Consider the following 56,142-nt stretch of genomic DNA (forward strand, 5'->3'; position numbering starts at 1 on the left):
TCTCCGACATCGTCGAGCGGATGCTGACCAACAGCGACAACGACATCGCGGAGGCCCTGGCCCGCCAGACCGCCATCGCGACGGGCAAGCGAGCCGACTTCGACGGCGGCGCCGCCGCGATCCAGGCTCAGCTGACCAAGCTCCAACTCCCGGTCAAGGGCGCCGTGTTCAACGACGGCAGCGGCCTCAACCGCGACGACCGCCTCACCGCAGACCTCCTGACCGCCCTCCTGGTCAAGGCCGGCGACCCGGCCCACCCCGAACTCCGCCCGGTCCTCACCGGCCTCCCCATCGCCGCGTTCACGGGCACCCTGACGAGCCGCTACACGGACGCGACGGGAGCGGCGGGCGTGGTCCGCGCCAAGACCGGCACCCTGACGGGCGTCAACACCCTCGCGGGTACGGTCGTGGACAAAGACGGCCAACTCCTGGCCTTCGCCTTCATGGCCTCCGACACGACGAGCCCCCAGGACGCCCAGGCAGCCCTGGACCACACGGCAACGGCACTGGCGGCCTGCGGCTGTTCGTGAGCAGGCTGGCCTGGCTGTGGGCAGGCGTTCCGCAAGGTGGAACGGGTGGGCACAGCCATCAACACCGGGCGCCTCGACAACAGGGGCCCACCTGACCGACCTCGCAGCCTGCCCCAAGCGGCAGCGCTCACGTACGGTTGACGCATGACGAGCATCGGTGGTGCCGAGATGGTCGACTGGAATCTCGCGGTGGCGACCGCGACCCGACTCGTGCGGCCGGGCCCCGACGTGAGCCGCGACGAGGCCCGGGCCGTCGTCGCGGAGCTGCGCCGGCATGCGAAGGCCTCGGAGCAACACGTCCGGGGCTTCACCCGGATGGGCACGGACGACATCCACGACACCCCGATCCTGGTCGTCGACCGCCCCGGCTGGGTGCGGGCGAACGTCGCCGGGTTCCGGGAGGTCCTCAAGCCGCTGCTCGACAAGATGCAGGAGCGGCGCGGCAACACCCCCGGGGGCGCCGTCTTCGGGGCGGTCGGCGGCAAGGTGACCGGTGTCGAGCTGGGCATGCTGCTGTCGTTCCTGTCCTCGCGCGTGCTCGGGCAGTACGAGACGTTCGCCCCGGCGTCCCGCGAGCTGCCGGCGGGGGCGAAGGGCGGACGGCTGCTGCTGGTCGCGCCGAACATCGTGCACGTGGAGCGCGAACTCGACGTAGAGCCGCACGACTTCCGTCTCTGGGTGTGCCTGCACGAGGAGACGCACCGCACGCAGTTCACGGCCGTGCCCTGGCTGCGTGACCACCTGGAGGGCGAGATCCAGTCTTTCTTGGGGGAGACCGAGGTCGACCCCATGACCGTGCTGGAGCGCATCCGGGAGGCCGCCCAGTCGTTGGCGGGCGGTCGGCCCGAGGGCGAGGAGGACGACGAGGGCCGGTCCCTCGTGGAGATCGTGCAGACGCCCGCGCAGCGGGAGATCCTCGGCCGGCTCACCGCCGTGATGTCCCTCCTGGAGGGGCACGCGGACTTCGTGATGGACGGCGTCGGTCCGGATGTGGTGCCGAGCGTCGCGGAGATCCGCGAGAAGTTCCAGCAGCGTCGTGCCAAGGGCGCCTCCCGGCTGGACTCGGCGCTGCGCAAGCTGCTGGGCCTGGACGCGAAGCTGCGGCAGTACCGGGACGGCGAGCGGTTCGTGCGGGCGGTCGTCGACCAGGTCGGCATGGACGGCTTCAACCGGGTGTGGACCTCTCCGAACACGTTGCCTACGAAGACGGAGATCGCCAAACCGGCGGACTGGGTCGCGCGGGTGCATCGCAAGGCCGAGTCGTGAACCGGTCGCGGGTGTGGTGAAACGAATCCGGCCGACGGCAGGCGAACGCCCCTGCAATCACCCGTCCGAGGGACCGTGAGCGATGGGTAGGCGTGCGATGCTCGGGGAACGCCCCGGTTCTGTCACCATCTACACACTCTGAGTGACCGAACCTCGGGCCAACCCCCCGAAAACTTCATGAAGGGAACCGGACATGGGTCCCCATCCTGCGGTCGCGGCGATACGCCTGGCGGTCCGCCGCGTCCTCCACGACATCCTCACCGACCACGAGGCCCTGCAGACCGCCGGCGCCTCCCGGCACACCTCGCACGAGCGCCCGCCCTCGCCGCTCGTGCTCGTCGCATGCTCCGGCGGCGCCGATTCCATGGCGCTCGCCTCCGCCCTCGCCTTCGAAGCCCCCAAGCTGGGCATCCGGGCCGGCGGCATCACCGTCGACCACGGCCTCCAGGCCGGCTCCGACCTGCGCGCCGACGAAGTCGTCCTACGGCTGCGCGAACTGGGCCTGGACCCCGTGGAGGCCACCTCTGTGACCGTGGGCCGCGAGGGCGGCCCCGAGGCAGCCGCCCGGGACGCCCGTTACGCAGCCCTCGACGACTGCGCCGCACGCCACGGCGCCGCCGCCGTCCTGCTCGGCCACACCCGCGACGACCAGGCCGAAACCGTCCTGCTGGGCCTCGCCCGCGGCTCCGGCATCCGCTCCCTGTCGGGGATGGCCGCGGTCTCGGGGGCCGACGGCCGTTACCGCCGCCCCTTCCTGCAGCTCGACCGGCAGACCGCCCGCAAGGCGTGCATGGTCCAGTCGCTGCCCGTCTGGGACGACCCGCACAACGCCGACCCCGCGTACACGCGTTCCCGTCTGCGCCACGAAGGCCTGCCCGCCCTGGAGAAGGCGCTCGGCAAAGGGGTCGTAGAAGCACTCGCCCGTACGGCGCAGCTGTCCCGGGACGACGCCGACGCCCTCGACACCTGGGCCAGCCAGGCCGAGGCCTCCGTACGGGACGCCACCGGCCTCCTGGAGTGCGCCAAGCTCTACGCCCTGCCGCCCGCCGTGCGCCGCCGTGTGCTGCGCCGGGCCGCCATCCAGGCCGGCGCCCCGGCCGGTTCGCTGTTCGCCCGGCACCTTGAGGAAGTCGACCGCCTGATCACCGGCTGGCGCGGCCAGGGAGCCATCAATCTCCCGGGCAAGGTCGTCGCCCGTCGCCAGGGTGGCAGACTGGTGATTCGGCAAGGCTGAATCGACACCCCCTCCGGGCCTCCGGGGGAGGGGCCAGGTAGTAGCCGGTTGGACGACCGAAAGTGATGCGGGTGGACGCGAAAGACATGGGTGACGACCTCCAGTCGGTGCTCATCACCAAGGAAGAGATCGACGCGAAGCTCGTGGAGCTCGCCGCGAAGATCGACGCGGAGTACGCGGGCAAGGATCTGCTGATCGTCGGCGTCCTCAAGGGCGCGGTGATGGTCATGGCGGACCTCGCCCGGGCGCTGTCCACCCCCGTCACCATGGACTGGATGGCCGTGTCGTCGTACGGCGCGGGCACCCAGTCCTCCGGTGTCGTGCGGATCCTCAAGGACCTCGACACCGACATCAAGGGGAAGCACGTCCTCATCGTCGAGGACATCATCGACTCGGGCCTGACCCTGTCCTGGCTGATCTCCAACCTCGGCTCGCGCGAGCCCGACTCGTTGAAGATCTGCACCCTGCTCCGCAAGCCGGAGGCGGCCAAGGTCGCCATCGAGGTGGAGTGGGTCGGCTTCGACATCCCGAACGAGTTCGTCGTCGGCTACGGCCTCGACTACGCCGAGAAGTACCGCAACCTCCCGTTCGTCGGTACGCTCGCGCCGCACGTCTACGGCGGCTAGAGCCACTCGGCCCAAGCCCTGTAAGACGATCGGGAACCCCAGCGGGTTTCGCGCCGTTGGAGCATGCAGACGCGTCTCCCAGCCGTCCCGTGCGACTTCGGGCAACATGGCTGGGGTACGGTCAGAAGAACTGTCTTTATCAAACTCACTATGGCAGGAGGGACGGAGCGTTCTCGCTCCGTATGGATGGACGTGAAGCGATACTTCCGTGGGCCGGTCATGTGGATCGTGCTGGCCGTCCTTGCCGTGGTCGTGTTGATGCAGGTCGTCGGCTCGTCCGGCGGCTACAAGGCGGTGGACACCGGCCAGGTCGTCCAGGCGATCAATGACAACAAGGTCGAGTCGGCCAAGATCACCACCGGTGACGAGTCGACCATCAAGGTCACGCTCAAGGACGGCGTCAAGGTCGAGGGCAGCTCCAAGATCCAGGCGAGCTACATCGGCGACCAGGGCGTGGACCTCGCGGCCACGCTGCAGACCAAGTACCAGGACAAGCAGATTCCGGACGGCTACACGGTGTCGCCGACGAAGCAGAACGCTTTCGTCGGGATCCTGCTGTCGCTGCTCCCCTTCGTCCTCATCGTGGTCGTCTTCCTGTTCCTGATGAACCAGATGCAGGGCGGCGGCTCCCGAGTCATGAACTTCGGGAAGTCCAAGGCCAAGCTCATCACCAAGGACACCCCGAAGACGACGTTCGCGGACGTCGCGGGCTCCGACGAGGCCGTCGAGGAACTGCACGAGATCAAGGAGTTCCTCCAGGAGCCGGCGAAGTTCCAGGCCGTCGGCGCCAAGATCCCCAAGGGCGTACTCCTGTACGGCCCTCCCGGCACCGGCAAGACCCTGCTGGCGCGCGCCGTCGCGGGCGAGGCCGGGGTGCCCTTCTACTCGATCTCCGGTTCCGACTTCGTCGAGATGTTCGTCGGTGTCGGTGCCTCCCGAGTCCGTGACCTGTTCGAGCAGGCCAAGGCGAACGCTCCGGCGATCGTCTTCGTCGACGAGATCGACGCGGTCGGCCGCCATCGCGGCGCCGGCCTCGGCGGTGGACACGACGAGCGCGAGCAGACGCTGAACCAGCTGCTCGTCGAGATGGACGGCTTCGACGTCAAGGGCGGCGTGATCCTCATCGCCGCGACGAACCGGCCCGACATCCTCGACCCGGCCCTCCTGCGCCCCGGCCGCTTCGACCGTCAGATCGCGGTCGACCGCCCGGACATGCAGGGCCGTCTGGAGATCCTCAAGGTCCACCAGAAGGGCAAGCCGGTCGCACCGGACGTCGATCTGTCGGCCGTCGCGCGCCGTACGCCGGGCTTCACCGGCGCGGACCTGAGCAACGTCCTCAACGAGGCCGCCCTGCTCACCGCCCGAGGCAACCGCAAGCTGATCGACAACGCCATGCTGGACGAGGCGATCGACCGTGTGGTCGCGGGCCCGCAGAAGCGGACCCGGATCATGTCGGACAAGGAGAAGAAGATCACCGCGTACCACGAGGGCGGACACGCCCTGGTCGCGGCGGCTTCCCCGAACTCCGACCCGGTGCACAAGATCACGATCCTCTCCCGAGGCCGTGCTCTGGGCTACACGATGGTGCTGCCGGAAGAGGACAAGTACTCGACCACGCGCAACGAGATGCTCGACCAGCTGGCCTACATGCTGGGCGGTCGCGCGGCCGAGGAACTGGTCTTCCACGACCCGACCACGGGCGCCGCGAACGACATCGAGAAGGCCACCGCGACGGCCCGCGCGATGGTCACGCAGTACGGCATGACCGAGCGCCTCGGCGCGATCAAGTTCGGCGGCGACAACACCGAGCCCTTCCTGGGCCGGGAGATGTCGCACCCGCGCGACTACTCGGAAGAGGTCGCCGCGCTCGTCGACGAAGAGGTCAAGAAGCTCATCGAGAACGCGCACAACGAGGCCTGGGAAATCCTGGTCGAGAACCGTGACGTGCTCGACGCGCTCGTGCTCCAGCTGCTGGAGAAGGAGACGCTGAACAAGGAGCAGATCGCCGAGATCTTCGCTCCCATCGTCCGGCGTCCGGCCCGTCCCTCCTGGACCGGCTCCTCCCGCCGTACGCCGTCCACCCGCCCGCCGGTGCTCTCCCCCAAGGAGCTGTCACTGACGAACGGGACGAACGGCGCGGGTCCCGCGATCACCGCCGGTGCGACCGCCGAGTCCTCTCCCACGCTGGAGAAGGCCCCGGAGGAGCGCCCCGAGAACTGACGCGCGTCTCACACGGCTCGAAATGGAAGCCGCGCCCCCCGGGATTTAGCCTGGGGGGCGCGGCTTTTCCATATGCCCGCAACTGAGGCGTGTGTCCGCACACGCGTGACCCGCACAGGAACGAGGCACCGCCATGACCGACCCCGTGACGCTGGACGGCGAGGGAACGATCGGCGTCTTCGACGAGAAGCGCGCCGAGAACGCCGTACGCGAGCTGTTGATCGCGGTCGGTGAGGACCCCGACCGTGAGGGGCTCAGGGAGACGCCGGCGCGGGTGGCTCGGGCGTACAAGGAGATATTCGCGGGGCTGTGGCAGAAGCCCGAGGATGTACTGACGACGACGTTCGACCTGGGGCATGACGAGATGGTCCTGGTGAAGGACATCGAGGTGCTGAGCAACTGTGAGCACCATCTGGTGCCGTTCGTCGGGGTCGCGCATGTCGGGTACATCCCGTCTGCCGACGGGAAGATCACGGGGTTGTCGAAGCTGGCTCGGCTGGTGGATGTCTTCGCTCGGCGGCCTCAGGTGCAGGAGCGGTTGACCACGCAGGTCGCGGATTCTCTGATGGAGATTCTGGAGCCGCGGGGGGTCATTGTCGTTGTTGAGTGTGAGCACATGTGCATGTCTATGCGGGGGGTGCGGAAGCCCGGCGCCAAGACCATCACGTCGGCTGTTCGTGGTCAGCTGCGGGACCCGGCGACTCGTAATGAAGCGATGAGTTTGATCATGGCTCGCTGACGGGTCACTTCGGGTGCGGGTTCGTTGTGGCTGGGCGCGCAGTTCCCCGCGCCCCTTTGGGGCGCTGAGGTGACCGGCGCCATCAGGTGACCGGGGTTGCGCCCGCCGCGTTGTTGTCGTCGTCCTCCGGGAGTTTGCAGACTCGCTCCAGGAAGATCGCCGCCGCTATGACCGCGATGCCCGCTACGACCGAGAAGCCGGCGTAGATGGCCTGGTCTCGGCGGGCGGGGATGTCGAGGGACTCCAGGAGGTAGACGCCCGTGCCGCCGTACATGCCGGAGACCAGGGCGGCCACCAGGGCGCTGGACTGGCCGAAGACGACCGCGCGGGCGGCCATCAGGGGGTCGACTCCCTTGGCGCCGGGGCGGCGCTCGCGCTGGGCCTTGAGGCGGGCGCGCAGCGAGAGCGCCGTGGCCAGCAGGACCGCGGCGATCACCGCGAGGACGATGGGCGCGGCCAGTGGGACGCTCGGCAGGGTCCCCACCGCGCTCCACAGCCGGGCCCCCGCCCAGGACAGCACTCCGGCGATCACGAACACGCCGGCCAGCACCCTGATCCGCAGCTCTCTCACGGTGTCCCTTCAGCTCCCCGTGCCCTGTCCGGGCGTAGTGGTCGTCTCGACCTTAACGACTACTCGGGCAGCCGGAGTTCCAGGTCCTTGCGGGGCGCGACACCGTCGCGGGTGATGTCGTCCAGGAGGGCGGCGACCGGGCCGTGGCCGGGCAACTGCGCCTCGGGGTCCACGTCGTGCCAGGGGACGAGGACGAAGGCCCGCTCGTGCGCGCGCGGGTGGGGGAGCGTCAGGACCGGGTCGTCCGAGACGACGTCGGCGTACGCGACGATGTCGACGTCGATCGTGCGCGCGCCCCAGCGCTCCTCGCGGACCCGGTGGAAGGCCTCCTCGACCGCGTGCGCCCGCTCCAGCAGGGAGGACGGGGGCAGGGTGGTCTTGAGGACGACGACCGCGTTGAAGTACGAGGGCTGGCTGCCGGGCTCGACGCCCCACGGCTCCGTCTCGTAGACCGGCGACACGGCCTTGATGCGGACGCCGGGGGTGTCCTCCAGGGCGTCGATCGCGCCCTGGAGGGTCTCCAGGCGGTTGCCCAGGTTCGCGCCGATGGAGATTACGGCGCGCCTCGGGTTGCTGAGGGTGGTGTCGGCGGCGTCCACCTGCTGCACCACGGAGGCGGGCACCGGCTGGACGGTCGGGTCGCTGTGACCCTCGGTGAACGAGAAGGTCATACTCGGCTCCGGGTGATGGTGACGGTCACGTCGTCGAAGGGGACGGTGATCGGGGCGTCCGGCTTGTGGACGCGGACCTCGACCTCCTCGACCCCTTCGTGCTTCAGGCAGGTCTGCGCGATGCGCTCGGCGAGGGTCTCGATGAGGTTGACGGGCTCGCCCTGGACGACGGCCACGGCCTCCTCGGCCACGATGCCGTAGTGCACGGTCTTCGCCAGGTCGTCGTCGGCGGCGGCCGGCCGGGTGTCCAGGCCCAGGACGAGGTCCACGATGAAGGTCTGGCCCTCCTCGCGCTCCTTGGGGAACACGCCGTGGTGCCCGCGGGCCTTCAGGCCGCTCAGCGCGACACGATCCACGCGAATCACTCCTGCAATCGTCGGTGGTGGCCGGTTCGTACCGTGTGCGGGCGGTACCCCGGCCTCGAACGAATCTACCTGCGGGCACTGACAACGCCGGGCCACGAGGGCGTGGGCGCTGCCCGGGGCCAGAGGATTCACAGAGCGTTTCCCCTGGGGAACCCGGTGGCTCATGGGTCGGTAGCCGCCCCTACCCCGGGGTTCGTGATTCCAACCACTTCTTCAGCCTGATGGGCGCCTACCCACTCAGGTGGGGGTGTCTTCGCTGTCGTCCTCGTCGTTTTCGGCCAGAACCGGGGACGCGTGGTGCGACCACAGTTTCCAGCCGTCGGGGGTGCGCCGGAACACGTTCGTGGCGACGACGAGCTGGCCGACCAGGGGGCCCAGTTCGTCGCTGTCGTCGGGGGAGGGGCCGCCGCTGAGGATGTTCTCCGTGCAGGTGACCAGCGCGGTGTCGCCGGTCACCGAGACGTGCACGTCGGTGAGGAAGAACTGGATGTACTCGGTGTTCGCCATGATCAGCGCGTACGACCGCAGGACCTCGCCGCGACCGGTCAGTACCGGCCAGCCCGGGTGTACGCAGGAGATCACGCCGCTGTCCGCCGGGTCGTGGTACTCCTCGTCGACGCCCAGGTCGGCCGGGGTGAGCCAGAGCGCGGACAACTCGTCGAAGTCGCCGCGCTCCAGGGTCTCGTAGAACGCGGTGTTGGCGAGTTCCACCTGCTCGACGTCGGTGTGCGGGGCGGTCACCGGGCGGCCTCGGAGTTGGTGTGCGCGGCCGGTCGGGCGCCGGGGGCGCGCGCTCCCTCGACGGCGCGGGCGACGCGTACGGCGTCGGCGGTGGCGCGGACCTCGTGGACGCGCACCGCCCAGGCGCCGGCGTGCGCCGCGAGCGCGGAGACGGCGGCCGTGGCGGCGTCGCGCTCGCGCGCGGGCGGGGGCGCGCCCTCGGGGCCGGCGAGGACGCGGCCGAGGAACCGTTTGCGGGAGGCGGCGACCAGGAGGGGGTGGCCGAGGGCGAGCAGGCGGTCGAGGTGGGCGAGGAGGACGAGGTCGTGCTCGGCGTCCTTGGAGAAGCCGAGGCCCGGGTCGACGACGATCCGGTCGGGGGCGACACCGCCGGCCAGAACGGCCTCCACGCGTGCGTGCAGTTCGTCGACGACCTCGGTGACGACGTCGTCGTAGACCCCCTTGACGTTGCCGCCCTCCAGGAAGCCGCGCCAGTGCATGACGACGAAGGGGGCGCCCGAGGCGGCGACGACCGGGATCATCGCGGGGTCCGCGAGGCCGCCGCTGACGTCGTTGACGAGGGCGGCGCCGGCGGCGAGGGCCTGCTCGGCGACGGAGGCGCGCATGGTGTCCACGGAGATGGTGACGCCCTCGGAGGCGAGACCGCGCACTACGGGGATGACGCGCTTGAGTTCCTCGGCCTCGTCGACGCGGGACGCGCCGGGGCGGGTCGACTCACCGCCGACGTCCACCAGGTCGGCGCCCTCGCTGACCAGACCCAGGCCGCGCTTCACCGCCGCCGTGGTGTCGAAGAAGCGGCCGCCGTCGGAGAAGGAGTCCGGGGTGACGTTCACGACCCCCATGACCGCGCACCGGTCCCACTCCGGAAGGCCCGTGACGCGCCCGCGTCCGCTCTGCTTGCTCATACGTTCAGCGTAGGCCCAGGAGGAGGGGGCACGGCCCTGCGGGCCGAGTGGAAGCGGGCTGGTCCGGTGGGCGCGCAGGTGTGTGGGTGGGGTCGGGGTCGTGGCGGTACGGCGAGCCCGCCGCCGGTCGGGCCCTTTGGTTGGTCAACACGGTTGAACGAAGTTGGTGCCGGCTGAGCGGCGGGCTGCGCCGTACCGCCACGACCCGCTCCCGTCTCGTCGGCGGCTGCGGGCCGGTGGGTGGGTTCCTGGGCCGTGGGCCCTCCTGTGGTGGGCCGCCTTCTTGGGGGCGTACCGGCTCGCGGCCTTGGAGCGTCTGTCGGTGGGCGTCGAGCCTTGGCGTGATCGACCGTGGCCCTTGGTGGAGCGGTCCGCTCTCGTCGCCGTAGCGCCTCGTCGTCCGCGTGACGGCCTCCGGGGCGGGTGCGCGGAAAGCTCGGGCCCGGACCGGGCAAGTCCCCCAGCCGGGGCTGGAGTTCTCGCTCGGGCCGGGCCCGTTGGTCAGGCTGCCCGTACATCCCGTTCTGCCAGGCCGTGGGTGCAGGCCGGGGCCGTGGTGGTGCGGCGGCGGAGGAAGCGGGGGAGGGGGAGGGCCAGGTTGACGAAGCCCTCGGCCTGCATCGCTGCGAAGCCGATGCGGGGGAGGTCGCCGGAGGCGCGGTAGACGACGAAGCGGGGTTCCCAGCGGGGCTGGAACTTCGCGTTGAACTTGTACAGGGACTCGATCTGGAACCAGCGGGACAGGAAGACGAGCAGTCCGCGCCAGGCGCGCAGCACCGGGCCCGCGCCGATCTTCTCGCCGCGGGCGAGCGCCGCGCGGAACATCGCGAAGTTGAGCGACACGCGCGTGATGCCGAGCTTCGGGGCCGCCTGGAGGGAGGCCACGATCAGCAGCTCGTTCATGCCCGGGTCCGCCGCGCGGTCACGGCGCATCAGGTCCAGCGACATGCCGTCCGTGCCCCAGGGCACGAAGTGCAGGATCGCCTTCAAGTCGCCGTACTCGCCCGGCTCTTCGTCCGCCTTGTGGGCGGTCGCGATGAAGCAGTCGCCGTCCTCCGGGTCGCCGATGCGGCCGAGCGCCATGGAGAAACCGCGCTCGGTGTCGGTGCCCCGCCAGGCCTCCGCGGCGAGCCGGATCCGCTCCAACTCGCCCTCGCCGAGGTCACGTACACGCCGTACCCGGGTTTCGTAGCCGGCCCGCTCGATGCGCTTCACCATTTGGCGTACGTTGCGCATCGCGCGCCCGGCGAGCGAGAAATCCGCCACGTCGACCACCGCCTCGTCGCCCAGTTCGAGGGCGTCGAGACCGGTCTCGCGGGTCCACACCTCGCCGCCCGTCTCCGAGCAGCCCATGACGGCGGGCGTCCAGGAGTGGGCCTTCGCCTCGTCCATGAACCGCTCGATGGCGCCCGGCCAGGCCTCCACGTCGCCGATGGGGTCACCACTGGCGAGCATCACTCCGGAGACCACGCGGTACGTCACCGCCGCCTTGCCGCTGGGCGAGAAGACGACGGCCTTGTCGCGGCGCAGGGCGAAGTGGCCCAGCGAGTCGCGGCGGCCGTGCTTCTCCAGGAGGGCGCGCAGGTGCGTCTCGTCCTCCGGGGTGAGCTGTGCGGCCGGGTGTTCGGGGCGGAACGCGAGGTAGATCGTCGTCACGGCGGTGAGCAGGCCGAGGGCGCCGAGCGAGAACGCGACCGTCCAGGAGGTGCTGCCCTCGTAGTCGACCGGTCCCTCGAAGCCGAACAGGCCGTACAGGACGTGCGTAATCCGATCGGCCAGGCTCGGGTCGCCGACCATGCGCTTGGAGTGGACGCTGACGATGACCAGTCCGAGGACGAGGGAACCGGCGCCCATGAGCACGAAGTTGGCGAGCGCGCGCCACCTGCTGCGCGGGTCGGGCAGCGCCCGGAACTCGTCCCGGTGCAGCAGCAGCGGCGCGAGCAGCGCGGCCGAGATGACGACTCCTATAAGGGAGTGCCGGTACGCGAACTGTGCCACCGCGCCCGCCGGAAGCAGCGCGACGGCGGCCCGCCACGCCCGGCGCTTGCGCCGCCTGAGCCCGTGCGCGAGGAGCAGCAACAGCACGCCGGCGCTGAGCGAGAGCGCCGCGGCGAAGGGACCGAGCGCACCCGGCAGCACCTCGGCCATCGTGTGCATACGGCTGTGCCGGAAGCGCGGGAACACCCCCGCGGCGATGTCCAGCAGGCCGACGAGGGCGCAGGCCCTGGCGACGAGCGTGGGAACGACCTCGGGGCGCGGACCTCGGACTATGCGCCGGACCCGGCCTGAACGGCTCGGAACCCCACCCGACATTTCCCCATCTATCCTGACAGACATCGCATCCCGTAGTTCTGCGAGAGACCTTGGATCCGGGCCCGATTCGGGCATCCGGCGACATTGCGCCCTCTAGGACGGTGTCTAGAGGAAGGAGGTTCCTTCCTCACCGAAAAGCCGGTTCAAAGGCAGAGGAAAGCCCGGGGCAAGCGTTCGCGAAAGTTGCGTGCGCCATGGGCGGAAAGCGCAGGCGGGGACAGCTCATGGGACTCACGAGCAGGAAAGTGCTGGTACTGGCGGTCGTGTGCGCCGTACTGCTGTTCATCGGCACAGTATGGCTGTGGCCCCGCCTGGCCAGACGCAATTGGCGGGCCGTCAGCGGACGCGTGGGCCTGCTCCTGGCCACCCAGTTGGTGCTCTTCGCCTCGGTCGGCCTCGGCGCCAACCAGGCCTACGGTTTCTACGCCAGCTGGGCCGACCTGTTCGGCAAGGAGACCGGCCAGGGAGTGGTCGTCGACAACTCGGCGCTCCAAGGCGCCGGCGGACCGGTCCAAGTGGTCGACACCCGGCGGGTGGACGCACCGGGCGGCTCCTCGCGGCCGCAGAGCGTAGGCCAGGTGCAGCGGGTCGACATAGCGGGTCGTACGACCCACATCACCACCCCCGCGTACGTGTACCTGCCGCCGGAGTACTTCCAGCCGCGCAACCGCACCCGCTCGTTCCCGGCGACGGTCGTCCTCACGGGGTACCCGGGCACGGCCCAGGCGCTCGTCGACAAGCTGAACTACCCGCGCACGGCCCTGGAGTTGGCCAGGGCCGGACGCATGCAGCCGATGATCCTGGTGATGATGCGGCCCACGGTGGCGCCGCCGCGCGACACGGAGTGCGTGGACGTCCCGGGCGGGCCGCAGACCGAGTCGTTCTTCGCCAAGGACCTTCCCGACGCCGTGACGGCCCACTACAGGGTGAGCAAGAAGCCCGGGAGTTGGGGCATCATCGGCGATTCCACGGGCGGTTACTGCGCCCTGAAACTCGCCCTGCACCACCCCGGGGTGTACGCCGCGGCGGCCGGCCTGTCGCCGTACTACAAGGCACCGAACGACCCCACCACGGGAAACCTCTTCCAGGGCGACGAGACGCGGCGGAACGAGGCCGACCTGTCGTGGTACATCAAGCACCGGCCCGCGCCCGACACCTCACTGCTCGTCACCAGCAGCAGGGTCGGCGAACACAACTACAACGACACCCTGAAATTCATCGACCAGGTGAAGGCCAGGAACTCCACCCGTATCTCGTCGATCATCCTGGACAGCGGCGGCCACAACTTCAACACCTGGCGACGGGAGATCCCGCCGGCCCTCCAGTGGATCAGCGGGCGGCTCACCGACTGGTGGAAGTGACCGCCGGACCCGGGTGAGGAAACAGGGGTGGCTGTGTTTTTACCGGGCGGGGCACCATCATTCGCCTACGCGCGGTAAGTTTCTGGCCATGCCACGTGGACGTCACCGCCATTCCCCGCCGCTGCACCGGCTGTTGCCCCCCTCGGCGATCGCAGGGGTGTCGCTCGTCTGCGCCTTCGGGCCCTGGGTCTTCTCGCAACCGGCGGCGCTCCGCATAGTCGCGGCCATCGCCGCCGCGACCGCGCTCGTCGGCGCGGCGTTCATGCGCCGCTGGGACACACAGGCGGGCAAGCAGGTGGCCGACCTCGTACGCGCGCGTACGAGCGACGAGTGGCGCTACGAGGAGCGGCTCGCCGAGCTGGAGTCCGACCTCGACGAGTCGCGCGAACTCCGCGTCAAGCTGGAGCACAAGCTGCGCGCCAAGCGCACGGAGCTGGCGGGCCTGCGCAACGAACACGCGGCCCTGCTGCGCCGGTACGCCACGGCGGAGACCGAGCGCGCGAGCGCCCTGGAGGGCCGCCGGCTGCTGGAGATAGAGGCCGCGGAGCCCACGCGCGCGTTGCCACCGGTTCCGGTGGACGACGACGAGGCCTCGGTGGACGTGGAGTTGGAACTCCAGGACGACGTTCCCGAGACGGACGACACCGAGGCTGTGGCTGCTTCGGTCGACTCCGAGGACGAGACGGACGCCGAGGGCGAGACCGACACCGACGCCGAGGGTGACACCGAGGACGAGGAGTCGGAGGCGGACGAGGTCGCCGCGGCCGTCGAGGAGAAGAAGCCCGCGGAGTCCACGGTGTTCTCCCCGGAGGGCTCCAAGCTGTTCCTGCGCGCCAAGGCCGCGCTGGTCCGGCTAGACGACGACAACGAGACCCCGGCGCCAGCGCCGAAGGACTCCACGCCGAAGGACTCTGCACCCAAGGACCTCGCGTCGAACGATCCCGCCCCGAAGGACCTCGCTCCGAAGGACGAGGACTCCGCGCGGGCCACGGGCGAACCCGCCCCGGTGCCGGCCGACAGCGGCGGGTCCGAGTCGGAGGCCGCGCAGGAGGACGAGGCGGAGGGGAAGCCCGAGGCGGTCGACGGGCATGAGCACGCGGCCGCCGTTCCCCCGGCCGCGACATCCGCACAGCCCGCCCAACCCGCCCCGTCCGCGCAGCCGTCCGGTCACTTCACCGTGCCGACCGCGGTGGCCGTCGTACCGGCGTCTCCCGTACGGCGGCCGATGGTCGAGGGCGGTTTCGACTTCTTCGGTATGCAGAAGGGCGCCACGTCCGCCGCGATGGACGCCGTGCAGAACGAGGACCTCGCCGACGTCGTGGGCCAGGAGGCCCTCGCCGTGCACAAGGCCGAGGCCGAGGCGCAGTTCAAGCCGGCCGACGAGCGGTCGCGCGATGTCGGCGTCGGCCAGGTCATCGACCTGACGGCCCACGACGAGACCGAGCAGATCAACCTTCACGGCCTGCGCAGCGCGGCCTCCTGACCGACCCTCAGGCCATCCAGCGGTCCGGGCGGGCGTCCCTGCGGCCCGTCCGGGACCGCTCGGCCTGGCCGCGGAGCAGCTCCGCGGCCTCCTCGGCGTCCCGCAGACGCGCTGTGACGGTCTCATTGGCCCCGGTGTCCACGTGCACCTCGGCAAGCCGCCAGAGGCGCTCCCAGGGCCCTTGCTTCAGCCGAATGCTCTGCACCTTCGCGTGCGGTACCAGCGACAGGCTCCGGCGGAGCAGTCCGTGCCGGGCCGCGAACACCGTGTCGGTGACCGCGAGGCCGTAGCCGCGCCACCACAGCGGCATGCACCGGCCAGCCCGTCGCGGGGGTCGGGACAGCTCCTCGTGCGACGGCACGGTCACGCCGGGCAGCACGCGCGTGACGACCGACTCGGCGATCTCGCGCGGGGCGACCGGCACCAGCACGGAGTTGGCCGAGCCGGCCACGTCCAGCTCGACCCGCACCCAGCCGCGCCGCCGCCACAGCAGCGGCTCCACGATCCGTACGGTCTGCACCCGGCCCGGCGGGACCGTCTCGTGCGTGCGGTCCAGCAGCCCGTGGTCGATGCGCAGCCCGTCCGGGGACTCACCCACCGTCCAGTCGTACTCGCCGACGAACCGCCCCACACTGCTCGCGCCCGCCGCGCCCAGCAGCGGCAGCGCGGTCGCGAGGACCGTCCACACGCTGTGGGTGGCGAACCACAGCAGCGGCGGTACGACGAGTGCGGCGGCCAGGGAGCCCCAGGTGGCGCCGGTCAGCACCAGGGACACCGCGAGGACCCCGGCCGGCACGTGCAGCAGTTGCTGCGCGGGTGCCTCGCCGACCTCGTGCGCGGTCTCGGGCGCGAACCCGGCCGCCCGCGCGAGGAGTTCGGCCCGCAGCGCCCGAGCCTCGCCCTCGCCCAGGAAGGCGAGCTCGTCCTTCTTGTCGGTCCCCACGACGTCCAGCTTCAGCTTGGCGACGCCCGCCACGCGCGCGAGGAGGGGCTGTGTCACGTCGACGGCCTGGATGCGCTCCAGCCGGATGTGCGCGGTGCGCCGGAACAACAGGCCGGTACGGATGCGCAGTTCGGTGTCGGTCACCGCGAAGTGCGTGAACCACCAGGTCAGAAAGCCGTAGAGGCCGGCGGCCGGCACGATCACGGCCAGCGCGATCAGGAGGGTGATGGTGGTCAGCCTGGTCAGCTGTTCCTGCGCCTGGTTGGGGTCGTGCACCGCCCACCCGATGATCACGGCGACCGGCGCCCACGCCCGCCGCAACGGCGTCACCGGATGCAACCGCCGCTCCACGAGCGGCACTTGTTCCCGTACGACCTCGGTGGCCCCGGGTACGTCCTTGTCGGCGCCCGGCGTCGTCACAGCCCCGCCGATCGGGCCTCGCCCAGTTCGGTGAGCCGGTCGCGCAGCCGCTCGGCCTCGGCCGGCACGAGCCCCGGGATGGTCGCGTCGGTCGCTGCGGCGGCCGTGTGCAGTTGCACGCTGGCCAGCCCGAAGCGCCGCTCCACGGGCCCCGAGGTCACCTCCACGAGCTGCATCCGCCCGTACGGCACGATCGTCTCGTGGTGCCACAGCACACCTCGGGTGATCAGCAGGTCGTCGGCGCGCTCGGCGTACCTCCAGGAGCGCCAGTTGCGGCCCAGCAGCACCCAGCCCCACGCCATCAGGGCGAGCGGCAGCAGCGCGAACGCCGCCCAGGCGGTCCCCGCGAACAGGCTCAGGAGCAGCCCCAGGACCACCGTCAGCAGCCCCATCCACACCACCAGCAACAGGCGTCGCATCTTCAGCAGCCCCGGCGGCAGCCCGGTCCACACCGGCTCGCGCGCCGCGCCGTCCTGGGCGGCAGTCCCCGTTTCCATGCCGCAAGCGTACGTACGAGAGACTGTGTCCATGACTCCCACGACGGAGACCATGGTCGGGATCGGCGGCGCCGCGGAGAGCACCGACATGGTGCTCAACATCGGCCCCCAGCACCCCTCCACGCACGGAGTGCTGCGCCTGCGGCTCGTCCTGGACGGCGAGCGCATCCAGCACGCGGAGCCGGTGATCGGCTATATGCACCGGGGCGCCGAGAAGCTCTTCGAAGCGCGCGACTACCGCCAGATCATCATGCTCGCCAACCGCCACGACTGGCTCTCGGCGTTCTCGAACGAACTCGGCGTCGTCCTCGCGGTGGAGCGCATGCTCGGCATGGAGGTGCCCCCGCGCGCGGTCTGGACGCGCACCCTGCTCGCCGAGCTGAACCGGGTGCTCAACCACCTGATGTTCCTGGGGTCGTACCCCCTCGAACTCGGCGGGATCACCCCGGTGTTCTACGCGTTCCGGGAGCGCGAGGTGCTCCAGAACGTCATGGAGGAGGTCTCCGGCGGGCGCATGCACTACATGTTCAACCGCGTAGGCGGCCTCAAGGAGGACGTCCCGGCGGGCTGGACGGCACGCGCGCGTGAGGCCGTCGCCGCGGTGCGCTCCCGGATGGACCGCTTCGACGACCTGGTGCTCGGCAACGAGATCTTCCGGGGCCGCACGCGCGGAGTGGGCGCGCTGTCGGCGGAGGCCGTGCACGCGTACGGCGTGAGCGGGCCCATCGCGCGCGCCTCGGGCGTCGACTTCGACCTGCGGCGCGACGAGCCGTACCTCGCGTACGGCGAACTCCAGGACACCCTGAAGGTCGTCACGCGCCAGGAGGGCGACTGCCTGGCCCGCTTCGAGGTGCTCCTGGAGCAGACCCACAACGCGCTCGACCTCGCGGACGCCTGCCTCGACCGGCTCGCCGAGCTGGAGCCCGGGCCGATCAACCAGCGGCTCCCGAAGGTCCTGAAGGCGCCCGAGGGGCACACGTACGCGTGGACCGAGAACCCGCTCGGCATCAACGGCTACTACCTCGTCAGCAAGGGCGAGAAGACCCCGTACCGGCTGAAGCTCCGCTCGGCGTCCTACAACAACATCCAGGCGCTCGCGGTGCTGCTGCCGGGGACGCTGGTGGCGGACATGGTGGCGATCCTGGGGTCGTTGTTCTTCGTGGTCGGGGACATCGACAAGTAGGGCGTGCCTTCGGCAGGTAGGCGGCGATTTCGCCAACTGATCGGCAAGTGGCTGCTGTTCAGGGCTCGTCGAGCGGGTCCGGAATTCCAACTGACTGCACGAGCCAGCCGAAGTCGCCCAGTCCGCCGGTCGTGGTGAGTTCGGCCGCCTCGCCGGCGCTCGCGAGGGCGCGGACGTAGGCCGTCGGGTCGGTGGAGGCCAGCGTGAGCGGGGGGCGCGCGCCTGTGATGCCGAGGGCGCGCAGGGCGGCGCGTTGGGTGAGCAGGCGTGCGCCGGGGAGTGCGCTCCCCGTGTGGGCGGGCGCCTCGCCCGCTTCCGCGCAGGCGTCCAGGGCGACGTGCGCCGTGATGTCGCACGAGCCGTCCGGTACGGGGGCCGTCTCGCGGCCCTCGCGGAAGCCGGTGAGGGTGCCGAACGGGGGGCGGGTGTCCCTGGTGTGCGCGTAGTCGACGGCGATCGCGAGACCCCGGTCGACGGTCGCGACGGCGGACGCCCAGGCCGTGTCCCTGGGGAGGCCGATCTCGGCCCGCAGCCCCTCCTCGGGCGCCTGCGGCCACCACCGGGCGAGCCACGCGGCCTCCGCGCCGGAGACGGGCTCCCCGAGCCGTTCGGTGCCGTCCTCCCGTACGAGCACGAGCCGCGGGACGCCGGCCGGGTCCACCTCGGCGACCTCCACGGGCACGTTGTCCAGCCATTCGTTGGCGAACAGCAGCCCGGTGATCCCCTTCGGGGACTCGGTCAGCCACTCGACGCGGGGATCGAGTCCTACGGGACGGTCGGCGATCTCGACGGCGAACGCACGCGTGCGTGCGGCCACTTCGGCGGGCAGTGCGGCGAGGACTCCGGTCACCAGCTCACCGCGGCCGGCGCCCAGGTCCACGAAGTCGAGCTCGGCCGGTCGCCCCAGAGCCTCGTCCACTCGGCACAGCAGCCGAGCCACGGCGCCCGCGAAGAGCGCCGACGCGTGCACCGACGTACGGAAGTGTCCGGCGGGTCCCTCGGGCCTGCGGTAGAAGCCCTCGGGCCCGTACAGGGCCTCCTGGGACGCCGTCCGCCAGCCGCGCCACCGGCCCGTGGTGTCTTCCGTCACGTGGTCAGACTAAGTGCACAGGACAACGGGGCCTCCACCTTGGGGAGTACGCGGGGCGTATACGGATCGATCCTCCGGTTGACCCCGGCGCACCGCACGCTTCCCTACGCTGGGTTACGTGCAGCGCCTCTACGACTTCCTCCGCAGACACCCGACATGGGTCGACACCTTCTGGGCTGTCTTCCTGCTGGGGCTGAGTGGCGTGAGCATCGCGAGTACCAGCTACGCGTCGGGCCGGCACGGGACGGCCGCCGGGGCGATGGCGGTGTCCGCCGTGATGTGTGTGGCGATCGCGCTGCGCCGCCGCTGGCCGGAGAAGATGCTCGTCCTGGCCGGCGCGACGGGCTTCGCGCAACTGGTCCTCGACATCGAGGTCACGGTCGCCGACTTCGCCATGCTGGTGATCGTCTACACGGTCGCCGCGATCGGCGCGCGCTGGGCCTCGCGCTTCGCCCTGGCCGCCGGTCTGTGCGCGGCGACCCTGGCCGAGGCGCGCTGGCCCCAGGAGCACTCCAGTTCCCTCGGGCATGTCGCGATAGCCGTCTTCCAGACGGTGCCGTTCGCGCTGGCCTGGGTGCTCGGCGACTCGATGCGCACCCGGCGCGCGTACTTCGCGCAGCTGGAGGAGCGTGCCGCCCGGCTGGAGAAGGAGCGCGAGGCGCAGGCGAAGGTCGCGGTCGCCGCCGAGCGCGCCCGCATCGCCCGCGAGCTGCACGACGTGGTCGCGCACAACGTGTCGGTGATGGTGGTCCAGGCCGACGGCGCCGCCTATGTCCTCGACTCCGCGCCGGACCAGGCGAAGAAGGCCCTGGAGACGATCTCCTCCACCGGCCGCCAGGCCCTCGCCGAGATGCGCCGCCTGCTGGGCGTGCTGCGCACCGGCGAGCACAAGGAGGCCGGCGAGTACGTCCCGCAGCCGGACGTCGAGCAGATCGACGACCTGGTCGAGCAGTGCCGTACGTCCGGACTGCCCGTGGACTTCAAGGTCGAGGGCACCCCGCGCCCGCTGCCCAGCGGCGTCGAGCTGACGGCGTACCGGATCGTCCAGGAGGCGCTCACCAACACCCGCAAGCATGGCGGCCCGAACACGGGCGCCAGTGTGCGGCTGGTCTACTTCGACGACGGCCTCGGGCTGCTCGTCGAGGACGACGGCAAGGGCGCTCCGCACGAGCTGTACGAGGAGGGCGGCGCCGACGGCCAGGGGCATGGTCTGATCGGTATGCGTGAGCGGGTCGGCATGGTCGGGGGCACGCTCGACGCGGGTCCGCGGCCGGGCGGCGGGTTCCGCATCAGCGCGCTGCTGCCGCTCAAACCGGCGCACTGACTTCCCGTATGCCGGGCAGTGACACCTGTAACGCCTTGTTGAACGATCTGCTGGACCGATGACCGACCTGGTGCACCAGTTCACGACCTGTTGAAGCAATTGTTGAACGATCCTGACGGAACGGAAGAGGACCCGATGACGATCCGCGTGATGCTCGTCGACGACCAGGTGCTGCTGCGCACCGGGTTCCGGATGGTGCTCGCCGCCCAGCCGGACATGGAGGTCGTCGCCGAGGCGGGCGACGGCGTCGAGGCCCTTCAGGTGCTGGCCGCGACCGCGGTCGACGTGGTGCTGATGGACGTCCGCATGCCGAAGCTGGACGGTGTGGAGACCACCCGCCGCATCTGCCAGGGCGAGAACCCGCCGAAGGTGCTGATCCTGACCACGTTCGACCTCGACGAGTACGCCTTCTCCGGGCTGAAGGCCGGCGCCTCCGGCTTCATGCTCAAGGACGTGCCGCCCGGCGAACTCCTCACCGCGATCCGCTCCGTGCACAGCGGGGACGCCGTGGTGGCGCCCTCGACGACCCGCCGCCTCCTGGACCGCTTCGCCCCGATGCTGCCCGCCACCGGCAAGGAGCCCCAGCACAAGGAGCTGGAGCGGCTCACCGAGCGCGAGCGCGAGGTCATGATCCTCGTCGCCACGGGCCTGTCCAACGGCGAGATCGCGGCCCGCCTGGTGCTGTCCGAGGCGACCGTGAAGACCCATGTGGGCCGCATCCTGACCAAGCTCGGCCTGCGGGACCGGGTGCAGGTCGTCGTCCTGGCGTATGAGACGGGGCTGGTGCGGGCGGGCGGGAAGGGCTGACATCCGGCTACCGGGGGCGCCTGTCTCGCCCATCTGAGGATGCCCTCCGGTTACCTGAGGATGCCCTCCAGGAAGTCGCTGCCCAGGCGGGCCACCATCGTGACGTCCAGCTGGTGCAGGACGTAGCGGCCGCGGCGGCGCGTGGTGATCAGGCCGGCCTTCTTCAGGACGCCGAGGTGGCGGGATATCTCGGGGGCGGTCATGCCGTGCACCTGGGTCAGCTCGCTGGTGGTGAACGCGCTGCGGGCCAGGCTGCGGCACAGGCGCATGCGGACCGGGTGGGACAGGGCCGTCATCCGCAGGGTCAGCTGCTCCACGGAGGTCGGTGCGGCGATCTTCGGGGTGTTGTGCACGGGGTAGTGCACGACGGGCTGCCAGCCGTACCGGTAGAGGACCGTGAGGTGCGGCCAGCCCAGGGCCGTGGGCACCAGGAGGAGGCCGCCGTCCTGGGTCGCCGTACGGCCGGTGCCGAGCTTGTCGACCGTGATGAGGGTGGCGCTCTCGTCGAGCGTCACGGCGGTGGACATCGACGTCAGCGCCTCCGCCAGGCCCTTGCGGCGCAGGAGGTCCGTCTTGTGGCGGGCGTCGGTGGCGAGTTGATGCTGCATCCGGGACCAGGTCTCCGCGAAGAACGCCTCGTCGCAGTCCTCCAGGAACTGCCGCAGCCAGGCCCTGGTGCGCGGCGGATCGGCCAACAGCCGCTCGGTGAAAGCCAGTTGATGCGGCCCGCGCGCGGCTGCCTGCTCCAGGGCGCGCCGCCGGATCCCGGCGTCGGTGAGCGGGCCGGGTCCGCCCGTGCTGTAGGAGGTCGCGCAGGTGGTGAACTCCATTGCGGCGTCCACGAATTGCTCGTCCGTCAGCTTGTCCAGCAGGTCCAGCTCCTCGGCGAGCGTGGCCCCGGGGAGCGTGCCGCGGCCCGGGATGCCCGCGTACGGCAGGAACAGGTCGGAGAACGTCGACCGCCACAGGAAGTCGGCCTCGCACATCCGGTCGGCCAGATGCGGGTCGAGGCGGGCGGTGACGCCGGTCACCCAGCCCTGGAGGCCGGGGTGGTGCCCCGGTTCGGACATCGCGTGCAGCGCCATGCACAGCTCGCCCAGGGGTGAGGGCGCGAAGGTGATCCGCTCCTGCCGCAGCCCGGTGATGTCGATGTGCACGCTCATGTCCTCAATCGTGCACCCCGCCACTGACAACGCCCCCCTCGTTTGACGGCGCCCGTCAATCGACGCGACAGCCACCGGGCGGCGGCGCAGCCTGGAGCCATGAGCATCACCCAGCAGTACCTCCTGGACACCTACCGCGCCCGGCGCCTCGGCGAGGCCCCGCCGCCCCCGCCCGGCACCCACGACCGGCGCACCGCCCGCGAGCTGCGCGGCTACCGGCAGTTCCGCGCGGTCGTCGCGGAACGCCCGGCCCACGGTCGGCTACGGCGGGTCCTGGGGCGCCTGCTGCACCCGCAGGCGCGCCGCTCTGCCTGCTGACATGACCCCAGGCCGCGCGACCGCCGCCTCCTAGGTGGCCGTTTCCTCCTTGAGCCGGACCACCAAGTCCGCGACCGCCGCCTTCACGTCCTCGGCCGTCCACTCCAGGCCGGCGGCCCGGACGTAGACCTCGGTGAACGCCAGGCCCGGGCCCTTCGTGATCCAGGGGTTGGCGAAGAGGGCGGTACTCGTCTCCTCGGCCTGCCGGATCGCGGCGTCCCCGACGGTGTCCGGGTCGTACGGCAGCCAGACCTGGAACTCGTTCGTGTGCGGCTGCTCGGGGTGGACGCGTATCCAGGGCACCCCGGCCGCGGCGAACCCCTCGCGCAGCGCGTCGGCGACCACGCGCGCGTGGGCCACGTACGCGGGCAGTCGGGGCAGTTCCTGGTCCAGGCCCGCGAGGGCCGTCAGCGCGCTGGGGAACTGCTGGAAGACCATGCCTCCGTAGCGGTGCCGCCAGGTCTTCGCCTCGTCGATCAGGGTCTTCGGGCCGACGAGCGCGGCGCCGCCGAGGGCTTCGAGGGACTTGTAGAACGACACGTAGACGCTGTCGGCCAGGTCGGAGATCTCGTCGAGCGGGCGGCCGAAGTGGGTGGTGGACTCCCAGAGGCGGGCGCCGTCGAAGTGGACCACCGCGTCGCGTTCCCGCGCGGCCTCGACGACGGCGGTGAGCTCCTCCCAGGAGGGCAGCACGAAACCGGCGTCCCGGAGGGGCAGTTCGAGCATCAGCGTCCCGAAGGGCTCGGGGAAGTCGCGTACTTCGTCGGCGGTCGGTTGCCGGGGCTCGCTCGTCACATGGACCGGGCGCAACCCGCTGACCTGGCTGAACGCGCCGCGTTCGTGCACTTCGGGGTGGGCGAGCGGGTGCAGGGCGACGGTCGGGTTGCCGGTGCGGCCGGCCCAGCAGCGCAGGGCGACCTGCTGCGCCATGGTGCCCGTGGGGAAGAAGGCCGCGGCCTCCTTGCCGAGCAGTTCGGCGACCCGCTTCTCCAGGAGTTCGACCACGCCGCCGCCGTACATGTCCGACGGCTCGTCCAGGTCGTACGGCTCGGCCGCCTCCTGGACGAAGGCGAGCCGTTCCCGGAGGGTGCCCTGGAAGCCGAGGCGGGCGAGGGCGCGCTCCGCGTTCCGGTTCGCGGCGATGCGCCGTTTGCGGCGCTCCTGGGTGCGTTCCTCTTCGGTTGTCGGCTCCTGGTCGCGTCGTTCCGCCTGATGCTCGCCCTGTTCCGCCGTATCGCTCATGCTCCGGATGATGCCTGGCGCGAGCCCGCGCGAGCACCCGGATTTCCGCGGGCTTTCCCGTGCGGCACGGGTGTGCGACAACCCACAGCCTGTGGACAACCGGACGCCTCTCGAACCGATCGCGTTAACATGACGAGAAATCGTCCGGTACCCGGAGCGGACTGGAACGGGAAGGCCGCCGTCGCGTGAGTACATTCCAACAGCCAGAGCCCAAGGACCGCCCCGCGCGGCTCGCCGTCGGTGTCGTCGGCGCCGGCCGGGTGGGCCCCGCGCTGGCCGCCTCGCTCGAACTGGTGGGGCACCGCCCGGTGGCCGTCTCCGGAGTGTCCGACGCGTCCAGGCGACGGGCCGCGCTGATGCTCCCCGACGTGCCGGTCGTCACGCCCGCGCAGGTCCTGGAGCGCTCGGACCTGGTCCTGCTGACCGTCCCGGACGACGCCCTGCCCGGACTCGTGGAGGGCCTCGCCGACACCGGGGCCGTACGCCCGGGGCAGCTCCTCGTGCACACCTCCGGGCGCTACGGCGCGAAGGTCCTGGACCCCGCGCTGCGGGTGGGCGCGCTGCCGCTGGCCCTGCACCCCGCGATGACCTTCACGGGCACTCCGGTGGACGTCCAGCGGCTCGCCGGGTGCTCCTTCGGGGTCACCGCGCCCGAGGAGCTGCGGCTGGCCGCCGAGGCCCTGGTGATCGAGATGGGCGGCGAGCCCGAGTGGATCGCCGAGGAGAACCGCCCGCTCTACCACGCGGCCCTCGCGCTGGGCGCCAACCACCTGGTGACCCTGGTCGCCGAGTCCATGGAGCTGCTGCGCACGGCCGGTGTCGAGGCCCCCGACCGGATGCTCGGCCCGCTGCTGGGTGCCGCCCTGGACAACGCGCTGCGCTCCGGCGACGCGGCGCTCACCGGCCCCGTCGCGCGCGGGGACGCGGGCACCGTGGCCGCGCATGTCACCGAATTGCGCAAGCACGCCCCGCAGACCGTCGCCGGGTATCTGGCGATGGCCCGCGCGACCGCCGACCGGGCGCTGGCCCACGGGCTGCTGAAGCCGGAGCTCGCCGAGGACCTCCTCGGGGTGCTCGCCAACGGCGCCGAGGGAGATGCCGGATGACCACCACCCTGCTGCGCACCGCCGACGAACTGCACGCCCGCACGCGTGCGGGCCGTCGCGCCGTCGTGATGACGATGGGCGCCCTGCACGAGGGCCACGCCACCCTGGTCCGCACCGCGCGCGAGGTCGCCGGACCGGACGGCGAGGTCGTGGTCACCGTCTTCGTGAACCCGCTGCAGTTCGGCAAGGGCGAGGACCTCGACCGCTACCCGCGCACCCTGGACGCCGACCTCAAGATCGCCGAACTGGCGGGCGCCGACGTGGTGTTCGCGCCCTCAGTGGACGAGGTCTACCCCGGCGGCGAACCCCAGGTGCGCATCTCGGCGGGCCCCATGGGCGAACGCCTGGAGGGCGCGGTCCGCCCCGGCCACTTCGACGGCATGCTCACCGTCGTCGCCAAGCTGCTGCACCTCACCCGCCCCGACGTCGCCCTGTTCGGCCAGAAGGACGCCCAGCAGCTCGCCCTGATCCGCCGCATGGTGCGCGACCTGAACTTCGGCATGGAGATCGTCGGCGTGCCGACCGTGCGCGAGGCCGACGGCCTGGCCCTGTCCAGCCGCAACCGTTATCTGTCCCCCAAGGAGCGGCGCACCGCACTCGCCCTCTCCCAGGCCCTGTTCGCCGGCCGCGACCGGCACGCGGCCCAGGAGGCGCTCCGCGCGCGGGCCCGTGAGGTGCCCGCCACGCACGCGCGTGCCGAGGCCCTCAGCGCCATAGGGGAGTCCCGCGCGGCGGCCGACGCACACGCCGTCGCCAAGGCGGCCCCCGGTCCCGGCAACCCGGCGTCCGTCCGCGCGGCCGCCCGCCTCGTGCTCGACGACGCCGCCCGCCTGGACCCGCCGCTCGTCCTGGACTACCTCGCCCTGGTCGACCCGTCCGACTTCACGGACGTCGACGAGGACTTCACCGGAGAGGCCGTTCTCGCGGTCGCCGCCCGGGTCGGGACGACCCGGCTGATCGACAACATCCCACTCGCTTTCGGAACCCTCGGAGCCGCCTCGTGACCAGCACAGGCATACGACTGCATGCCCCCGCCCCCGGGTGGTCCATCGACGCGGACGTGGTGGTCGTCGGCTCCGGAGTGGCCGGTCTGACCGCGGCCCTGCGCTGCGAGGCGGCCGGGCTGCGGACGGTCGTGGTCACCAAGGCCCGCCTCGACGACGGCTCCACCCGCTGGGCCCAGGGCGGTATCGCCGCGGCCCTGGGGGAGGGCGACACCCCCGAACAGCACCTGGACGACACCCTGGTGGCCGGCGCGGGCCTGTGCGACCGGGAGGCCGTACGGATCCTCGTCACCGAGGGCCCCGACGCCGTACGGCGGCTCATCGAGACCGGCGCCCACTTCGACGAGTCCTCCGAAGGAGGACTGGAGCTGGCCCGTGAGGGCGGCCACCACCGGCGCCGGATCGCGCACGCCGGCGGGGACGCGACCGGCGCGGAGGTCTCCAGGGCGCTCGTCGAGGCCGTACACGCGCGTGGCCTGCGCACGATCGAGAACGCGCTCGTCCTGGACCTCCTGACGGACGCGGAAGGCCGTACGGCGGGCGTGAGCCTGCACGTCATGGGCGAGGGCCAGCACGACGGTGTCGGCGCCGTGCACGCGCCCGCGGTGGTCCTCGCGACCGGCGGTATGGGGCAGGTCTTCTCGGCGACCACCAACCCGTCCGTGTCGACCGGTGACGGGGTCGCTCTCGCCCTCCGCGCGGGTGCCGAGGTCTCCGACCTGGAGTTCGTGCAGTTCCACCCGACCGTGCTGTTCCTGGGCGCCGACGCGGAGGGCCAGCAGCCCCTCGTCTCCGAGGCGGTGCGCGGCGAGGGTGCCCACCTGGTCGACGCCGACGGCGTGCGCTTCATGGTGGGCCAGCACGAACTGGCCGAGCTGGCGCCCCGGGACATCGTCGCCAAGGGCATCACGCGGCGCATGCTGGAGCTGGACGCCGAGCACATGTTCCTGGACGCCCGGCACTTCGGCGCCGACATGTGGGAGCACCGCTTCCCGACGATCCTCGCCGCCTGCCGCAGCCACGGCATCGACCCGGTCACCGAGCCCGTCCCGGTCGCCCCGGCCGCCCACTACGCATCCGGCGGCGTCCGCACCGACTCCCGGGGCCGTACGACGGTCCCCGGGCTGTACGCGTGCGGCGAGGTCGCCTGCACCGGAGTGCACGGCGCGAACCGGCTCGCCTCCAACTCCCTTCTCGAAGGCCTCGTCTACGCCGAGCGCATCGTCGCCGACATCACGGAGAGCCAGGCCGAGAACGCCCTCCACGCGCGTGTGCCCGAGCCGGTCCCGCATCCCCAGAAGCCCGCGCACCCGTTGCTCGCCCCGGAGGCCCGGTTCGCGATCCAGCGGATCATGACCGAGGGCGCGGGCGTCCTGCGCTCCGCCGAGTCCCTCGCCCGGGCCGCCGAGCAGCTCCAGCAGCTGCACACCGACGCCCGTGACGCCCTCGACGAGAACGGCAAGACCGCCGAGCCCGGCGTCGACACCTGGGAGGCCACCAACCTCCTGTGCGTGGCCCGCGTCCTGGTCACCGCCGCAGCCCGGCGCGACGAGACCCGCGGCTGCCACTGGCGCGAGGACCACGCCGACCGCGACGACACCGCGTGGCGGCGCCACATCGTCGTACGGCTGAATCCGGACCGCACGCTGGCCGTACACACCACGGACACCGCAGACTTCCCCCCGACCCGGCAGCACCGTCCCCAGGAGCAGTGACAGACGTGAGCACCCACGACCTTCCCCTCGCCGAGAGCGGCGGCTGCGGCGACGGCTGTGCCTGTGGCGCGGGCGCCGACGAGGAGTACATGGAGTGCGGTCTCGACCCCGCGCTCGCCGAGCTCCTGGCCGACGCCGGACTCGACCCCCTGGAGGTCGAGGACATCGCCAATGTCGCCATCCAGGAGGACCTGGCCGGCGGCGTCGACGTGACGACCGTGGCGACCATCCCCGAAGAGGCCGTCGCCACCGCCGACTTCACCGCGCGGGAGGCCGGTGTCGTGGCGGGCCTCAGGGTCGCCGAAGCGGTGATCTCCGTGGTCTGCACCGACGAGTTCGAGGTCGAGCGGCACGTGGAGGACGGCGACCGCGTGGAGGCCGGACAGAAGCTCCTGTCGGTCACCACGCGCACGCGTGACCTGCTGACCGGCGAGCGCAGCGCGCTCAACATCCTGTGCCGCCTCTCCGGCATCGCGACGGCCACGCGCGCGTGGGCCGACGCCCTGGACGGCACGAAGGCGAAGGTCCGCGACACCCGCAAGACGACGCCGGGACTGCGCTCCCTGGAGAAGTACGCGGTCCGCTGCGGCGGTGGCGTCAACCACCGCATGTCGCTCTCGGACGCGGCCCTCGTCAAGGACAACCACGTGGTCGCCGCGGGCGGCGTCGCCCAGGCCTTCCAGGCCGTACGGGAGGCCTTCCCGGACCTGGCGATCGAGGTGGAGGTCGACACCCTGCACCAGCTCCGCGAGGTCCTGGACGCGGGCGCCGACCTGATCCTGCTGGACAACTTCACGCCCGGCGAGTGCGCGGAGGCCGTCGGCATCGTCCACGGCCGCGCCGCCCTGGAGGCCTCGGGACGGCTCACCCTGGACAACGCCAAGGCGTACGCCGACACCGGGGTGGACTACCTCTCCGTAGGAGCCCTGACCCACTCCGCACCGATCCTGGACATCGGCCTCGACCTCCGCGAGGCGCAGTAGTCATGCTCCTCACGATCGACGTGGGCAACACGCACACCGTCCTGGGCCTGTTCGACGGCGAGGAGATCATCGAGCACTGGCGCATCTCCACGGACGCGCGCCGCACCGCCGACGAACTCGCCGTCCTCCTCCAGGGCCTCATGGGCATGCACCCACTCCTCGGAGAGGAGTTGGGCGACGGCATCGACGGCATCGCGATCTGCGCCACCGTCCCGTCCGTCCTGCACGAACTCCGCGAGGTCACCCGCCGCTACTACGGCGACGTGCCCGCCGTCCTCGTCGAACCGGGCGTCAAGACCGGCGTCCCGATCCTCACCGACAACCCCAAGGAGGTCGGCGCCGACCGCATCATCAACGCGGTCGCCGCGGTCGAGCTCTACGGCGGCCCGGCGATCGTCGTCGACTTCGGTACGGCGACCACGTTCGACGCGGTCTCCGCGCGCGGGGAGTACATCGGCGGCGTCATCTCCCCCGGCATCGAGATCTCCGTCGAGGCCCTCGGCGTCAAGGGCGCCCAGCTCCGCAAGATCGAGGTGGCCCGGCCGCGCAGCGTGATCGGCAAGAACACCGTCGAGGCCATGCAGTCGGGCATCGTCTACGGCTTCGCCGGCCAGGTCGACGGAGTCGTCACCCGCATGGCCAAGGAACTCGCCGACGACCCCGAGGACGTCACGGTCATCGCCACCGGCGGCCTCGCCCCCATGGTCCTGGGCGAGGCCTCGGTCATCGACGAACACGAGCCCTGGCTGACCCTGATCGGCCTGCGACTGGTGTACGAGCGGAACGTGTCCCGGATGTGACCCCGCGCGCGCGGGGCACACAAGGCGCTGCTCGGCCATCTCCCGGGCGCCTCGGATGTGACCCGCGCGGGGTGCTGCCGGCCGACACCCCGGCCGACCGGGGTGCTGCTGGCTGGCGAGTGCCTCACCGAGGCGACCCGCGCGCGTGGCGCCGCCCCTGGATCAGCGCCTGCACGGCCGCACGCACCTGCGGCGACCCCGCACGCGCGTGGCGTCGCCTCGCCGACCCGGGCCCCGTGATCGCCCCGGCGTGACCCCGCGTGTGTGTGGTGCACGACCGGCCCTCGGCCAGGACGTTCACCGGAGGCGCTGCGATCACGCGCGCGTGGCGCCGCCCCCGCCGAACCGAACCTCGCCCCCGCTGACCCGAACTTCGCCCCCCGCCGTCCAGCGAAATCCCCGCGCCACACCCACCCCCTATGTCGAATTTGTCTGATTAGCGCGTATCGTCGCCGCATGCCCACGCCATACGGATCCCGCGGCGGCATGGCGTTCGGTGCGGAGGAGCTGCGTGTGCTCCGTCGTGCTCTCGCCCTCGCCCTTCAGCCCCGAACCGCCTCGGCCGAGGACGTCCAGGACTGTCTCCGGCTCGCCGAATCGCTCGACGAGGCGGTACGCGAGGGAGTCCGGCTGCGCGCCTTCCTGGTCGCCGACCTCGCCCGGTACCGCGCCGCCCTGCCCGGCACCACCGCCGGCTACCTCACCCTTCTGGAGGAGGCGCTCGGCGCCGGGTACCGCCCGGATGTCGATGACCTCTCCGCGTTGAGAGCGCTGCGCGGGAACCCCGCAGCAGCAGTGCTCCTGGACCGCTGCCTCGCCCTCGCCGAGCAGGACGTCCGTGCGCGTCTTGCCCGCCGTACGAGTGCGGCCCGGCCCGCGCCCACCGTCCCCGCCTCGCGCACCCGCCTCCTGGCGCTCCCTGGAGGCCGCTCGGGCGGCCTTTCGGGAGAGGGTGGGGAAGTCGTCGGGGAGGACGCCAAGGAGCCCGTACGCAAGCCTGTGGAGCGGCCCGGCGAGCGGCCCTCTCCGGCGCCCGCGCCCGCGGCGCCGAAGCCGTCCCGGCCCGTCCCCACCCCGGGTGAGGTGTTTCCCCGGCGCAAGCCGGTGGTGCCTCCCGCGAATCCGTCGCAGCAACTCGCCGCCGGCTGAACCGACCCCGCCCCGTCCTCCATTGAGCCCGTGGTTACTCTGGAGGGCATGGACTATGTCTCCGCGCTCGTGCCCCCGGTCGTCATGGCCGTGTTCTTCATCGGACTGATCCGGGTCATCGTGAAGACCCAGGGCGGGGACATGAAGGCCAAGGAGGACGCGGCCGTCGACGCCGCCATCGCGCGCGCGGAGAGCGCCCGCCAGGCCTCTTCGGCCGCCGACGCCTGAACCCTCCGTTTTCCGCGGCGTCTTCAAGGGCGTACGACTCCCGCACGCGTGCGCGTGCTTTCCGAGTCGTACGCCCTTTTTGTTCCCTTTCCACTATGGTTCTGAGCTGTGCCTCGCCCATTGGGAGAACTCGAAGACTCGGTCATGACGCGGGTGTGGAAGTGGAACCGCCCGGTGACCGTTCGAGAAGTCCTGGAAGACCTTCAGCAGGAACGGTCCATCGCGTACACCACGGTGATGACCGTTTTGGACAATCTCCATCAGAAGGGCTGGGTGCGTCGTGAGGCGGAAGGCAGGGCCTATCGATATGAGGCGGTCTCCACACGAGCCGCCTACTCCGCCGCCCTGATGAACGACGCCTGGTCCCAGAGCGACAACCCCGCGGCCGCTCTCGTCGCCTTCTTCGGGATGATGAGCGACGAACAGCGCGAGGCCCTCCGCAGCGCCGTACGCATCGTCCAGGGACCGGAAACACCCGAACCCGCGGATGGCGTCCAGAACCCCGGCTCCGCGCCCTCGGGCGGTGGGCGATAGCGTCCGCTCATGTCAGCAGAGCACCCCGAAGTCACCGCGAAAGCCATCACCGTCCGGCGGGCCCGGACCGGCGATGTCGAGGCGGTGCGCCGACTCCTTGACGCCTACGTCCGCGGTCGCATCCTGCTCGACAAAGCGACGGTGACTCTTTACGAGGACATCCAGGAGTTCTGGGTCGCCGAACGGGACGACAACGCCGAGGTCGTCGGCTGCGGGGCACTGCATGTCATGTGGGAAGACCTCGCGGAAGTCCGCACTCTCGCGGTGAAGCCGGGCTTGAAGGGTGCCGGTGTAGGTCATCAGTTGCTGGAGAAGTTGCTGCACACAGCTCGCTGGCTAGGCGTTCGTCGCGTTTTCTGTCTCACCTTCGAAGTCGACTTCTTCTCGAAGCACGGCTTCGTGGAGATCGGTGAGACACCCGTTGACACCGATGTCTACGCGGAGCTGTTGCGTTCCTATGACGAGGGCGTGGCGGAGTTCCTCGGTCTCGAACGGGTGAAACCGAACACCTTGGGCAACAGCCGGATGCTTCTGCATCTGTGATCGCGTCGCTCAATTAGGCCGGGTCGCCCTGCCCAGGTTCCCTATGTCCGAAACGCGCATCTTTCTGGGCGGGGGAGGTCACTCGGTCTCTCCCAGGGGTTTGTGTTTTTCCAGCAAAAGCGGTTTGCTTTCCGACGTACTGCAGTACTGCATATAACAGGGGACGGCGAAACGGCGGACGCCGCAGACCCCAGGCCCGCAAGTAATCGATGAAAGGAAATCCGGTGGCACAGAAGGTTCAGGTCCTTCTTGTCGATGACCTCGACGGCGGCGAGGCGGACGAGACGGTGACGTTCGCGCTGGACGGCAAGACGTACGAGATCGATCTCACCACCGCGAATGCGGACAAGCTCCGTGGACTTCTGGAGGCTTACGTGAAGGGCGGGCGCCGTACCGGTGGCCGCGCTTCAGGCGGTCGCGGAAAGGCCCGTGCCGCTGCCGGTGGCAGCCAGGACACCGCGCTGATCCGCGCGTGGGCCAAGGAGAACGGTCACGACGTGAACGACCGCGGTCGTGTTCCCGCGGCCATTCGCGAGGCCTACGAGAAGGCCAACGGCTGAGCGCAGGAACGCCGCAGCCGTACCCGGTGGCACTGTGTGGCCACCGTGTCCACAAGTCGTACGAGATCAGGGGCGTGTCCAACGCCCCCCACGGCCGGCATTGTCGGCAGCGAGGCCTCGACCTCGCACCCCGGCTCGGGGGGCCGCAGCCATACGGCGGCCCCCTGCAAGGGACCCGAGCGGCCCGAGGGAAGCGATCGCCCTGCCACGGGCCCCGCTCCGGGCCGCGGCGCCTGTACGGGCCGTTCCCCGGGCATCGACGGCGCCTCCATGAGCCCGTCCGCGCCGAGCGCCAGCAGATCCAGCGTGTGCGCCAGAGCGCCCCACTCCAGCCAGTCCAGCAGCCCCGGGAGTTCCTCCGTGCTGCCCGCGGCCACCAGCAGCCGCATCCGGTCGCCCTTTACGGCCACCGGAGAATCCGGGCCCAGCCGCCACAGTGCCGCGACACCGGCCTCGACCGGCACGTCCAGGACGTCGAAACGCAGGCCCGTGACGAGCCGTAGCGGCTCTCCGGGCACCGTGCGCCACCCCAGTTCGTTCTCGTACCAGTGCCGCTGTCGGTCGTCCGGATCGAGGGGGCGACGGGGGAGCGGGACCGTGTTGAGAGGGGGGACTGTGCCAACCATGCCAAGAGCAACCGTTGAAGCGGGCCGAGAGTTACGCTGGGTGGCCCGGCGATTGCGCTGGGTGCGGGGAAGCGGGGCGTTCGGGGGTGCGGGGCGGCGCAAGGTTGTTCGCCCGTAGCGGAGGGAACCGGTGCGCTCGGCATGGAGTGTCAGTGCGAACGGGTAAGACATCCCTAGTGGGAGGGGGCGACACGCAGAAAAGGGCGTCTCACGTTCGCCATCGGCGTACTCATGGTGAGGGTAACTGCCTGGCCTGCGGGAACATCGTCTCGCACCATCAGGTTGGAGCAGATGTCGGCGTTACGGTTCAGGAGGCAGTGTTGGTTCTCGGTCCGGTGTCGGCAGTTGGAATGAGCGGTCCCCGCTTGCGGGACTAAGCTGCGGAAGGACAGGGAGGGGAGCGTCCCCTTACTGCCTGACCGCTCTGAGGAGCGATTAACGATGTTCGAGAGGTTCACCGACCGCGCGCGGCGGGTTGTCGTCCTGGCTCAGGAAGAAGCCCGGATGCTCAACCACAACTACATCGGCACCGAGCACATCCTCCTGGGCCTGATCCACGAGGGTGAGGGTGTCGCCGCAAAGGCCCTGGAGAGCCTCGGCATTTCGCTTGAGGCGGTCCGCCAGCAGGTTGAGGAGATCATCGGACAGGGCCAGCAGGCGCCGTCCGGTCACATCCCCTTCACTCCCCGTGCCAAGAAGGTCCTGGAGCTGTCGCTCCGCGAGGCCCTTCAGCTGGGCCACAACTACATCGGCACGGAGCACATCCTGCTCGGCCTGATCCGTGAGGGCGAGGGCGTCGCCGCCCAGGTCCTGGTCAAGCTGGGCGCTGATCTCAACCGTGTGCGGCAGCAGGTGATCCAGCTGCTCTCCGGTTACCAGGGCAAGGAGACCGCCACCGCCGGCGGCCCTGCGGAGGGCACCCCCTCGACGTCCCTGGTCCTCGACCAGTTCGGCCGGAACCTCACCCAGGCCGCTCGTGAGTCCAAGCTCGACCCGGTCATCGGGCGCGAGAAGGAGATCGAGCGGGTCATGCAGGTGCTGTCCCGCCGTACGAAGAACAACCCGGTTCTGATCGGTGAGCCCGGCGTCGGCAAGACCGCCGTCGTCGAGGGCCTCGCCCAGGCCATCGTCAAGGGCGAGGTGCCCGAGACCCTCAAGGACAAGCACCTCTACACCCTGGACCTCGGCGCACTGGTCGCCGGCTCCCGCTACCGCGGTGACTTCGAGGAGCGCCTGAAGAAGGTCCTCAAGGAGATCCGCACCCGCGGCGACATCATCCTGTTCATCGACGAGCTGCACACGCTGGTCGGTGCGGGTGCCGCCGAGGGCGCCATCGACGCCGCTTCGATCCTGAAGCCGATGCTGGCCCGCGGTGAGCTCCAGACCATCGGTGCGACGACCCTGGACGAGTACCGCAAGCACCTGGAGAAGGACGCGGCCCTTGAGCGCCGCTTCCAGCCCATCCAGGTCGCGGAGCCGTCCCTGCCGCACACCATCGAGATCCTCAAGGGTCTGCGCGACCGGTACGAGGCCCACCACCGTGTCTCCATCACGGACGAGGCGCTCGTGCAGGCCGCCACGCTGGCCGACCGGTACATCTCGGACCGCTTCCTGCCGGACAAGGCGATCGACCTGATCGACGAGGCCGGCTCCCGGATGCGCATCCGCCGGATGACCGCGCCGCCGGACCTGCGCGAGTTCGACGAGAAGATCGCCGGCGTGCGGAGGGACAAGGAGTCGGCCATCGACTCCCAGGACTTCGAGAAGGCGGCCTCTCTCCGTGACAAGGAGAAGCAGCTCCTGGCGGCGAAGGCCAAGCGGGAGAAGGAGTGGAAGGCCGGCGACATGGACGTCGTCGCCGAGGTCGACGGCGAGCTGATCGCCGAGGTCCTCGCGACCGCCACCGGCATCCCGGTCTTCAAGCTCACGGAGGAGGAGTCCTCGCGTCTGCTGCGCATGGAGGACGAGCTCCACAAGCGGGTCATCGGCCAGAAGGACGCCGTCAAGGCGCTCTCGAAGGCGATCCGTCGTACGCGTGCGGGCCTCAAGGACCCGAAGCGTCCCGGTGGTTCGTTCATCTTCGCCGGCCCGTCCGGTGTCGGTAAGACCGAGCTCTCCAAGGCCCTCGCCGAGTTCCTCTTCGGTGACGAGGACGCGCTGATCTCCCTCGACATGTCGGAGTTCAGCGAGAAGCACACGGTCTCGCGTCTCTTCGGTTCGCCCCCCGGTTACGTGGGCTACGAAGAGGGCGGCCAGCTCACGGAGAAGGTCCGTCGCAAGCCGTTCTCGGTCGTCCTCTTCGACGAGGTCGAGAAGGCCCACCCGGACATCTTCAACAGCCTTCTCCAGATCCTGGAGGACGGTCGTCTGACCGACTCCCAGGGCCGGGTCGTGGACTTCAAGAACACGGTCATCATCATGACGACCAACCTTGGAACCCGTGACATCTCCAAGGGCTTCAACCTGGGCTTCGCGGCCACGGGTGACACGAAGTCCAACTACGAGCGCATGAAGAACAAGGTCTCGGACGAGCTCAAGCAGCACTTCCGCCCCGAGTTCCTCAACCGTGTCGACGACGTCGTCGTCTTCCCGCAGCTCACCCAGGAGGACATCCTCCAGATCGTCGACCTGATGATCGGCAAGGTGGACGAGCGCCTCAAGGACCGGGACATGGGCATCGAGCTCTCCCAGCCCGCGAAGGAGCTCCTCTCCAAGAAGGGTTACGACCCGGTGCTGGGCGCGCGTCCGCTGCGGCGCACGATCCAGCGCGAGATCGAGGACACGCTCTCGGAGAAGATCCTCTTCGGCGAGCTGCGTCCCGGTCACATCGTGGTCGTGGATGTCGAGGGCGAGGGCGACGCGAAGACCTTCACCTTCCGGGGTGAGGAGAAGTCGGCGCTTCCCGATGTCCCGCCGATCGAGGACGCGGCTGCTGGTGGCGCGGGTCCGAATTTGAGCAAGGAGGCGTAAGACTCAGCGGTTTGGGTTTTACGACCGGGAAAGGGGCCGGTGCCTTTTGGCACCGGCCCCTTTCGGTTGTTCGGGGGGAGTCAGAGGCGGTCGTCGATTACTTCGGCGGTGGGGAAGAAGGAGGCGTAGAGGTCGAGGGGGACCTTTCGCCCGTACGTCTTGATGGTCACCGTGCGCAGCGCCGGGAGCCGCGAGGCGAGGGTACGGAGCCGGTCCCGGACTCCGCCCTGGGTGGGCATCCGGAGGTGCTCGACCGAGGGCAGCTCCGGCATGGCGTCCACGGCGTAGCCGTCGAGGGAGCCGTTCAGGACGAGGTTCCGCAGGGCGGGCAGGCGGTTCGCTTCCTGCCAGTCCCCGGCGCTCAGCGGGGTGTCCATCCTGTCGAGGCTGAGGGTGGTGAGTGTCGGCCATCGCTCCAGCCCGCGCAGGCCGATGGAGGTCAGTGTGTTCCGGCCGAGGTACAGGTACTCAAGGGGCGCGTCCTGGGGCAGGTGGTCGTGCAGGTGTCCGCTCAGGAACCGCTGGTCCAGGGAGAGCCGAGTGAGGCCGTGCAGGGCCCGCAGGCCGTACGGGTCGGCGATGTGGTTGAACGTCAGCTCTGTGAGAGGCAGTTCGGACAAGCGGCCCAGGCCGCGGACATTGACGCAGTCCTTCAGCCACAACGCGCCCAGGGACCGGAAGGCCATCAGCTCCTCCAGGGTGGACAGCGTCTCGTTGCGCTCAAGACCCAGGACGTCGACCGTGTCGGGATCACCCACGGCATCGATGATCTCGGCCGGCGAGGACGAACCATGGATCGTCAGCCTGTGCCAAGGGCGCATCAGCCGCAGCGCGTCCAGATGCTCGGGCGAGTCGCACACCACGAAGAGATCGTCCCGCGACAGATGGTCGAGTACCTCGACCGCGTACTCGCGGGTGTCGAACCGGTCCCAGGTGCCCGCGAGTTGACGTCTCACGGCGAGGGAGCGATGGTCGCGGAAGCGTCGCAGTACGGCCAGTGCACCGTCGGGCTCTCCCGCGCCCAGGACCGAGGCGGTGATCGTGACCGCCCTCGCCTCCTCGTCCGTGAGCCCTTCCGGACCCGGCAGCAGTTCCAGGACGAGTGGCCCGGCGCCCGCCAGGAAGTGCGCGTCCTCCCTCGTGCGCGGCGGAATCAGTGCGGCCGCCCGCGTCTCGACCTCCGTGCGCACCCCCGGATCCAACGCCGTCGCGTGCTCAAGGCAGGCCAGGGCCAGGAGCGTCAGCCGGGGCTCGTTCCGGGACAGCAACTGCCGTAGCACCACGACCCGTTCGCGCGGCCTGGCGTGGGCCACCGCCAGGCGGATCACGTCCTCCCACTGGGTGTCGTCCGCGTGGCTGAGGAGGACGTCCAGGTGGCCCTCCTCCACGGCGTACCGTGCGCCCAGGTAGTCCTGGAAGGTGCGGTGGACGAAGTCGACGGCACCGTTGGCGGGTTGGCGCAGCAGGCCGCTTCTCAGGAGCAGGTCCCGCAGTACCGTCCTGGCGTCGCCCCGGCCCGCGACCGTGGGCAGGCATCGTTCAACGATGCCCTCCGCCGTCTCCACGTCCATCTCCGTGCGGCCGCTCAACACCAGGGCGTACGCGAGGCGTTGGAGGATCTCCAGTTGGGCCTCCTCGCCCAGTTCCGACCCCTCCAGCGCGCCCATGCCCCGCTCACGGTCCCGGCGGGCCAGCAGCATCGTCAGGGCAGCGTCGTACAACTCCTTGCGGTCTGTGGGGAGATAGCCCCGCCGTTCCCGGTGCAGGGCGCACATGAGGCCGCACATCAGGGGGTTCGTGGCGAGGCGGGCCAAGTCCCGTTTCGTGCGCAGGGAGTCCAGGAGGGGGCCCTCGTACTCCGGGGCCCGGGCCGCCGCGTGCCAGCGTTCGACGAAGGTCTTCACCTCGGGGCGGCGCATGGGGGCCAGGGTCAGTTCGCGGAAGCCCTCGGAGGCCAGCCAGTCGGGGCGGACCGCTGTGGGGCGGGAGGTGAGGAGCCAGTTGTTGCCGGGGTAGGCGCTGATCAGGGACTGGAGCCAGTCGCGGGTGCGGTGGCGGTCGGCGGACGGGATCTCGTCCAGGCCGTCGACGAGGACCAGGGCCCGGCCGGCCGTCAGGACGCGTTCCGTCCAACCCTCGGGTGGGGTGTGGGGGCAGCCCGTCGCCGTCAGGAAGGCTGCGGGGGACGGGAGTTGGCCCGCTCGGATCAGGGTGCGGAGGGGGAGGACGTACGGGATGCGGTCGCCGTCCCGCGCCGCCGTCACCGCGAGCCACTGCACCAGCGTCGTCTTGCCGGACCCCGCGTCGCCGCGCAGCAGCACACGGTCGTGGGTCAACAGGGCTTCCTCGGCCGGGAGTTGGACGGTGAACGCGGCGCCGGGGTGTTCGTCGGGGAGGTGGCGTTCCTCTGTCGCCGTCGCCTCCAGGCTCAGGTACGCGACTTCGAGGGGCCAGCGGTCCGGGGAGTCGCGCAGATCGATGCCGTAGATGGTGATGTGGTTGTGGCGCTCGGCGACGTACGGGAGGTAGCGGCGTTCGAAGGTGCGGTCCTGGGAACCGGGGCGGGGGCTGCGGGCGATCAACTCGTCGATTCTCGCGATGAGTTCGGCCTGGCTTCGGGTCTGTTCCACGAGGGTGCGAGCCACAAAGGTGGAGCGGCGGGTGAAGAACTCCAGGATCTGGAGGCAGGCCCACTCGGTCGCGGAGTCGAGGAAGTAGCAGGCGTCGGTGGAGAGGCCGTCGGGGGCCGGGGCCTGGTGGTGGAGTTTCTTGGCGAGTTCGCGGTGGCCCAGACGTACGGCCTGGACGTCGTCCATGTCCAGGTCGCCGAGGGCGAGGAGGCGACGGGCCAACGCGTCGGCCACGGCGGTCTGTTCGGCGGAACGGAAGGGGCGCTCGCCGGGGGAGTCCATCGCCTGTTGGACGACGTGCTCGGCGAGTCTGCGGACGTCCTTCTCGTTCAGTACGCGTTTCTCGCCCTTGAAGGACACCAGGTCCTTCAGCCGGACCGGCTTGTCGACCAGCCCCGCGCCCGGGCCGTCCGCCACGAACAGTCTCTTCACCAGCGGTGCGATCAGGCTGGACGCCAGTTTGCCGCCGAGTACCGCGGGCTCCATCCGCCACCCCCGTAGCCGTTGGGAAACAGATGGAGCCTATCGATGATCAGGCGATGACCAGGTGACTACTACGACAACTGGCCGTCGTAGTCCGGAAGTTTGAAGGTCTTCTCGGCGTGGTCGCCCGACAGGTCGGTGGCGCTGTTGCCGATGTTCGCGATGATCGTGTAGCCCTTGCTCTCGATCGTGGCGCGCTGGGCCGTCTTGTAGTCGGCGACGTCCTTGAAGAGGTCGAGGAGGCCGCGGACGTAGAGGCCGTCGACGTCGTAGCCGTCGTGTTCGAGGTTGTACTCGGTCGGCAGGTAGATGATGCCGGGGCGGGCCGTCACGAAGAACAGCGAAACGCCGTGCTCCTGGGCGTACTTGGCGACCGCGAGGACCGGCTTGTTGGCCGGCTGGGGCCAGCTGAAGCCGAAGTCGGTCTCCAGGGTGGTGTTGTCGATGTCGAAGACGATCGCCTGCTTCTCGCCGGGCTTGGTGGCCGCGATGCGCTGCTTCAGGTAGGGCAGGGCCTGGTTCATCACCGTCTGGCAGTCGGCCTGCCACGTGGCGTAGTCCACCGTGGCGGTCGCGGTGCTGGTCGCCGTCGCGGCCTCCGCGGGGACGGTCAGCGTCGCGAGGGCGGCCGCGGTCACGGCGGCTATGGCGGTACGGCGAGCCCAGGGGCGTCGTCTCGTCATGGGGGTGGGGGTTCCTCTCACGTCTGTGCGCTGCCGGTCGGTGCAGAAGGCATGGTCGCGGGCGAGGGTGGCGTGAGGGGAACCGTAAGGTTACTGAACGGTAGGCGTACAGAGGTCTGCGCCACATTTCCGCGGGCGGCGACCGACCCGGCCGGTGACAAGCCGCACAGGCGATTCGGTGCCTACTAGGGCGGATAGTCGTAAGCCTTCTTCAGGGCAAAACGGACTTTTTGCGTCGCGTCGAGTGGAACCGAATGGGTGTTTTTGCCGTCCGGGGGGTGATTTTTGCTGAAGATGAGCTCTGTCAAGAAGTCGGAAGTTTTGTGGTGAAGTACTAGCTTCCGTCGTAGAAAGGCTGTTTGGGGGTTCGTGGGGGCGGGGGTTACCAATGGACGTGTCATCCGGTGGCCGACCGTGCGCCGGGTGGCTTTTCTGTCCCCGTCCCCGTGAGGTTTCGATGTTCCAGCGCGCCACGTCCCGTTCTTCCCGTACGTCTTCGCTCCGCACCCGGGTGGCCGTCCTGGCCGTCGGGCTGGGGGCCACCGCCGTGCTGGGCACCGGGGTCGCGAGCGCCGCCACCGCCACCGCGAGTGTCGCGCCGAAGGCCGTCAGTGCGAAGACCGCCGCCTCCTGGGTCGACCCGGTGAAGAAGTACACGCTGTCCGCGAGCTTCGCCCAGGCCGGCAGCATGTGGCAGTCCACCCACAGCGGGCAGGACTTCGCCGTGGCCAGCGGCACCAACGTCGTCGCCGCGCACGGCGGGACCGTCGTCAAGGCCGGCGGCAACGGCGCGGGCGACGGTGCCGCGTACGGCAACGCCATCGTCATCAAGCACGGCAACGGCACGTACTCCCAGTACGCCCACCTCTCGCGCATCGACGTGAAGGTCGGCCAGGTCGTCAGCACCGGTCAGCACATCGCGCTCTCCGGCAGCACTGGCAACTCCAGCGGTCCCCACCTGCACTTCGAGATCCGTACGACCGCCAACTACGGCTCGGCGATAGACCCGGTCGCGTTCCTGCGCGGCAAGGGCGTGTCCGTCTGACCAGGTCCGGTTAAGCGGACTTCGTGCCCGCGTGGGCCTGCGTGATCATGTCGGTGGCGACCTCCAGGACGGCCTTGTGCTTGTCCTCGGGGTCGCCTTCGAGGTCGTGCACGGCGAACATGCCGGCGTGCAGCGTGAAGATCGCGCTCAGGGAGCGCACCTGGTCGACCAGGCTCGCCTCGGGGTCGATCATGATCTCCCGGAGGCCGCGCATCCGCTCCTTGAAGCGCTCGCCGATGCGCAGGTCCCGTACCGTCGCCTGGTTCTCCTGCATGAAGCGGAACAGCGGGGTCGCGCCGTCGAGCGCGTCGCTGTAGCGCCGTACGATCTCCTGCTTGGTCGCCAGGGTGTGCGGCTGGCCGCGGCCCCACTCGATCAGTTCCTCGATCGGCCGGGTCAGGTCCTCGAAGATGCTGACGAGGATCTCTTCCTTGGTCTTGAAGTGGTAGTAGAGCGCCGCCTTCGTGACGTCCAGGTGCTCGGCGATCTCGCGCAGCGAGGTCTTCTCGTAGCCCTGCTCGGCGAAGAGTTCGAGCGCCACGTCCTGGATGCGCTGGCGAGTGTCTCCGCGACGCTGCCGCTTGGTGCCGTCCATGGTGCCGCCCATTCGTTTCATGCCCCGGCAAACTTACTTGACGCCCGGCTAGTTACGGGTCTACTTTCCCTGAGTGTAGTCAACTAGCCGGGCGGCAAGTAAGTGGTCGGCCGGGGGCAGTACAAGGGGAGTGGGAAAGATGGCGGACACACAGACGGCCGAGGCCGGGCCAGGGGCACCCGGGCCGGAGGCGGACGGCAAACAGCCGAAGAGCGTGCGGGTCGTTCTGCTCGCTCTGATGATCACCATGATGCTCGCGATGCTCGACAACATGATCGTGGGCACTGCCATGCCGACGATCGTCGGTGAGCTGGGCGGGCTGGAGCACCTGTCGTGGGTCGTGACCGCGTACACGCTCGCCACGGCCAGCTCGACCCCGCTGTGGGGCAAGCTCGGTGACATGTACGGGCGCAAGGGCGCCTTCATGACCTCGATCGTGATCTTCCTGGCCGGGTCCGCGCTGAGCGGTATGGCGCAGAACATGGGGCAGTTGATCGGTTTCCGGGCCATTCAGGGTCTCGGTGCCGGTGGTCTGATGGTCGGTGTCATGGCGATCATCGGTGACCTCATCCCGCCGCGTGAGCGGGGCAAGTACCAGGGCATGATGGCCGGCGTCATGGCGCTCGCGATGATCGGCGGACCGCTGGTCGGCGGCACCATCACCGACAACTGGGGCTGGCGCTGGTCCTTCTACATCAACCTGCCGCTCGGTGTCATCGCGCTGGCCGCGATCAGTGCGGTGCTGCACCTGCCGAAGAAGCGGTCGCAGGCGCGGATCGACTACCTGGGTGCCGGGCTGCTGACCGTCGGCATCACCTCGATCGTGCTCGTCACCACGTGGGGCGGTTCGCAGTACGCCTGGACCTCCGCGCGGATCATGGAACTGATCGGGCTGGGTGTGGCCGCGCTCGTCGGGTTCGTGTTCTGGCAGACCAAGGCGGCCGAGCCGGTCGTACCGCTGCACATCTTCCGCAGCCGCAACTTCAGCCTCATGGCGATCATCGGCTTCATCACCGGGTTCGTGATGTTCGGGGCGACGCTGTTCCTGCCGCTGTACCAGCAGTCCGTGCAGGGCGCGTCCGCTACGAACTCCGGGTTGCTGCTGCTGCCGATGCTCGGGGCGATGCTCGTGACCTCGATGGTCGCGGGGCGGGTGACCACCAACACCGGTAAGTACAAGGTGTTTCCGGTCGTCGGCAGTGTGCTGATGGTCGTCGGGCTGTATCTGCTCTCGACCATGGACACGGATACGACGCGGTTCATGTCCGGTGTGTTCATGGCTGTCGTCGGTCTCGGTATGGGCTGCCTGATGCAGATCACCATGCTGGTCGCGCAGAACAGCGTCGAGATGAAGGACATGGGGGTCGCGTCCTCCACGAGCACGTTGTCCCGGACGCTCGGGTCGTCGTTCGGTGTCGCCATCATGGGGGCGCTGTTCAATCACCGGGTGCAGGACGTCATGGCTGCGCGGGCCGGGGCGATCGGGTCCAAGGTGACGGAGCAGTCGGCGCAGCTGGATGCGAAGAGTCTGGCGAAGTTGCCGGCGGTGGCTCGTGAGGCGTATCAGCATGCGGTGTCTTCCGGGATTCACTCCGCGTTCCTGTTGGGGGCGGTGGTGGCTGTGGTCGCGTTGGTGGCGGCCGTGTTCGTGAAGGAGGTTCCGCTCAAGGGGGCGGGGCCGAAGGCTGAGGGTTCGGGTGAGGGCGCGGCGGAGCAGTTGCCGATCGTCGAAGCGGTCTGAATCTGTCGCCAGTGAACTGAAGGTCCCCCGGTTGGTGTCCGCCCCGGGGGGCCTTCTTTGTGTGTGCGTGGGTGTGTTCCGGGGTGCACGCGTGCGTGCGGGTGAGTGCGTGCATGGTCGGCTGCGGGTCCGTTGCCGGGGGCTCTGCCCCCGGGCCCCCTTATCGGCCCTGAAGGGGCCTCGTCCTCAAACGCCGGACGGGCTGAATTACGGGGCCTGTGTTGAGAGGTGCCGGACGGTATGGATGGTGCGGGCCGGGGTCGGGGGTGCCGGACGGGCTGAATGATGCGGGCCTGTGCTGAGAAGTGCCGGACGGTATGGATAGCGCGGGCCGGGGGCGAGGGTGCCGGGCAGGTTGACTAATGCGGGCCTGTATTGAGATGCGGGCCTGTGTCGGGAGGTGCCGGACGGGCTGAATTTGCCGGTCGGTGTTGGGAAGTACCGGAGCTGCCGGATTGGCCGGGCCGGTATTGGACGGCCCGGGAGCCGGCGGATTGATCGGCCCGGTGTCGTTGTCAGTGGGGCGTGTCACCATCGGGTTCATGGACAAAATGCGGCAGTTGCGTCTGGCCAAGGACGTCATGGACCGTGACTGGGCCGAGCCGGAGCTCGATCTGGGCGCGGTGGCTGCGCATGCCGGGTATTCGCGGTATCACTTTCTGCGGGTCTTCAAGGAGGCGTACGGCGAGACGCCGGGGCAGTATCTGACGCATCGGCGGATCGAACGGGCCGAGGAGATGCTGCGTAGTGCCGATCTCTCGGTTACAGAGATCTGTCATCTGGTCGGTTTCAGCAGCCTCGGTACGTTCTCGGCGCGGTTCAAGGCGCGGACCGGGCTGACGCCGAGTGCGTACCGGAGCACGCATGTGGGGCGCGGGGCCGCGCTCATCCCCGGGTGTTACGCGATGCTCTGGGCCGGCGGTTTCCCCACCGCAACTTTGAAGAAGCGTCCTGCCTCCCGCCCTGCCTACGGTGATGAGCAGGAAGCCACCTCGGCCTCCACCCCGTCCGACAGGAGTGCGGAGACATGATCCAGGGCCTGGGCATCGCCACCGTGTGGACCTTCGACCAACAGCGCACCAAAGCCTTCTTCACCGAGAAACTCGACTTCGAATTGCGCGACGAGATCTCGATGGGCGACATGCGGTGGGTCACCGTGGGCGCCAAGAATCAGCCCGACGTCGCGCTCACCCTGATGAGCCTGGACGGGCCGGGGCTCGACCCCGAGTCGGCCGAGGCGTTGAAGAAGCTGGTCGGCAAGGGGGCGGTGGGGGCCGGGGCGTTCACCACCGACGACTGCCGTGGTGACTACGCCACCTTCAAGGCACGCGGGGTGGAGTTCCTTCAGGAGCCGACCGAGCGGCCGTACGGCATCGAGGCGATCTTCCGTGACGACAGCGGCAACTGGTACTCGCTGACCGAGCGCAGCGCGGAACTGGACTTCTCGAAGGACTTCGGATGACCGGGGAGCAGCGGTCGGTGGCGGAAGCGGCCGAGGTCGAGCCGGATCACACGGCTGTGCGGGTCGCGTTGTGGCGGGCCCTGCACGCCCAGGCCGATCCGCCGCCGCATGTCATCGAGGACGAGGTCGGGCTGCGGCTCGCGGACCCGGGGGAGAAGTGGCGTGAGCGGCCCGACATGGACGTCGAGGCCACGCGGCGGATCCGGGCGTCGATCGTCGCGCGGGCCCGCTTCGTCGAGGACGTGGTGGAGGAACAGGCCGGGAAGGGTGTGGAGCAGTACGTCATCCTTGGCGCCGGCCTCGACACCTTCGCCCAGCGGCGGCCCGAACTCGGCGCGAAACTCCGGGTGTTCGAGGTCGAGCGGCCCGGCACGCAGGCGTGGAAGCGGCGGCGGTTGGCGGAACTCGGGTACGACATCCCGGACTGGCTGCGGTTCGTACCGGTCGACTTCGAGGGCGACTGGTGGGGGCAACTGGCCTCCGCCGGGCTCGACTTGGGGCGCCCTGCCGTCGTGGCCGCGACCGGCGTGACCATGTACCTCACCCGCGACGCCATCACCACGATGTTCCGCCGCGTCGCCGGCCTTGCCCCGGGCTCCACCTTGGTCACCACGTTCCTACGGCCCGTGGACGACGTAGAGCCGGAGCAGCGCGCGCAGTTGGAGGTCGCGGTACGGGGAGCACGTGCCGCGGGAACACCGTTCCTCAGCTTCTTCACCCCGGAACAGGTTCTGGAGTTGGGGCGTGAGTGCGGGTTCCAGGGCGTGCGGTATGTGTCGGCCCTGGAGCTTGCGGAGCGGTATTTCGGGGGGCGGGTGGAGGGGGCTGCGCCTTCTCGGGGGGAGGAGGTGATGGTGGGGAGTACGTGAGGGGGGCGGGTCCGGTGGTGGGGGCCAGCTGCTGGAGCCTCGATCTCACCGGCGGCCGCTGGAGGCTACGCCCGCCGCTCGGGCCGGGCGCCCGAGGTCACAGCACGGTCCCACCGGTCAGCCGCCGGAGGCCACGGCACGGTCCCATCGGTCAGCCGCTGGAGGCTACGGCACGGTTCCATCGGTCGGCCGCCGGAGGCCACGGCACGGCCCCACCGATCAACCGCCGGAGGCTACGGCAGCATCGGATAGCTCCCCGTGCTCGTAGGCGCGTGCTCCGGTAGCCACAGCACCGCCACCGCGCCCTCTGCCGGGATGTGGTCCGGTGCGCCTGCCGGGCGGACGTTGCGGAAGGTGAGGCGGGCGCCGAGGACGCGGGCCTGGCCGGCCGCGATGGTCAGGCCGAGGCCGTGGCCGTGGCCCGCGCGGTCCTTGCTGCCGGTGCGGAAGCGGCTGGGGCCCTCCGCGAGGAGTTCCTCGGGGAAGCCGGGGCCGTGGTCGCGGACGCGGATGACCCGGCCCTCGACCGAGACCTCGATCGGCGGTTTGCCGTGGCGGGCCGCGTTGGCGAGGAGGTTGAACAGGACGCGTTCCAGGCGGCGGGGGTCAGTGGTGACCTCCGACTCGTGTACGACGTGCACCACCGCGTCCGGGTCCTTCGCGAGCACCCGGCGGCTCACGAAGTCGCCCAGCATCAGGTCCTGCAACTCCGCCCGCTCGGACGCCCCGTCGAGCCGGGCGACCTCCAGGACGTCCTCGACGAGCGTGCGCATCGCCTTCGCTCGGTCCAGGACCAGCTCGGTGGGGCGGCCCGGAGGGAGTAGTTCGGCTGCGGTCAGCAGGCCCGTCACCGGGGTGCGCAGTTCGTGTGCGATGTCCGCGGTGACTCGGCGTTCCGCCTCAAGTCGCTGTTGCAGCGCGTCCGTCATCGCGTCCACAGCGCGAGCCAGGTCGTCGGTCTCGTCGCGTACGACACCGCCGATCGCGTCCCGTACCCGTACGTCCGTCTCGCCCTTGGCGACCTGGTTCGCCGCGGCCGCCGCCTTGCGCAGGCGGCGCGAGAGCTGGCCGCCGATCAGGACACCGAGCGCGCTGCCGCCGAGCACGGCCGCGATCGAGCCGATCACCAGGGCCTGGTCGAGATCCTTGAGGATGTCCGTGCTGCGGTCGGTGAACCCGGTGTGCAAGGACATGACGTGACCGTCCTTGAGCGGTACGGCCGCCCAGATGTCCGGCACCCCGTGCGGCCGGTCGGTGACGTACGTCGCCCGGCGGCCCTCCCCGACCTTCTCGCGCAGCGCCGACGGCAGACTCGGGTCGTCGATCTTGATGCTGGGGAAGTTCGGGCGCCCGGACAGCTCGTAGTTGCGCTGGGCGATCTGGACGCGCTCGTCCGCGAGGTCGCGTGCGTTGTCCAGCATCGAGACCCGGGCCGCGTTGTGCACGACCAGGCTGAGCGCGATCGCGACCAGCGTGCCGACCAGCGCGATGGCCGCGCTGAGCTTCCATCTCAGGCCCGTACGGATGCCCGCTCTGTCCATGAACGACGGGACCCTGCGCCGTGAATTCCCCCGCATACCCCTGCTCAGGCCTTCAACTTGTAGCCGAAGCCGCGGACCGTCTCGATCCGGTCCTGGCCGATCTTCGTCCGCAGCCGCTGCACATGGACGTCCACGACCCGGGTGTCACCGCCCCAGCCGTAGTCCCACACCCGCTCCAGGAGCTTGTCGCGGGACAGCACCGTGCCCGGTGCCGAGGAGAATTCGAGGAGCAGCCGCATCTCGGTCGGCGTCAGCGCCACCGGCTGCCCCGCCTTGCGTACCTCCATGCCCTCGGTGTCGATCTCCAGATCGCCGAAGGTGAGCACCCCGCCGTCCACCGGGGCCGCCTCCGCGTCCGCCGTACGGTCGCTGCCGCTCGCGTGTCCGAAGCGGCGCAGGACCGCGCGGATGCGGGCCACCAGGACCGCGCCGTCGAAGGGCTTCGTGACGTAGTCGTCGGCGCCGGCTTCGAGGCCCAGCACCACGTCGATCGAGTCCGCCCGTGCCGACAGCATGATCACCGGGACCGTCGACTCGTCCCGGATACGGCGGCACAGGCTCACGCCGTCCAGGCCCGGGACCATCACGTCCAGCAGCGCGATGTCGGGGCGGTCCGCCCGGAACGCCTCCAGGCCCGACAGGCCGTCGGGCATGGCGGTCACCACGAAGCCGTCCCGCTCCAGGGCGAGTTGGGTGGCCTCGCGGATGACGTCGTCGTCCTCGACGAACAGGACGTGGGTCTGGTCTGCCATCCCGGTGCTCTCAGTCCTCGTATGTGTCGTTCTCAAGCATGGGACGCCCGGAGCGGCGTCCGCGTTCACTGAAGGATCGGATCGGGGTGGCCGATCGGTTCAGTGGCGATCGGTTCGGTTCCGAAGAGATTCTGGTGGGGCTGATTCCGATCGGTTCGATTCCGATCGGTTTGATTCCGGTTCCGATCGGGTTCAGTTCTTGCTCGGGGCGGGTGACGCGTCGCCCCCGACCGCATTGCTGTACTCGTTGTGGGTGCTGTACTCCTGCACGAAACGGCCCGAGGTCCAGCGGTACGTGATCACGTTCTCCCCGGAGGGACTCGACACCGGGTCGCCCTTCTCGTACACCTGCTTGGTGACGACCAGATCGCCGCGGTCTATCTCCGCGTAGACCGGGGGTTCCTCGGCCTTGAACACATTCTCGTACGTCCCGCCCTTGTCGCGATACACGTACGAGCCGATCCCCACCGCATCACCGCAGGTCATCACGTTGACGACGACGTCGTTCGCGGTGCCGCCGGTCAGCACTCCGTACGACACGTCGACCGCGTACTCGTCGGCGACGCACGGCTTCAGCTCGTGCTTGACCGCCGCCGAGACCTTCGGGTCGTCCATGACGAGTTTGACCGCGTCCACGTGCTCGTCGACCGTCGCGGAGGGGGTGGGAGCGGACGCCTCCGCCACGCCCGCCACCGAGTCGGAGTGCGCCGGGCCCTCGTCACGCGCGCCCGTGCCGCCCGTGGCGCAGCCGGACACCAACAGGGCGAGGGCGGCGAGCACGGCCATCGCCGTGAACGCCGCCTCCAGGCTTCCGCGCACGCGTCCTGGCCCGGCGGTGTCACGCGAGCCCGGCCCCGGAGGGTCGTGGCTCGGGCCGCCGGGCCCGGGGGTGTCGTCGCTCAGGCCGCGCAACGCTCCCGCTCCTCACGCTCCAGCGCGCGTGCGTCCAGGTCGCGGGCCTCCAGCTCCTCCCGGAGCCGGGCGAGCGCCCGGTGCAGCGTGCTCTTGACCGTACCGGCCGACATGCCCAGGGCGGCGGCCGTCTCTTCGGTGGACATCTGCTCCCAGTGTCGCAGGACGACAACACTGCGCTGTTTCGGAGCGAGAACTTTCATGATGTCCATAAGAAGCGCCCGGTCCGCGTGCTGCTCGGTCGCGTCGTCGACGCTCGCGTCCGGAAGCTGCTCGGTGGGCACCTCTTCGAGCTTGCGGGCGCGCCACCACTCGGTGCGCGTGTTGATCATGACGCGGCGCAGGTACGCGTCCGCGAGGCGCTTGTCCTCGATGGTCTCCCAGCGGCCGTACGTCCGTACCAGCGCCGTCTGGAGCAGGTCCTGGGCGTCGACCGGGTCCGGCACCAGCCGGCGGGCGCTGCGCAGCAGCGCGTCCTGTCGGGTGCGGACGTACTCCTCGAATTCGAGCACCTCGCCCTGCGCCATGATCAACCGCCTCCATCCCCGTGTCCGACCCGCCTGCTGTCGGTTGTCCTCTGCTGTGCTGTCCCGCCGGTCTGCGGCACACAAATGAAGTTACGGAGGGGTTGTCACGGAGCTGTGCGGAGCAGCCTGCGGGGAGCGCTCGGCTGTCCGTCGGTTGTGTAACGGAAGTAGGTCAGGGGTAAGGGGGCGGGGTATTTGGGGCGGGTGTGGGGCGATTTGGGCTTGGTGGGAGTGTTGCGGGAGCGAGGTGTTTCCTGTGAGGCGGGCGGTTCTCTGTGAAATGACCGTGTGTCAGGCCTGGGTCAGGTGCGGGTCACGTACGGGTCGCCGGGAGTTGGTACATGCCGTCGGGGAGGGGCTCGACCAGGCCGTCGGACACCAGGCCGTCCAGTGCCCTCGCTCGCTGTACCGGCTCGTGCCAGACGCGGTCGAGCGCGGACTGGGGGACGGGCGTGTGCGCTTCGCGGAGTACGGCCAGGAGCTTGCCGCGGACCTGGCGGTCCGTGCCCGCGTACGTCTGGCCCTTGCGGGCCGGGCCCTCGTGTTCCGGCTTGCCCGCGAGGTTCCACGCGCACTGGGCGGAGATGGGGCAGCGGTGGCACGTCTCGTTCTTCGCGGTGCAGACGAGGGCGCCGAGTTCCATGGACGCCGCTGCCCAGCGGGCCGCTGTTTCGTCGTCCTGGGGGAGTAGCGCGCGGGCGAGCTTGCGTTCGGCCGCGGTGGTGGCGTTCGGGGGGTACTGGGTGCCGGTGACCGCGCGGGCGAAGACCCGGCGGACGTTCGTGTCGAGTACGGCGTGGCGCTGGCCGTAGGCGAAGGACGCGACGGCGGCTGCCGTGTACTCGCCGATGCCCGGGAGCGCGAGGAGTTGGGCGTGGTCGGTGGGGACGTCGCCGCCGTGGCGTTCCGTTATGGCGGTGGCCGCGCCGTGCAGGCGCAGCGCGCGGCGGGGGTAGCCGAGGCGGCCCCAGGCGCGGACGGCTTCGCCGGGGGCGTCCTTGGCCAGGTCGGCGGGGCGGGGCCAGCGGGCGAGCCACTGTTCGTAGACCGGGAGGACGCGGTTGACCGGGGTCTGCTGGAGCATGAACTCGCTGACCATCACGCCCCAGGGGCCGGCGTCGGGGTGGCGCCAGGGGAGGTCGCGGGCGTTGTCCTCGAACCAGTCGATGACCGGGGTGTGGAGGCGGGCTCCGTCGGGTGAGGCGGCGGACGGGGCGGGTGGGGGATTCGTGGGCGCAGTCATGGCGGGTTCGATCCTGCCACGGTTGGTGGGTGGGTCGGGGTCGTGGCGGTACGGCGAGCCCGCCGCCGGTTCGGCCCTTTGGTTTCTCGCCACGGTTGAACGGGTTGGTGCCGGCTGAGCGGCGGGCTGCGCCGTACCGCCACGACCCGCTCCCGTCTCGTCGGCGGCTGCGGGTGTGTGGTCCATTCCGCCTGATTCCAGGCCGGGTTGCCGGGATGATGATCCGGAAAAGTTGGGGCTGGGGCGGCGGGTGGGGCGAGGTAACTCGCCGATCTCTCGTACAGTTTGCGCCGTGGGATCACTGCGCAATCCGGTCGGGCCGCTTCCCTCCTCCATCTATTGGCGACGGAGGGTCCTCATGGTGTCCGTGGTCGCCTTGCTGGCGCTGCTGATCACCTGGATCGTCAACTCCGGTGGCGGGGGCGGCAAGAACGGTGCCGATGGGGCCAAGAACGGTAAGACTCCCGCTCCTACGATCACTGCCGGGCCGTCGGGATCCGGTCCCGCCATCAGTCAACACCCCGGCGGACGTGACGACTCCGGGGGTGGCAGCACCTCCGGTGGGTCGAGTGGGGCGAGCGGGTCGAGCGGTGGGGGCTCCGGATCCGATACCGGGTCCGGGTCGGGGGGCAGTGGTAGTGGCTCCGGTGGTGGGGTCAACAGCGGTAGTGGCGGCGGCAGTAGTACGGGGACTACGGTTCCTGCCGACTCAACGCTTCCCAACTGCACCGTCGGCGCTGTGCAGTTGAGCCTGCGGAGTCTGCACAACTCGTATTCGCCGGATCAGACTCCAACCTTTGTGCTCACCGCCAAGAACTCCTCCGGCAGCGACTGCAAGGTTGATCTCGGGCCCAAGAGTGCCGTGTTGAGCATTACGGAGGCCGGGAGCAGTGCTGACTTCTGGTCGTCCGCCGACTGCCCGAAGAGTGCCGGGAGTGTCTTCTACCGGGTGTCCGCCGGGAGCAGCGTCACGTACACCCTGAAGTGGGACCGCAAGCCGAGTGCGCCCGAGTGTGCGACGCCCGCCGCCGGTTCGGCCGGGGCCGGGACCTATCTGGTGGAGGCGCAGGCCTCCGGGTTCGCCAAGGCCCAGACCTCGTTCGTTCTGGCCAGCGACTAGTGGCAGTTGGCCAGTTGGGGTTCAGTGGTCGGGCTGGTTACGGCTATACGTAGCGTTCCAGGATCGAGGACTCCGCCAGGCGGGAGAGGCCCTCTCGGACGCTGCGTGCCCTTGCCTCGCCTACGCCGTCCACTGTCTGGAGGTCGTCGACGCTGGCCGCGAGGAGCTTTTGCAGGCCGCCGAAGTGTTCCACCAAGCGGTCGATGATCGCGCCGGGGAGGCGCGGGACCTTGGCCAGAAGGCGGAAGCCTCGGGGGGAGACCGCCGAGTCGAGGGCCTCGGGAGAGCCGGTGTAGCCCAACGCGCGGGCCACGGTGGGGAGTTCGAGGAGTTCCGCGTGGGAGAGGGCGTCGAGTTCGGCCAGGGCTTCGTTCACCGTGCGGGAGCGTTTGGCCGTGGGCTCTGGGACGTAGTCGCGTACGACCAGTTCGCGTTCCGGCTCCACGCCCGCGATCAACTCCTCCAGCTGGAGGGCCAGTAGGCGGCCGTCCGTGCCCAACTCCACTACGTACTCGGCGATTTCCGTGGCGATCAGCCGGACCATCTCAAGGCGCTGGACCACGGCGGAGACGTCCCGGACCGTCACCAGGTCCTCGATCTCCAGCGCTGACAACGTTCCCGCCACCTCGTCCAGGCGGAGCTTGTAGCGCTCCAGGGTGGCGAGGGCCTGGTTGGCTCGGGACAGGATTGCCGCCGAGTCCTCCAGTACGCGGCGTTGGCCGTCTACGTAGAGGGCGATCAGGCGCATGGACTGGGAGACGGAGACCACGGGGTAGGCGACCTGTTTGCTGACTCGGTCTGCCGTGCGGTGGCGGGTGCCCGTCTCCTCGGTGGGGATGTTGGGGTCGGGGACCAGTTGGACGCCCGCTCGGAGGATTTTGGACAGGTCGGACGACACCACGATGCCGCCGTCCAGCTTGCAGAGTTCGCGCAGGCGCGTGGCTGTGAACTCGACGTCCAGGATGAAGCCGCCTGTGCACATCGCTTCGACCGTCTTGTCGGAGCCGAGCACGATGAGGCCGCCCGTGTTGCCGCGGAGGATGCGCTCCAGGCCGTCGCGCAGGGCCGTGCCGGGGGCAACGGCGCTCAGTGAGGCGCGCATCAGGCCATCGCCGCCGGACTTTCCGGGAGCTGACGCCCGGTCGTTGGCTGCCACTGCACTCCTCCGGTCGCAGGTGTTTCCGGTACTCCCGTTTCCGCACACTCTCTTCGTACGGACGGGCGAGACCAGGGCAAAGTCTACCGGCGGTCCTCGTCGTCCCGTGGGGCCTCTCGCTTACGGGACCTTGGAAGGACCTGGAGAGCGTCTCCTATGTCGGCCACTTCGAGGACCTTCATGCCGGCCGGGATCTTGCCCGGGTCGCTCGGAACGAGGGCGTGGGTGAAGCCCAGACGGTGTGCTTCGGAGAGTCTGCGCTGGACGCCCGTGACCCTTCTGACCTCGCCTGCCAGGCCTACTTCGCCGATCGCGACCAGGTTTTTGGGGAGGGGGGTGTCGCTGGCCGCGGAGGCCAGGGCGAGGGCGATGGCCAGATCTGCTGCCGGTTCGGTGAGTTTTACTCCGCCCACCGTCGCGGAGTAGATGTCCCGCTTGCCCAGGGCGCTGATCTTGCCGCGTTGTTCCAGGACCGCCAGCATCATCGAGACCCGGGATGTCTCCAGGCCTGACGTGGTGCGGCGGGGGGAGGGGATCTGGGAGTCCACTGTGAGGGCCTGGACTTCGGCCACCAAGGGGCGGCGGCCCTCCAGGGTGACGGTCAGGCAGGTGCCGGGGACCGGTTCCGCGCGGCGGGTCAGGAACAGGCCGCTGGGGTCCGCCAGGCCTGTGATGCCCTCGTCGTGGAGTTCGAAGCAGCCGACCTCGTCGGTGGTGCCGTAGCGGTTCTTGACGCCCCTGACGAGGCGCAGGCGTGCGTGGCGGTCGCCCTCGAAGGAGAGCACTACGTCGACCAGGTGCTCCAGGAGGCGGGGGCCCGCGATGGCGCCGTCCTTGGTGACGTGGCCTACGAGGAGGGTGGACATGCCTCGTTCCTTGGAGGCGCGGATCAGGGCGCCGGCCACCTCGCGGACCTGGGCCATGCCGCCGGGGGCGCCGTCGATCTCCGGGGAGGCCACCGTCTGGACGGAGTCCAGGATGAGGAGGGAGGGCTTCACCGCGTCCAAGTGGCCCAGGATCGTGGACAGATCGGTCTCGGCGGCGAGGTAGAGGTGGTCGTCGATCGCCTTGATGCGGTCGGCGCGCAGGCGGACCTGGCTCGCCGATTCCTCGCCGGTGACGTAGAGCGTGCGGTGCTCGTCGCTCGCCGACTTCGCCGCCACGTCGAGGAGGAGGGTCGACTTTCCCACGCCCGGTTCGCCCGCCACGAGAACCACCGCTCCGGGGACCAGGCCGCCGCCGAGGACCCGGTCCAGCTCGGGGACGCCGGTCGAGCGGGCGGTGGCCGTGCGGCCGTCGACCTGGCCGATCGGTACCGCGGAGGTGGTGACGCGGCCGGGTGTTGTCGTGCGGACCGCGGGGGCGCCGTACTCCTCGACCGTGCCCCAGGCCTGGCACTCGGAGCAGCGGCCGAGCCACTTGGCCGTCTGCCAGCCGCACTCGGTGCAGCGGTAGGACGGTCGGTCCTTGGTGGTCTTCGTACGGGCAGCCATGCGTGAACCGTAACCGGCGCCACTGACAACGCCGTCGGTGGACGGGGCGTGGCCTTCGGTATCCGGCCACCCTCCGTCGGGAACGAGCCAAGGAGGTGAGGGTTCCTGTCCCCTTATGAGGGATCGTTTCACCCGTACGGATTAAATGTGCTCAAGGGGGCGGAAGGGGGCATCGCCCGCCGCCTACGGTCGCACGGGTGATGAGCAGCAGTCCGGAGACCTCGACCCGCACCACCGGCGCACACCGGGCGCATCGGGAGGCGCGCGACCGCGCTGCGGCGCGCACGCTGGCGCAGCGCCCGCCCGCGCGCTACGAGCCGTATCTGGACGGCCTGTTCACGTACTGCCTGTCCGTGCTGTGCGACCACGACGCGGCGACCGCCGCCCTCGGAGACGTGCTGGGGCTGGCCGAACGCCGGGGTGCGCGGGTGCCGGAGACGGCCGGTGACCGTAGGGCCTGGCTGTACGCGCTCGCCCGCTGGGCCTGCCTGCGCAAGCTCGCCGAGGCCAAGCAGAAACGTCAGGGCACGCATGCGGTGGGGCGGAGCGGGGTGGAAGAGCCCGTTGTCTCCGAGGAGTTGAGGGAGCAGCGGGGGCGTGAACTCGCCCTGCTCGCCTGGCCGGAGGCCGCCGGGACCACGCCGGAGCAGCGTGAGGCGCTCGAACTCGCCGTGCGGCACCGGCTCGCCGCCCATGAGGTCGCCGCCGTTCTCGGCATGGACCTCGCCGGTGCGCGGGAGTTGCTGGCGGCCGCGGCCTGCGAGGTGGAACGCACGCGTGCCGCCCTCGCCGTCGTGGAGACCGGGAGCTGCCCGAGCGTCGCCCGGCTCACCGGTGATCATCAGCTGGTGCTCAGCAGCGCCCTGCGCCGTGAGCTCGTCCGGCATGTCGACGACTGTCCGCACTGCCGCCGTACCGCCGAGCGCGCGGTGCCCGGGAGTTGGCCCGGCGCGAGTGTCACGCCCGCCGAACTGCCCGTCCTGGAGGCGCCCCGCGCGGCCCTGCATGTCGCCATGGCGCATCTCCCACGCGCGCGTGGCGCCGCCGCACCGCGCTTCGACCGGCGCGGTTTTCCGATGGACCCGAAGGACCGTGCCGCCCGGAGGGACCGTCTACGCGCGCGTGCCGTGACCACGACCGTCGTCGCCACCGTCATCGCGGCACCCGTCCTCGCCCTGTGGGCCGCCTACCGGGGCACGCCGACCGGCGAGGGCGTCGACGGTCGGGCCGCCACCGCGAGCGAACAGCACGGGCCCGGCAGCCTGGAGGGCGAGGTCGCGAGCGGCGGCTACGAGAACACCGGGAACGCGAGCACGACGCCACGGCCCGGCAAGGGCGGCAAGAACGATGTCTCCGTAGAGGTCATCAGCGTCACCGGCGCCGGCCAGAAGGGCGCCGGTCACCTCGCCGTCTCGGCCGCCAACAGCAGCGACACCACGCTGATCACCCTCACCGCGTCCGGCTCGGCCCCGGTCCGCTGGTCCGCGACCACGGCGGCGCCCTGGCTCTACCTCAGCCAGTCCTCGGGAACCCTCGCCCCGGGGGACTCGTTGACGATCAAGGTGTACGTCGACCATCTGCGCGAGCCCTCCGGCCACTGGACCGCGCGCGTGGCCGTCTCACCGGCCGGCGCCGTCGTCTCGATCGAGGGCTACGGCAC

General features: G+C 70.2%; 52 protein-coding genes (2 of these 52 cut by a window edge). 30 read left to right on the forward strand and 22 right to left on the reverse strand.

Annotation, left to right across the window (positions count from 1 at the left end; genetic code table 11):
• The 6 genes from dacB to folE form a co-directional block, all read left to right on the forward strand.
• On the forward strand, positions 1–530 hold the 3' portion of the coding sequence (dacB, locus tag ACIBK4_RS48755) for a D-alanyl-D-alanine carboxypeptidase/D-alanyl-D-alanine-endopeptidase (RefSeq protein ID WP_399006338.1). It extends 1,165 nt beyond the left edge of the window; 530 of the gene's 1,695 nt are visible here — the last part of the coding sequence; the start codon falls outside the window, past its left edge; it ends in the stop codon at positions 528–530.
• Positions 531–674: 144 nt separating this feature from the next.
• Positions 675–1,796, forward strand: a complete 1,122-nt coding sequence (locus tag ACIBK4_RS48760) for a zinc-dependent metalloprotease (RefSeq protein WP_399006340.1) — start codon at positions 675–677, stop codon at positions 1,794–1,796.
• Between the two features lie 193 nt (positions 1,797–1,989).
• Positions 1,990–3,030: a tRNA lysidine(34) synthetase TilS gene (tilS, locus tag ACIBK4_RS48765; RefSeq protein WP_366436855.1), complete on the forward strand. Its 1,041-nt coding sequence runs from the start codon at positions 1,990–1,992 to the stop codon at positions 3,028–3,030.
• Positions 3,031–3,095: 65 nt separating this feature from the next.
• On the forward strand, positions 3,096–3,656 hold the full coding sequence (hpt, locus tag ACIBK4_RS48770) for a hypoxanthine phosphoribosyltransferase (RefSeq protein ID WP_033286141.1): 561 nt from the start codon (positions 3,096–3,098) through the stop codon (positions 3,654–3,656).
• A gap of 186 nt (positions 3,657–3,842) precedes the next feature.
• Positions 3,843–5,876 carry an ATP-dependent zinc metalloprotease FtsH gene (gene ftsH / locus ACIBK4_RS48775; protein WP_399006342.1) on the forward strand — a complete coding sequence of 678 codons (2,034 nt, stop codon included), beginning with the start codon at positions 3,843–3,845 and terminating at the stop codon, positions 5,874–5,876.
• Between the two features lie 133 nt (positions 5,877–6,009).
• A complete protein-coding gene (folE, locus tag ACIBK4_RS48780; RefSeq protein ID WP_043685319.1) occupies positions 6,010–6,615 on the forward strand; it encodes a GTP cyclohydrolase I FolE in 606 nt (201 codons plus the stop codon).
• Between the two features lie 82 nt (positions 6,616–6,697).
• Here the strand turns inward: folE and ACIBK4_RS48785 are convergent, their stop codons facing one another.
• From ACIBK4_RS48785 to ACIBK4_RS48810, 6 genes are all read right to left on the reverse strand, one after another.
• Positions 6,698–7,186, reverse strand: a complete 489-nt coding sequence (locus ACIBK4_RS48785) for a DUF3180 domain-containing protein (protein ID WP_399006345.1) — start codon at positions 7,184–7,186, stop codon at positions 6,698–6,700.
• A gap of 59 nt (positions 7,187–7,245) precedes the next feature.
• Entirely contained in the window at positions 7,246–7,857 is a 612-nt protein-coding gene (gene folK, locus ACIBK4_RS48790) for a 2-amino-4-hydroxy-6-hydroxymethyldihydropteridine diphosphokinase (protein WP_399006347.1), read from the reverse strand.
• Positions 7,854–8,213 carry a dihydroneopterin aldolase gene (gene folB, locus ACIBK4_RS48795; RefSeq protein ID WP_399006349.1) on the reverse strand — a complete coding sequence of 120 codons (360 nt, stop codon included), beginning with the start codon at positions 8,211–8,213 and terminating at the stop codon, positions 7,854–7,856. Before folB ends, folK begins: the two co-directional genes overlap by 4 nt.
• Before the next feature lie 246 nt (positions 8,214–8,459).
• Positions 8,460–8,963 carry a nuclear transport factor 2 family protein gene (locus ACIBK4_RS48800; protein ID WP_366436851.1) on the reverse strand — a complete coding sequence of 168 codons (504 nt, stop codon included), beginning with the start codon at positions 8,961–8,963 and terminating at the stop codon, positions 8,460–8,462.
• Positions 8,960–9,868 carry a dihydropteroate synthase gene (gene folP, locus ACIBK4_RS48805; protein WP_399006351.1) on the reverse strand — a complete coding sequence of 303 codons (909 nt, stop codon included), beginning with the start codon at positions 9,866–9,868 and terminating at the stop codon, positions 8,960–8,962. Before folP ends, ACIBK4_RS48800 begins: the two co-directional genes overlap by 4 nt.
• A gap of 501 nt (positions 9,869–10,369) precedes the next feature.
• Positions 10,370–12,181: a phosphatidylglycerol lysyltransferase domain-containing protein gene (locus ACIBK4_RS48810; protein ID WP_366436849.1), complete on the reverse strand. Its 1,812-nt coding sequence runs from the start codon at positions 12,179–12,181 to the stop codon at positions 10,370–10,372.
• A gap of 224 nt (positions 12,182–12,405) precedes the next feature.
• On the opposite strand from ACIBK4_RS48810, the gene ACIBK4_RS48815 reads away from it, so the two are divergent.
• Together ACIBK4_RS48815 and ACIBK4_RS48820 are read left to right on the forward strand one after the other, a co-directional pair.
• Entirely contained in the window at positions 12,406–13,542 is a 1,137-nt protein-coding gene (locus ACIBK4_RS48815; protein ID WP_399006354.1) for an alpha/beta hydrolase, read from the forward strand.
• Between the two features lie 88 nt (positions 13,543–13,630).
• Positions 13,631–15,025, forward strand: a complete 1,395-nt coding sequence (locus ACIBK4_RS48820) for a hypothetical protein (protein ID WP_399006356.1) — start codon at positions 13,631–13,633, stop codon at positions 15,023–15,025.
• A 7-nt stretch (positions 15,026–15,032) separates the two neighbouring features.
• Here the strand turns inward: ACIBK4_RS48820 and ACIBK4_RS48825 are convergent, their stop codons facing one another.
• Positions 15,033–16,388 carry a PH domain-containing protein gene (locus ACIBK4_RS48825; RefSeq protein ID WP_399006358.1) on the reverse strand — a complete coding sequence of 452 codons (1,356 nt, stop codon included), beginning with the start codon at positions 16,386–16,388 and terminating at the stop codon, positions 15,033–15,035.
• Positions 16,385–16,885: a PH domain-containing protein gene (locus tag ACIBK4_RS48830; RefSeq protein WP_399006360.1), complete on the reverse strand. Its 501-nt coding sequence runs from the start codon at positions 16,883–16,885 to the stop codon at positions 16,385–16,387. The genes ACIBK4_RS48825 and ACIBK4_RS48830 overlap by 4 nt, the downstream gene beginning before the upstream one ends.
• A 31-nt stretch (positions 16,886–16,916) precedes the next feature.
• Between ACIBK4_RS48830 and ACIBK4_RS48835 the strand changes: the two genes are divergently transcribed.
• Positions 16,917–18,068 (forward strand): NADH-quinone oxidoreductase subunit D, encoded by a 1,152-nt coding sequence (locus tag ACIBK4_RS48835; RefSeq protein ID WP_399006362.1) that lies wholly within the window; start codon positions 16,917–16,919, stop codon positions 18,066–18,068.
• A gap of 58 nt (positions 18,069–18,126) precedes the next feature.
• On the opposite strand, the gene ACIBK4_RS48840 is transcribed toward ACIBK4_RS48835, so the two are convergent.
• Positions 18,127–19,158 carry an SAM-dependent methyltransferase gene (locus ACIBK4_RS48840; RefSeq protein WP_399006364.1) on the reverse strand — a complete coding sequence of 344 codons (1,032 nt, stop codon included), beginning with the start codon at positions 19,156–19,158 and terminating at the stop codon, positions 18,127–18,129.
• Positions 19,159–19,276: 118 nt separating this feature from the next.
• On the opposite strand from ACIBK4_RS48840, the gene ACIBK4_RS48845 reads away from it, so the two are divergent.
• Together ACIBK4_RS48845 and ACIBK4_RS48850 are read left to right on the forward strand one after the other, a co-directional pair.
• Positions 19,277–20,482, forward strand: coding sequence for a sensor histidine kinase (locus ACIBK4_RS48845; RefSeq protein ID WP_399006366.1), 1,206 nt, complete (start codon positions 19,277–19,279; stop codon positions 20,480–20,482).
• Positions 20,483–20,617: 135 nt separating this feature from the next.
• Positions 20,618–21,289, forward strand: coding sequence for a response regulator transcription factor (locus ACIBK4_RS48850; protein ID WP_366436841.1), 672 nt, complete (start codon positions 20,618–20,620; stop codon positions 21,287–21,289).
• Positions 21,290–21,339: 50 nt separating this feature from the next.
• Here the strand turns inward: ACIBK4_RS48850 and ACIBK4_RS48855 are convergent, their stop codons facing one another.
• Complete coding sequence (locus tag ACIBK4_RS48855; protein WP_399006369.1) at positions 21,340–22,452, reverse strand: DUF5937 family protein; 1,113 nt, start codon at positions 22,450–22,452, stop codon at positions 21,340–21,342.
• 99 nt (positions 22,453–22,551) lie between these two features.
• Between ACIBK4_RS48855 and ACIBK4_RS48860 the strand changes: the two genes are divergently transcribed.
• Positions 22,552–22,770 (forward strand): hypothetical protein, encoded by a 219-nt coding sequence (locus tag ACIBK4_RS48860; RefSeq protein WP_399006371.1) that lies wholly within the window; start codon positions 22,552–22,554, stop codon positions 22,768–22,770.
• 30 nt (positions 22,771–22,800) lie between these two features.
• Here the strand turns inward: ACIBK4_RS48860 and ACIBK4_RS48865 are convergent, their stop codons facing one another.
• On the reverse strand, positions 22,801–24,012 hold the full coding sequence (locus ACIBK4_RS48865; RefSeq protein WP_399006373.1) for a threonine aldolase family protein: 1,212 nt from the start codon (positions 24,010–24,012) through the stop codon (positions 22,801–22,803).
• 185 nt (positions 24,013–24,197) lie between these two features.
• Here ACIBK4_RS48865 and ACIBK4_RS48870 point away from each other — a divergent pair, with 185 nt between their 5' ends.
• The 10 genes from ACIBK4_RS48870 to ACIBK4_RS48915 all read left to right on the forward strand — a co-directional run bounded on the left by ACIBK4_RS48870 (position 24,198) and on the right by ACIBK4_RS48915 (position 32,634).
• On the forward strand, positions 24,198–25,118 hold the full coding sequence (locus ACIBK4_RS48870) for a Rossmann-like and DUF2520 domain-containing protein (RefSeq protein ID WP_399006375.1): 921 nt from the start codon (positions 24,198–24,200) through the stop codon (positions 25,116–25,118).
• On the forward strand, positions 25,115–26,122 hold the full coding sequence (gene panC / locus ACIBK4_RS48875; RefSeq protein ID WP_399006377.1) for a pantoate--beta-alanine ligase: 1,008 nt from the start codon (positions 25,115–25,117) through the stop codon (positions 26,120–26,122). Before ACIBK4_RS48870 ends, panC begins: the two co-directional genes overlap by 4 nt.
• Entirely contained in the window at positions 26,119–27,837 is a 1,719-nt protein-coding gene (locus ACIBK4_RS48880) for an L-aspartate oxidase (RefSeq protein WP_399006379.1), read from the forward strand. Before panC ends, ACIBK4_RS48880 begins: the two co-directional genes overlap by 4 nt.
• A gap of 5 nt (positions 27,838–27,842) precedes the next feature.
• Positions 27,843–28,820: a carboxylating nicotinate-nucleotide diphosphorylase gene (gene nadC / locus ACIBK4_RS48885; RefSeq protein ID WP_399006381.1), complete on the forward strand. Its 978-nt coding sequence runs from the start codon at positions 27,843–27,845 to the stop codon at positions 28,818–28,820.
• A 2-nt stretch (positions 28,821–28,822) separates the two neighbouring features.
• A complete protein-coding gene (locus ACIBK4_RS48890) occupies positions 28,823–29,620 on the forward strand; it encodes a type III pantothenate kinase (protein ID WP_399006383.1) in 798 nt (265 codons plus the stop codon).
• Positions 29,621–30,106: 486 nt separating this feature from the next.
• On the forward strand, positions 30,107–30,769 hold the full coding sequence (locus ACIBK4_RS48895) for a hypothetical protein (protein ID WP_399006444.1): 663 nt from the start codon (positions 30,107–30,109) through the stop codon (positions 30,767–30,769).
• Between the two features lie 48 nt (positions 30,770–30,817).
• A complete protein-coding gene (locus tag ACIBK4_RS48900) occupies positions 30,818–30,997 on the forward strand; it encodes a hypothetical protein (RefSeq protein ID WP_399006385.1) in 180 nt (59 codons plus the stop codon).
• Between the two features lie 120 nt (positions 30,998–31,117).
• A complete protein-coding gene (locus tag ACIBK4_RS48905; RefSeq protein WP_078623229.1) occupies positions 31,118–31,531 on the forward strand; it encodes a BlaI/MecI/CopY family transcriptional regulator in 414 nt (137 codons plus the stop codon).
• A 9-nt stretch (positions 31,532–31,540) separates the two neighbouring features.
• Positions 31,541–32,074, forward strand: coding sequence for an amino-acid N-acetyltransferase (locus ACIBK4_RS48910; protein ID WP_019064250.1), 534 nt, complete (start codon positions 31,541–31,543; stop codon positions 32,072–32,074).
• Positions 32,075–32,298: 224 nt separating this feature from the next.
• The gene (locus ACIBK4_RS48915) at positions 32,299–32,634 is read left to right on the forward strand and encodes an Lsr2 family protein (protein ID WP_366436831.1); all 336 of its coding nucleotides are present in this window, start codon (positions 32,299–32,301) and stop codon (positions 32,632–32,634) included.
• On the opposite strand, the gene ACIBK4_RS48920 is transcribed toward ACIBK4_RS48915, so the two are convergent.
• Positions 32,613–33,260: an SCO3374 family protein gene (locus tag ACIBK4_RS48920; protein ID WP_399006388.1), complete on the reverse strand. Its 648-nt coding sequence runs from the start codon at positions 33,258–33,260 to the stop codon at positions 32,613–32,615. The genes ACIBK4_RS48915 and ACIBK4_RS48920 overlap by 22 nt on opposite strands.
• A gap of 441 nt (positions 33,261–33,701) precedes the next feature.
• Between ACIBK4_RS48920 and ACIBK4_RS48925 the strand changes: the two genes are divergently transcribed.
• Positions 33,702–36,230: an ATP-dependent Clp protease ATP-binding subunit gene (locus tag ACIBK4_RS48925; protein ID WP_384288028.1), complete on the forward strand. Its 2,529-nt coding sequence runs from the start codon at positions 33,702–33,704 to the stop codon at positions 36,228–36,230.
• Between the two features lie 80 nt (positions 36,231–36,310).
• On the opposite strand, the gene ACIBK4_RS48930 is transcribed toward ACIBK4_RS48925, so the two are convergent.
• On the reverse strand, positions 36,311–39,346 hold the full coding sequence (locus ACIBK4_RS48930) for an NACHT domain-containing protein (protein ID WP_399006390.1): 3,036 nt from the start codon (positions 39,344–39,346) through the stop codon (positions 36,311–36,313).
• Between the two features lie 68 nt (positions 39,347–39,414).
• The gene (locus tag ACIBK4_RS48935) at positions 39,415–40,026 is read right to left on the reverse strand and encodes an HAD family acid phosphatase (protein ID WP_399006393.1); all 612 of its coding nucleotides are present in this window, start codon (positions 40,024–40,026) and stop codon (positions 39,415–39,417) included.
• A gap of 457 nt (positions 40,027–40,483) precedes the next feature.
• Here ACIBK4_RS48935 and ACIBK4_RS48940 point away from each other — a divergent pair, with 457 nt between their 5' ends.
• Complete coding sequence (locus tag ACIBK4_RS48940; RefSeq protein WP_399006395.1) at positions 40,484–41,071, forward strand: M23 family metallopeptidase; 588 nt, start codon at positions 40,484–40,486, stop codon at positions 41,069–41,071.
• 10 nt (positions 41,072–41,081) lie between these two features.
• Here the strand turns inward: ACIBK4_RS48940 and ACIBK4_RS48945 are convergent, their stop codons facing one another.
• Positions 41,082–41,678, reverse strand: coding sequence for a helix-turn-helix domain-containing protein (locus tag ACIBK4_RS48945; RefSeq protein WP_366436905.1), 597 nt, complete (start codon positions 41,676–41,678; stop codon positions 41,082–41,084).
• Positions 41,679–41,805: 127 nt separating this feature from the next.
• Between ACIBK4_RS48945 and ACIBK4_RS48950 the strand changes: the two genes are divergently transcribed.
• The 4 genes from ACIBK4_RS48950 (at position 41,806) to ACIBK4_RS48965 (ending at position 45,738) form a co-directional block, all read left to right on the forward strand.
• On the forward strand, positions 41,806–43,407 hold the full coding sequence (locus ACIBK4_RS48950; RefSeq protein ID WP_399006397.1) for an MDR family MFS transporter: 1,602 nt from the start codon (positions 41,806–41,808) through the stop codon (positions 43,405–43,407).
• A gap of 551 nt (positions 43,408–43,958) precedes the next feature.
• On the forward strand, positions 43,959–44,438 hold the full coding sequence (locus ACIBK4_RS48955; protein ID WP_399006447.1) for a helix-turn-helix transcriptional regulator: 480 nt from the start codon (positions 43,959–43,961) through the stop codon (positions 44,436–44,438).
• Complete coding sequence (locus ACIBK4_RS48960; protein ID WP_399006398.1) at positions 44,435–44,869, forward strand: VOC family protein; 435 nt, start codon at positions 44,435–44,437, stop codon at positions 44,867–44,869. The genes ACIBK4_RS48955 and ACIBK4_RS48960 overlap by 4 nt, the downstream gene beginning before the upstream one ends.
• The gene (locus tag ACIBK4_RS48965; protein ID WP_399006400.1) at positions 44,866–45,738 is read left to right on the forward strand and encodes a class I SAM-dependent methyltransferase; all 873 of its coding nucleotides are present in this window, start codon (positions 44,866–44,868) and stop codon (positions 45,736–45,738) included. The genes ACIBK4_RS48960 and ACIBK4_RS48965 overlap by 4 nt, the downstream gene beginning before the upstream one ends.
• A 233-nt stretch (positions 45,739–45,971) precedes the next feature.
• Here the strand turns inward: ACIBK4_RS48965 and cseC are convergent, their stop codons facing one another.
• From cseC to ACIBK4_RS48990, 5 genes are all read right to left on the reverse strand, one after another.
• Positions 45,972–47,315, reverse strand: a complete 1,344-nt coding sequence (gene cseC / locus ACIBK4_RS48970; RefSeq protein ID WP_399006402.1) for a two-component system sensor histidine kinase CseC — start codon at positions 47,313–47,315, stop codon at positions 45,972–45,974.
• Between the two features lie 8 nt (positions 47,316–47,323).
• The gene (cseB, locus tag ACIBK4_RS48975) at positions 47,324–48,031 is read right to left on the reverse strand and encodes a two-component system response regulator CseB (RefSeq protein WP_366436821.1); all 708 of its coding nucleotides are present in this window, start codon (positions 48,029–48,031) and stop codon (positions 47,324–47,326) included.
• Between the two features lie 192 nt (positions 48,032–48,223).
• Complete coding sequence (locus ACIBK4_RS48980; protein WP_399006405.1) at positions 48,224–48,943, reverse strand: hypothetical protein; 720 nt, start codon at positions 48,941–48,943, stop codon at positions 48,224–48,226.
• Positions 48,931–49,470 carry a SigE family RNA polymerase sigma factor gene (locus ACIBK4_RS48985; protein ID WP_019064956.1) on the reverse strand — a complete coding sequence of 180 codons (540 nt, stop codon included), beginning with the start codon at positions 49,468–49,470 and terminating at the stop codon, positions 48,931–48,933. The genes ACIBK4_RS48980 and ACIBK4_RS48985 overlap by 13 nt, the downstream gene beginning before the upstream one ends.
• A gap of 313 nt (positions 49,471–49,783) precedes the next feature.
• Positions 49,784–50,713: an A/G-specific adenine glycosylase gene (locus ACIBK4_RS48990; protein ID WP_399006407.1), complete on the reverse strand. Its 930-nt coding sequence runs from the start codon at positions 50,711–50,713 to the stop codon at positions 49,784–49,786.
• 292 nt (positions 50,714–51,005) lie between these two features.
• Between ACIBK4_RS48990 and ACIBK4_RS48995 the strand changes: the two genes are divergently transcribed.
• Positions 51,006–51,833, forward strand: coding sequence for a hypothetical protein (locus tag ACIBK4_RS48995; protein WP_399006409.1), 828 nt, complete (start codon positions 51,006–51,008; stop codon positions 51,831–51,833).
• A gap of 43 nt (positions 51,834–51,876) precedes the next feature.
• Here ACIBK4_RS48995 and disA read toward each other — a convergent pair whose 3' ends face one another.
• Positions 51,877–52,935: a DNA integrity scanning diadenylate cyclase DisA gene (disA, locus tag ACIBK4_RS49000; protein WP_051801604.1), complete on the reverse strand. Its 1,059-nt coding sequence runs from the start codon at positions 52,933–52,935 to the stop codon at positions 51,877–51,879.
• 137 nt (positions 52,936–53,072) lie between these two features.
• Complete coding sequence (radA, locus tag ACIBK4_RS49005; RefSeq protein WP_399006411.1) at positions 53,073–54,482, reverse strand: DNA repair protein RadA; 1,410 nt, start codon at positions 54,480–54,482, stop codon at positions 53,073–53,075.
• Between the two features lie 197 nt (positions 54,483–54,679).
• On the opposite strand from radA, the gene ACIBK4_RS49010 reads away from it, so the two are divergent.
• Positions 54,680–56,142, forward strand: partial view of a hypothetical protein gene (locus tag ACIBK4_RS49010; RefSeq protein ID WP_399006413.1) — the 5' portion only. The gene runs 235 nt beyond the window's last position; only the first 1,463 of its 1,698 coding nucleotides appear in the window; it begins with the start codon at positions 54,680–54,682; its stop codon lies beyond the right edge, outside the window.

Origin of the sequence: Streptomyces sp. NPDC050528, assembly GCF_044457795.1 — a bacterium.
GTDB lineage: Bacteria > Actinomycetota > Actinomycetes > Streptomycetales > Streptomycetaceae > Streptomyces.

Coding starts and splice junctions, on each gene's coding strand:
- ACIBK4_RS48890 (WP_399006383.1), top strand. CDS start 28,823: ATGCTCCTCACGATCGACGTGGGCAACACGCACACCGTCCTGGGCCTG.
- panC (WP_399006377.1), top strand. CDS start 25,115: ATGACCACCACCCTGCTGCGCACCGCCGACGAACTGCACGCCCGCACG.
- ACIBK4_RS48925 (WP_384288028.1), top strand. CDS start 33,702: ATGTTCGAGAGGTTCACCGACCGCGCGCGGCGGGTTGTCGTCCTGGCT.
- ACIBK4_RS48830 (WP_399006360.1), bottom strand. CDS start 16,885: ATGGAAACGGGGACTGCCGCCCAGGACGGCGCGGCGCGCGAGCCGGTG.
- ftsH (WP_399006342.1), top strand. CDS start 3,843: ATGGACGTGAAGCGATACTTCCGTGGGCCGGTCATGTGGATCGTGCTG.
- ACIBK4_RS48860 (WP_399006371.1), top strand. CDS start 22,552: ATGAGCATCACCCAGCAGTACCTCCTGGACACCTACCGCGCCCGGCGC.
- tilS (WP_366436855.1), top strand. CDS start 1,990: ATGGGTCCCCATCCTGCGGTCGCGGCGATACGCCTGGCGGTCCGCCGC.
- ACIBK4_RS48960 (WP_399006398.1), top strand. CDS start 44,435: ATGATCCAGGGCCTGGGCATCGCCACCGTGTGGACCTTCGACCAACAG.
- hpt (WP_033286141.1), top strand. CDS start 3,096: ATGCGGGTGGACGCGAAAGACATGGGTGACGACCTCCAGTCGGTGCTC.
- ACIBK4_RS48820 (WP_399006356.1), top strand. CDS start 13,631: ATGCCACGTGGACGTCACCGCCATTCCCCGCCGCTGCACCGGCTGTTG.
- ACIBK4_RS48855 (WP_399006369.1), bottom strand. CDS start 22,452: ATGAGCGTGCACATCGACATCACCGGGCTGCGGCAGGAGCGGATCACC.
- ACIBK4_RS48920 (WP_399006388.1), bottom strand. CDS start 33,260: ATGGTTGGCACAGTCCCCCCTCTCAACACGGTCCCGCTCCCCCGTCGC.
- cseC (WP_399006402.1), bottom strand. CDS start 47,315: ATGCGGGGGAATTCACGGCGCAGGGTCCCGTCGTTCATGGACAGAGCG.
- ACIBK4_RS48810 (WP_366436849.1), bottom strand. CDS start 12,181: ATGTCGGGTGGGGTTCCGAGCCGTTCAGGCCGGGTCCGGCGCATAGTC.
- cseB (WP_366436821.1), bottom strand. CDS start 48,031: ATGGCAGACCAGACCCACGTCCTGTTCGTCGAGGACGACGACGTCATC.
- ACIBK4_RS48835 (WP_399006362.1), top strand. CDS start 16,917: ATGACTCCCACGACGGAGACCATGGTCGGGATCGGCGGCGCCGCGGAG.
- folE (WP_043685319.1), top strand. CDS start 6,010: ATGACCGACCCCGTGACGCTGGACGGCGAGGGAACGATCGGCGTCTTC.
- ACIBK4_RS48950 (WP_399006397.1), top strand. CDS start 41,806: ATGGCGGACACACAGACGGCCGAGGCCGGGCCAGGGGCACCCGGGCCG.
- ACIBK4_RS48985 (WP_019064956.1), bottom strand. CDS start 49,470: ATGGCGCAGGGCGAGGTGCTCGAATTCGAGGAGTACGTCCGCACCCGA.
- ACIBK4_RS48940 (WP_399006395.1), top strand. CDS start 40,484: ATGTTCCAGCGCGCCACGTCCCGTTCTTCCCGTACGTCTTCGCTCCGC.
- ACIBK4_RS48900 (WP_399006385.1), top strand. CDS start 30,818: ATGGACTATGTCTCCGCGCTCGTGCCCCCGGTCGTCATGGCCGTGTTC.
- ACIBK4_RS48935 (WP_399006393.1), bottom strand. CDS start 40,026: ATGACGAGACGACGCCCCTGGGCTCGCCGTACCGCCATAGCCGCCGTG.
- ACIBK4_RS48930 (WP_399006390.1), bottom strand. CDS start 39,346: ATGGAGCCCGCGGTACTCGGCGGCAAACTGGCGTCCAGCCTGATCGCA.
- disA (WP_051801604.1), bottom strand. CDS start 52,935: ATGCGCGCCTCACTGAGCGCCGTTGCCCCCGGCACGGCCCTGCGCGAC.
- ACIBK4_RS48850 (WP_366436841.1), top strand. CDS start 20,618: ATGACGATCCGCGTGATGCTCGTCGACGACCAGGTGCTGCTGCGCACC.
- ACIBK4_RS48990 (WP_399006407.1), bottom strand. CDS start 50,713: ATGACTGCGCCCACGAATCCCCCACCCGCCCCGTCCGCCGCCTCACCC.
- ACIBK4_RS48955 (WP_399006447.1), top strand. CDS start 43,959: ATGCGGCAGTTGCGTCTGGCCAAGGACGTCATGGACCGTGACTGGGCC.
- folP (WP_399006351.1), bottom strand. CDS start 9,868: ATGAGCAAGCAGAGCGGACGCGGGCGCGTCACGGGCCTTCCGGAGTGG.
- ACIBK4_RS48965 (WP_399006400.1), top strand. CDS start 44,866: ATGACCGGGGAGCAGCGGTCGGTGGCGGAAGCGGCCGAGGTCGAGCCG.
- ACIBK4_RS48865 (WP_399006373.1), bottom strand. CDS start 24,012: ATGAGCGATACGGCGGAACAGGGCGAGCATCAGGCGGAACGACGCGAC.
- ACIBK4_RS48895 (WP_399006444.1), top strand. CDS start 30,107: ATGGCGTTCGGTGCGGAGGAGCTGCGTGTGCTCCGTCGTGCTCTCGCC.
- ACIBK4_RS48815 (WP_399006354.1), top strand. CDS start 12,406: ATGGGACTCACGAGCAGGAAAGTGCTGGTACTGGCGGTCGTGTGCGCC.
- radA (WP_399006411.1), bottom strand. CDS start 54,482: ATGGCTGCCCGTACGAAGACCACCAAGGACCGACCGTCCTACCGCTGC.
- folK (WP_399006347.1), bottom strand. CDS start 7,857: ATGACCTTCTCGTTCACCGAGGGTCACAGCGACCCGACCGTCCAGCCG.
- ACIBK4_RS48945 (WP_366436905.1), bottom strand. CDS start 41,678: ATGGGCGGCACCATGGACGGCACCAAGCGGCAGCGTCGCGGAGACACT.
- ACIBK4_RS48910 (WP_019064250.1), top strand. CDS start 31,541: ATGTCAGCAGAGCACCCCGAAGTCACCGCGAAAGCCATCACCGTCCGG.
- ACIBK4_RS48760 (WP_399006340.1), top strand. CDS start 675: ATGACGAGCATCGGTGGTGCCGAGATGGTCGACTGGAATCTCGCGGTG.